55 protein-coding genes, 1 other RNA gene and 1 riboswitch (1 of these 57 only partly in view) are annotated in these 56226 nt (G+C 61.2%); of the genes, 39 read left to right on the top strand and 17 right to left on the bottom strand.

The annotated features are described in order from the left end of the window. The 3 genes from P0G09_RS10015 to P0G09_RS10005 form a co-directional block, all read left to right on the top strand. Nucleotides 1-599, top strand: partial view of a UDP-N-acetylglucosamine 1-carboxyvinyltransferase gene (locus tag P0G09_RS10015; RefSeq protein WP_275252570.1) — the 3' portion only. Its footprint begins 733 nt before the window's first position; only the last 599 of its 1332 coding nucleotides appear in the window; the start codon falls outside the window, past its left edge; its stop codon occupies nucleotides 597-599. Nucleotides 600-688: 89 nt separating this feature from the next. Next, nucleotides 689-1861: a cell division protein FtsZ gene (ftsZ, locus tag P0G09_RS10010; RefSeq protein WP_005935636.1), complete on the top strand. Its 1173-nt coding sequence runs from the start codon at nucleotides 689-691 to the stop codon at nucleotides 1859-1861. 72 nt (nucleotides 1862-1933) lie between these two features. Further along, a complete protein-coding gene (locus P0G09_RS10005; protein WP_215666438.1) occupies nucleotides 1934-2548 on the top strand; it encodes a hypothetical protein in 615 nt (204 codons plus the stop codon). Between the two features lie 53 nt (nucleotides 2549-2601). On the opposite strand, the gene P0G09_RS10000 is transcribed toward P0G09_RS10005, so the two are convergent. The 9 genes from P0G09_RS10000 to P0G09_RS09960 form a co-directional block, all read right to left on the bottom strand. Beyond that, nucleotides 2602-3183: a hypothetical protein gene (locus P0G09_RS10000; RefSeq protein WP_005935632.1), complete on the bottom strand. Its 582-nt coding sequence runs from the start codon at nucleotides 3181-3183 to the stop codon at nucleotides 2602-2604. A 1-nt stretch (nucleotide 3184) separates the two neighbouring features. Further along, nucleotides 3185-3406, bottom strand: coding sequence for a PC4/YdbC family ssDNA-binding protein (locus P0G09_RS09995; RefSeq protein WP_005935630.1), 222 nt, complete (start codon nucleotides 3404-3406; stop codon nucleotides 3185-3187). A gap of 193 nt (nucleotides 3407-3599) precedes the next feature. After that, nucleotides 3600-3941, bottom strand: a complete 342-nt coding sequence (locus P0G09_RS09990; protein ID WP_275252569.1) for a hypothetical protein — start codon at nucleotides 3939-3941, stop codon at nucleotides 3600-3602. A 222-nt stretch (nucleotides 3942-4163) separates the two neighbouring features. After that, complete coding sequence (locus P0G09_RS09985; protein ID WP_275252568.1) at nucleotides 4164-6620, bottom strand: SMC family ATPase; 2457 nt, start codon at nucleotides 6618-6620, stop codon at nucleotides 4164-4166. Then, on the bottom strand, nucleotides 6617-7756 hold the full coding sequence (locus tag P0G09_RS09980; protein ID WP_275252567.1) for an exonuclease SbcCD subunit D: 1140 nt from the start codon (nucleotides 7754-7756) through the stop codon (nucleotides 6617-6619). Before P0G09_RS09980 ends, P0G09_RS09985 begins: the two co-directional genes overlap by 4 nt. 236 nt (nucleotides 7757-7992) lie before the next feature. Further along, complete coding sequence (locus P0G09_RS09975) at nucleotides 7993-8409, bottom strand: peptidoglycan-binding protein (protein ID WP_275252566.1); 417 nt, start codon at nucleotides 8407-8409, stop codon at nucleotides 7993-7995. Beyond that, nucleotides 8381-9220, bottom strand: coding sequence for a stage II sporulation protein R (locus P0G09_RS09970; protein ID WP_275252565.1), 840 nt, complete (start codon nucleotides 9218-9220; stop codon nucleotides 8381-8383). Before P0G09_RS09970 ends, P0G09_RS09975 begins: the two co-directional genes overlap by 29 nt. A gap of 163 nt (nucleotides 9221-9383) precedes the next feature. After that, nucleotides 9384-10751, bottom strand: coding sequence for a PFL family protein (locus tag P0G09_RS09965; protein ID WP_275252564.1), 1368 nt, complete (start codon nucleotides 10749-10751; stop codon nucleotides 9384-9386). A gap of 91 nt (nucleotides 10752-10842) precedes the next feature. Further along, nucleotides 10843-11112: an ACT domain-containing protein gene (locus P0G09_RS09960; RefSeq protein ID WP_035394907.1), complete on the bottom strand. Its 270-nt coding sequence runs from the start codon at nucleotides 11110-11112 to the stop codon at nucleotides 10843-10845. Nucleotides 11113-11301: 189 nt separating this feature from the next. Between P0G09_RS09960 and P0G09_RS09955 the strand changes: the two genes are divergently transcribed. Genes P0G09_RS09955 through P0G09_RS09935 form a run of 5 tightly spaced genes read left to right on the top strand, consistent with a single transcriptional unit; the run spans nucleotide 11302 to nucleotide 14336 of the window. Further along, nucleotides 11302-11556 carry a hypothetical protein gene (locus P0G09_RS09955; RefSeq protein ID WP_275252563.1) on the top strand — a complete coding sequence of 85 codons (255 nt, stop codon included), beginning with the start codon at nucleotides 11302-11304 and terminating at the stop codon, nucleotides 11554-11556. Further along, nucleotides 11507-11986: an Lrp/AsnC family transcriptional regulator gene (locus P0G09_RS09950; RefSeq protein ID WP_005935606.1), complete on the top strand. Its 480-nt coding sequence runs from the start codon at nucleotides 11507-11509 to the stop codon at nucleotides 11984-11986. The genes P0G09_RS09955 and P0G09_RS09950 overlap by 50 nt, the downstream gene beginning before the upstream one ends. Next, a complete protein-coding gene (locus P0G09_RS09945) occupies nucleotides 11986-13173 on the top strand; it encodes an aminotransferase class I/II-fold pyridoxal phosphate-dependent enzyme (RefSeq protein ID WP_275252562.1) in 1188 nt (395 codons plus the stop codon). The genes P0G09_RS09950 and P0G09_RS09945 overlap by 1 nt, the downstream gene beginning before the upstream one ends. Before the next feature lie 12 nt (nucleotides 13174-13185). Further along, nucleotides 13186-14076 carry a 4-(cytidine 5'-diphospho)-2-C-methyl-D-erythritol kinase gene (gene ispE, locus P0G09_RS09940; protein ID WP_275252561.1) on the top strand — a complete coding sequence of 297 codons (891 nt, stop codon included), beginning with the start codon at nucleotides 13186-13188 and terminating at the stop codon, nucleotides 14074-14076. A gap of 56 nt (nucleotides 14077-14132) precedes the next feature. Continuing rightward, nucleotides 14133-14336: a DUF378 domain-containing protein gene (locus P0G09_RS09935; RefSeq protein WP_227611521.1), complete on the top strand. Its 204-nt coding sequence runs from the start codon at nucleotides 14133-14135 to the stop codon at nucleotides 14334-14336. Between the two features lie 50 nt (nucleotides 14337-14386). Here the strand turns inward: P0G09_RS09935 and P0G09_RS09930 are convergent, their stop codons facing one another. From P0G09_RS09930 to P0G09_RS09920, 3 genes are all read right to left on the bottom strand, one after another. Further along, on the bottom strand, nucleotides 14387-15016 hold the full coding sequence (locus tag P0G09_RS09930) for a hypothetical protein (RefSeq protein WP_098923009.1): 630 nt from the start codon (nucleotides 15014-15016) through the stop codon (nucleotides 14387-14389). Nucleotides 15017-15182: 166 nt separating this feature from the next. After that, a non-coding RNA gene (ssrS, locus tag P0G09_RS09925) (6S RNA) lies at nucleotides 15183-15386 on the bottom strand. A 29-nt stretch (nucleotides 15387-15415) separates the two neighbouring features. Then, nucleotides 15416-15730 (bottom strand): DUF1292 domain-containing protein, encoded by a 315-nt coding sequence (locus P0G09_RS09920; protein WP_005935590.1) that lies wholly within the window; start codon nucleotides 15728-15730, stop codon nucleotides 15416-15418. Nucleotides 15731-16011: 281 nt separating this feature from the next. On the opposite strand from P0G09_RS09920, the gene P0G09_RS09915 reads away from it, so the two are divergent. Next, complete coding sequence (locus P0G09_RS09915) at nucleotides 16012-16755, top strand: peptidylprolyl isomerase (RefSeq protein ID WP_275252560.1); 744 nt, start codon at nucleotides 16012-16014, stop codon at nucleotides 16753-16755. 84 nt (nucleotides 16756-16839) lie between these two features. On the opposite strand, the gene P0G09_RS09910 is transcribed toward P0G09_RS09915, so the two are convergent. From P0G09_RS09910 to P0G09_RS09900, 3 genes are read right to left on the bottom strand one after another with little or no spacing between them, the layout of a single operon-like run. Next, a complete protein-coding gene (locus P0G09_RS09910) occupies nucleotides 16840-17664 on the bottom strand; it encodes an SDR family oxidoreductase (RefSeq protein WP_275252559.1) in 825 nt (274 codons plus the stop codon). Between the two features lie 11 nt (nucleotides 17665-17675). After that, nucleotides 17676-18698 (bottom strand): NAD-dependent epimerase/dehydratase family protein, encoded by a 1023-nt coding sequence (locus P0G09_RS09905; RefSeq protein WP_342760529.1) that lies wholly within the window; start codon nucleotides 18696-18698, stop codon nucleotides 17676-17678. 42 nt (nucleotides 18699-18740) lie between these two features. Then, nucleotides 18741-18983: a hypothetical protein gene (locus P0G09_RS09900; RefSeq protein ID WP_275252557.1), complete on the bottom strand. Its 243-nt coding sequence runs from the start codon at nucleotides 18981-18983 to the stop codon at nucleotides 18741-18743. Nucleotides 18984-19164: 181 nt separating this feature from the next. Here P0G09_RS09900 and P0G09_RS09895 point away from each other — a divergent pair, with 181 nt between their 5' ends. Continuing rightward, a complete protein-coding gene (locus P0G09_RS09895; RefSeq protein ID WP_005935576.1) occupies nucleotides 19165-19839 on the top strand; it encodes a response regulator transcription factor in 675 nt (224 codons plus the stop codon). Nucleotides 19840-19841: 2 nt separating this feature from the next. Further along, complete coding sequence (locus P0G09_RS09890; RefSeq protein WP_275252556.1) at nucleotides 19842-20915, top strand: HAMP domain-containing sensor histidine kinase; 1074 nt, start codon at nucleotides 19842-19844, stop codon at nucleotides 20913-20915. Between the two features lie 42 nt (nucleotides 20916-20957). Here the strand turns inward: P0G09_RS09890 and ruvX are convergent, their stop codons facing one another. Further along, nucleotides 20958-21389 (bottom strand): Holliday junction resolvase RuvX, encoded by a 432-nt coding sequence (gene ruvX, locus P0G09_RS09885; RefSeq protein ID WP_005935569.1) that lies wholly within the window; start codon nucleotides 21387-21389, stop codon nucleotides 20958-20960. Between the two features lie 201 nt (nucleotides 21390-21590). Here ruvX and P0G09_RS09880 point away from each other — a divergent pair, with 201 nt between their 5' ends. The 25 genes from P0G09_RS09880 (at nucleotide 21591) to P0G09_RS09760 (ending at nucleotide 52652) form a co-directional block, all read left to right on the top strand. Then, complete coding sequence (locus P0G09_RS09880) at nucleotides 21591-24944, top strand: PD-(D/E)XK nuclease family protein (protein WP_275252555.1); 3354 nt, start codon at nucleotides 21591-21593, stop codon at nucleotides 24942-24944. After that, a complete protein-coding gene (locus P0G09_RS09875; RefSeq protein ID WP_275252554.1) occupies nucleotides 24941-28639 on the top strand; it encodes a UvrD-helicase domain-containing protein in 3699 nt (1232 codons plus the stop codon). Before P0G09_RS09880 ends, P0G09_RS09875 begins: the two co-directional genes overlap by 4 nt. A 428-nt stretch (nucleotides 28640-29067) precedes the next feature. Next, entirely contained in the window at nucleotides 29068-29619 is a 552-nt protein-coding gene (gene infC / locus P0G09_RS09870) for a translation initiation factor IF-3 (protein ID WP_005935558.1), read from the top strand. Between the two features lie 18 nt (nucleotides 29620-29637). Further along, nucleotides 29638-29841 carry a 50S ribosomal protein L35 gene (gene rpmI / locus P0G09_RS09865; RefSeq protein WP_005935556.1) on the top strand — a complete coding sequence of 68 codons (204 nt, stop codon included), beginning with the start codon at nucleotides 29638-29640 and terminating at the stop codon, nucleotides 29839-29841. Between the two features lie 53 nt (nucleotides 29842-29894). Continuing rightward, a complete protein-coding gene (rplT, locus tag P0G09_RS09860; RefSeq protein WP_005935552.1) occupies nucleotides 29895-30245 on the top strand; it encodes a 50S ribosomal protein L20 in 351 nt (116 codons plus the stop codon). A gap of 80 nt (nucleotides 30246-30325) precedes the next feature. Then, nucleotides 30326-31105 carry an RNA methyltransferase gene (locus P0G09_RS09855; protein WP_275252553.1) on the top strand — a complete coding sequence of 260 codons (780 nt, stop codon included), beginning with the start codon at nucleotides 30326-30328 and terminating at the stop codon, nucleotides 31103-31105. Further along, the gene (dprA, locus tag P0G09_RS09850) at nucleotides 31102-32247 is read left to right on the top strand and encodes a DNA-processing protein DprA (protein ID WP_238077355.1); all 1146 of its coding nucleotides are present in this window, start codon (nucleotides 31102-31104) and stop codon (nucleotides 32245-32247) included. Before P0G09_RS09855 ends, dprA begins: the two co-directional genes overlap by 4 nt. A 138-nt stretch (nucleotides 32248-32385) precedes the next feature. Further along, nucleotides 32386-34470: a type I DNA topoisomerase gene (gene topA / locus P0G09_RS09845; protein ID WP_097772669.1), complete on the top strand. Its 2085-nt coding sequence runs from the start codon at nucleotides 32386-32388 to the stop codon at nucleotides 34468-34470. Between the two features lie 178 nt (nucleotides 34471-34648). Further along, nucleotides 34649-36025: a methylenetetrahydrofolate--tRNA-(uracil(54)-C(5))-methyltransferase (FADH(2)-oxidizing) TrmFO gene (gene trmFO / locus P0G09_RS09840; protein WP_156062007.1), complete on the top strand. Its 1377-nt coding sequence runs from the start codon at nucleotides 34649-34651 to the stop codon at nucleotides 36023-36025. A gap of 15 nt (nucleotides 36026-36040) precedes the next feature. Continuing rightward, the gene (gene plsX, locus P0G09_RS09835; RefSeq protein ID WP_275252552.1) at nucleotides 36041-37051 is read left to right on the top strand and encodes a phosphate acyltransferase PlsX; all 1011 of its coding nucleotides are present in this window, start codon (nucleotides 36041-36043) and stop codon (nucleotides 37049-37051) included. Between the two features lie 69 nt (nucleotides 37052-37120). Beyond that, nucleotides 37121-37795 (top strand): ribonuclease III, encoded by a 675-nt coding sequence (gene rnc / locus P0G09_RS09830; protein WP_005935533.1) that lies wholly within the window; start codon nucleotides 37121-37123, stop codon nucleotides 37793-37795. Beyond that, entirely contained in the window at nucleotides 37796-41353 is a 3558-nt protein-coding gene (gene smc, locus P0G09_RS09825; protein ID WP_275252551.1) for a chromosome segregation protein SMC, read from the top strand. A 149-nt stretch (nucleotides 41354-41502) separates the two neighbouring features. Beyond that, entirely contained in the window at nucleotides 41503-42441 is a 939-nt protein-coding gene (gene ftsY / locus P0G09_RS09820; protein WP_275252550.1) for a signal recognition particle-docking protein FtsY, read from the top strand. A 110-nt stretch (nucleotides 42442-42551) separates the two neighbouring features. Next, a complete protein-coding gene (gene rdgB / locus P0G09_RS09815; RefSeq protein WP_154276560.1) occupies nucleotides 42552-43184 on the top strand; it encodes an RdgB/HAM1 family non-canonical purine NTP pyrophosphatase in 633 nt (210 codons plus the stop codon). A gap of 14 nt (nucleotides 43185-43198) precedes the next feature. Next, nucleotides 43199-43495, top strand: coding sequence for a YhbY family RNA-binding protein (locus tag P0G09_RS09810; protein ID WP_005932885.1), 297 nt, complete (start codon nucleotides 43199-43201; stop codon nucleotides 43493-43495). Further along, nucleotides 43492-44178, top strand: a complete 687-nt coding sequence (nadD, locus tag P0G09_RS09805) for a nicotinate (nicotinamide) nucleotide adenylyltransferase (RefSeq protein WP_275252549.1) — start codon at nucleotides 43492-43494, stop codon at nucleotides 44176-44178. Before P0G09_RS09810 ends, nadD begins: the two co-directional genes overlap by 4 nt. Continuing rightward, nucleotides 44132-44719: a bis(5'-nucleosyl)-tetraphosphatase (symmetrical) YqeK gene (gene yqeK, locus P0G09_RS09800; RefSeq protein ID WP_156066040.1), complete on the top strand. Its 588-nt coding sequence runs from the start codon at nucleotides 44132-44134 to the stop codon at nucleotides 44717-44719. Before nadD ends, yqeK begins: the two co-directional genes overlap by 47 nt. A gap of 126 nt (nucleotides 44720-44845) precedes the next feature. Beyond that, on the top strand, nucleotides 44846-46276 hold the full coding sequence (locus P0G09_RS09795) for an LCP family protein (protein WP_227622307.1): 1431 nt from the start codon (nucleotides 44846-44848) through the stop codon (nucleotides 46274-46276). Between the two features lie 21 nt (nucleotides 46277-46297). Continuing rightward, a complete protein-coding gene (gene rsfS / locus P0G09_RS09790; protein WP_117533527.1) occupies nucleotides 46298-46678 on the top strand; it encodes a ribosome silencing factor in 381 nt (126 codons plus the stop codon). Between the two features lie 51 nt (nucleotides 46679-46729). Beyond that, entirely contained in the window at nucleotides 46730-49276 is a 2547-nt protein-coding gene (gene leuS / locus P0G09_RS09785; RefSeq protein ID WP_275252548.1) for a leucine--tRNA ligase, read from the top strand. Nucleotides 49277-49523: 247 nt separating this feature from the next. Further along, complete coding sequence (gene rpsU, locus P0G09_RS09780) at nucleotides 49524-49700, top strand: 30S ribosomal protein S21 (protein WP_005928271.1); 177 nt, start codon at nucleotides 49524-49526, stop codon at nucleotides 49698-49700. Between the two features lie 277 nt (nucleotides 49701-49977). Beyond that, on the top strand, nucleotides 49978-50481 hold the full coding sequence (locus P0G09_RS09775; RefSeq protein WP_242888439.1) for a YqeG family HAD IIIA-type phosphatase: 504 nt from the start codon (nucleotides 49978-49980) through the stop codon (nucleotides 50479-50481). Beyond that, a complete protein-coding gene (locus P0G09_RS09770) occupies nucleotides 50478-51344 on the top strand; it encodes a TIM barrel protein (RefSeq protein ID WP_275252547.1) in 867 nt (288 codons plus the stop codon). Before P0G09_RS09775 ends, P0G09_RS09770 begins: the two co-directional genes overlap by 4 nt. Nucleotides 51345-51453: 109 nt before the next feature. Next, nucleotides 51454-52011, top strand: coding sequence for an elongation factor P (efp, locus tag P0G09_RS09765; RefSeq protein ID WP_005932902.1), 558 nt, complete (start codon nucleotides 51454-51456; stop codon nucleotides 52009-52011). Nucleotides 52012-52079: 68 nt separating this feature from the next. Further along, nucleotides 52080-52652, top strand: a complete 573-nt coding sequence (locus P0G09_RS09760) for a CD1247 N-terminal domain-containing protein (RefSeq protein ID WP_275252546.1) — start codon at nucleotides 52080-52082, stop codon at nucleotides 52650-52652. 55 nt (nucleotides 52653-52707) lie between these two features. On the opposite strand, the gene P0G09_RS09755 is transcribed toward P0G09_RS09760, so the two are convergent. Next, nucleotides 52708-52995 carry a hypothetical protein gene (locus P0G09_RS09755; RefSeq protein WP_275252545.1) on the bottom strand — a complete coding sequence of 96 codons (288 nt, stop codon included), beginning with the start codon at nucleotides 52993-52995 and terminating at the stop codon, nucleotides 52708-52710. A gap of 150 nt (nucleotides 52996-53145) precedes the next feature. After that, a riboswitch (ZMP/ZTP riboswitch) is annotated at nucleotides 53146-53233 on the top strand. 51 nt (nucleotides 53234-53284) lie between these two features. On the opposite strand from P0G09_RS09755, the gene P0G09_RS09750 reads away from it, so the two are divergent. From P0G09_RS09750 to P0G09_RS09740, 3 genes are all read left to right on the top strand, one after another. Next, on the top strand, nucleotides 53285-54946 hold the full coding sequence (locus P0G09_RS09750; RefSeq protein ID WP_275252544.1) for a formate--tetrahydrofolate ligase: 1662 nt from the start codon (nucleotides 53285-53287) through the stop codon (nucleotides 54944-54946). 90 nt (nucleotides 54947-55036) lie between these two features. Further along, nucleotides 55037-55621 (top strand): hypothetical protein, encoded by a 585-nt coding sequence (locus P0G09_RS09745; RefSeq protein WP_275252543.1) that lies wholly within the window; start codon nucleotides 55037-55039, stop codon nucleotides 55619-55621. A gap of 183 nt (nucleotides 55622-55804) precedes the next feature. Next, on the top strand, nucleotides 55805-56140 hold the full coding sequence (locus P0G09_RS09740) for a PBECR2 nuclease fold domain-containing protein (RefSeq protein WP_275252542.1): 336 nt from the start codon (nucleotides 55805-55807) through the stop codon (nucleotides 56138-56140). Nucleotides 56141-56226 lie beyond the last annotated feature (86 nt).

The raw sequence follows: 56226 nt of genomic DNA, 5'->3' as shown, positions 1-56226 counted from the left end.
CGGCGGCGGGCGGCCGGGTGGAACTGACCGGCTGCGCCCCTGCGCTCTATGCGCCGGTGCTGGAAATTCTGGGACAAATGGGGTGCCAGGTGGAACCGGCGGGGGATACGGTGCGAATTTCCCGGTTTGGGCGGCTGCACGGGGCAGGCCGGGTGTTCACCGGAGCCTATCCGGCCCTTGCCACCGATGCTGCCCCGCTGCTGGCGGCGGCAATGCTCTGTGCCGACAGCGAGAGCAGCATCGAGGACGTGATCTTTGAGCGCCGGTTCGGCTGTGCTGAGGGTTTTTGCCGCTTGGGCGCACAGGCCGAAACGGCGGGCAGGGTGCTGACCATTGCGCCGGGCGGCCATTTGTGCGGCACCGTGGTGGAGGCCCCCGACCTGCGGGGCGGGGCGGCACTGGTGCTGGCGGGGCTTGCGGCCCGTGGAACCACGGTCATCACCCACCCAGCGCATATCGACCGGGGCTATGCCGGATTTACAGAGATTTTGGCCGGTTTGGGGGCGCAAATTCGGCGGGAATCGGCCCCGGGAAACGGGTCGGCCAAAAAAACCTCTGCAAAAAAACAAATTTGTCTTGCAATCGGGGCAAAAAGATGATACGATACAGTTATATAAGTATAGTATCGAACTCTTCTTGTGCGAAAAGCGCAGGTTTACGATAACATATCCGATGGAGGACAAAAGTTATGGCACTCATGCTCGACGAAGAAATGGATGAAAACGTTACAACGATCAAGGTCATTGGTGTGGGCGGCGGCGGCGGCAACGCAGTCAACCGCATGGTCAGCGACGGTCTGCAGGGCGTAGAATTTATTGCAATGAACACCGACCAGCAGGCGCTGGCCAAGAACCATGCTGCCACCAAGGTGCAGCTGGGCTCCAAGCTCACCAAGGGCCGCGGCGCGGGCGCTGATCCCGAGATCGGCCAGCGTGCTGCCGAGGAAAGCAAGGACGAGATCGCAAATGCCCTGAAGGGCTCCCAGATGGTCTTTATCACCGCCGGTATGGGCGGCGGCACCGGCACGGGTGCGGCTCCCGTTGTGGCTGAGGTGGCACACGATCTGGGCATCCTGACCGTGGGCATCGTCACCAAGCCCTTCTCCTTTGAGGGCAAGCGCAAGATGGGCCTGGCAGAGCAGGGCATTGCAAATTTGCTCATGCACGTTGACAGCCTGATCGTTATCCCGAATGAGCGCCTGAAGATGATCAGCCAGGAAAAGATCACCCTGATGAACGCCTTCCAGGCCGCCGATAATGTGCTGCGTCAGGGCGTGGAATCCATCTCCGCTCTGATCAATGTGCCCGCCTTCATCAACCTGGACTTCGCAGACGTGCGCTCTATTATGAAGGATGCCGGTTACGCCCACATGGGCGTGGGCAGCGCCAAGGGCGCAGGTAAGGCAGAGAACGCCGCCAAGGCTGCAATCTCCTCTCCGCTGCTGGAAACCAGCATTGCCGGTGCACACGGCGTGATCATCAACATCACCTCCAGCCCCGATATCGGCCTGGAGGATGTCGAGACTGCTGCCGGCCTCATCACCCAGAGCGCTCACCCCGATGCAAACATCATCTGGGGTACTGCGTTCGATGAGAACCTGTCCGATGAGATGCGCGTTACCGTTGTGGCCACCGGCTTTGACAACAAGGCCGCCGATGGTCTGCGCAGCAGCCTGAACAACGCCGCCGGTGCCGGTGCTTCCACCCCCAGCGCAGTGTTCAGCTCTGATGTGTCCGGCGCGGGTGCTGCAAAGCAGCAGCCTGCTGCCGCCGCAAACAGCGCTGCAAAGCCGGTGGAGGAAGAGAGCAGCGACAACCGTTACTACGATGAGCTGCTGGCGATCCTGAATAAGCGCAAGTAAGTTTGTAAGTTACAGTGTGAACCGCCCGGGAGGGGGCGTGGTCTCTTGCGCGCGTGAGCGGGAGGAGCAGAGATGGTACCAAACGACATCTGGCTGCGCACCGAATGGCTGAGCTGCCGCAGGACCAGTGTGCTGCGCTGTGTGGAGCGTTATTGTGCCGCCGCTGCCCGTGAATACCGCCGCGCTCTGCGCAGGGTGCAGGAAGTGGAGGAAACGATGGCGCAGGTCGAACCGGAAACCGGGAGACGGCTCCCGAGCCAGCCCGCTCAGGCGGAGCTGTTGAACCGCCGTCTTGCCGCTGCCAATGCGGAGATCCGCCGTTACCAGACCCGGCTTTACGCCTGTGAGCGGGAGATGGTGGCACTGCGGCAGGAGAACGCCGAGTTGGAAGCTCTGTGTGAGCAGGCGCGGGCAAACAGTTTGCTGCCGCCCGTGCCCCCGCAGCCCAAGGTGCTGGAACAGCCCGGCCTGCCGGTGATCGTGTTCCACCCGGCGGCGGATGCCCCCAAGGCAGAGCAGCCCCAGCCGGATGCTGTACCAGAGCAGGAGCCTGCCCCGCAGGCCGCGCCGCCGGAACCGGAGGAGGAACGCCGCCCCTTTGCGCAGCCGGACTGGAAGCCCACCACGGCGCTCGACCATCAGGCGGTGGATCTGGTACATCAGCTGGAAAGCTTAATGACTGTATAACAAAAAGACGATGCACAAACGCTGTGCATCGTCTTTTTTGCGTCTTAGGGATGTTACCGCACGGCGCTGGTGCGGTGTTCCATGAGGTAGGTGGCCTTCAGGTCGGCAATGTGGAGCTTGACGGCAAGCGGATATTTGTCGTAGGCCTCCGAGATGGCGAAGCAGCCGCCCTTGGCCGCATCGTCAAAGCCGCCCATGTGCCAGCGGATGGCCACCGCTTCCTCGACCTTCAGCTTCATAAACCGCTCGATCAGGAACACGCTCTTCTCGCCGTGGCCATAGGGGAACAGATCCTCCACGCTGTAGCTGGGGACCTTTTCCCACTGGCCGGTGGCATCGTTCTTTACATTGCGGGTGCCCTTTTTGTAGTAGTTGGCCTTGCACAGATCGTGCAGCAGAGCACAGATGGCATAGCTCTCCTCACTCTCGCCCTCGGTGAAAAAGCCATCGTGGAGGGCATGGTAGACGTTCAGGCTGTGCATACACAGGCCGCCGTCACAGGCCCCGTGGAACCGGGTGGAGGCCGGAGCCGAGAAGAAATCCGTCTTGTTGTCCAGCCAGTCCAGCAGCTTTTCGCTGCCCGGGCGGGAGACATGCTGATGCCAGATCTGCAAAAACTCCTCGCGGTAGTCCATCTTACAGCTCCAGATCTTCCAGAATGCCCTTGAGGATGGCCAGCTCTTCGCCGCTCAGGGAAATGCCCTTGCCCATGCGGGTACCGTCCGGGGACCAATCACGGATGTCGTACTTGGGTTCGCCGTCATTCCAGCTGATGAGGTTGAGCTGGCGCTCCCAGCCGCGGGGCCGCTGAGACAGCACTGCAATGCGCTGGACCACTTCGTATTTGATTTCTGCCATGTTTCCTTACCTGCCTTTGCTTTGTTTGTTATCATAATATAAGAACGCGGCGAAGATTTCAACAGGTAATTGGAAAATAATTTGAAAATTTTAAATTTACTTGCAGGAGCCGGATGTGATATCCGCAAAACGGAACGTCCTGCCAAAGGCTCCCCTGCGAGGGGAGCTGGCGCGCGGAGTGTGACGGAGGGAGTCAACCATAAGGCTCCTCTTCCCGCAGGCGAACCAGTTCTTTTACCGCCTCCGGGTCATCCGGTGCGGGCTGGCGGCTGTTTCGCTTCTGCTCCGTGCTGAACAGCCCGGGGGCATACTGCGCCATTACTCCGGGTGTATTTCCTGCCAGAAATTCCTTGGCGTTTTTCTGCATACAGGCTGCCGGTGTGCCGTCCGTCATGGGGACCGCCTGGATCGGCGGCAGATCCGGTTCCGGCGGCGGCAGCTGCATCTCCGGGCTGTCCGGCTGGCTGGGCAGTGCCCCCAGCGGCGGGCTCACCCGGCTGGATGTGGGGCCGACATTCTTTTGCTTGTGGGACATAAGAAACACCTCCGCACTTAATGTGTGCGGAGGTGTAGTCGTTTATGCGGGAAAGGGGTGAAACCCCTCAGTCAATGCTTCGCATTGCCAGCCCCCCTAGTAGTGGGGCCTCTGGCGTTGCATGGAGTTTGGTGAGTTCCCCTTTGTGTGCAGGCTGAACCGCTCTGCCAAGGCCTCCCCTACCAGGGGAGGTGGCAAAGCCGATAGGCTTTGTCGGTGGGGTTACGTCACAATCTCCACCCAGCTGCCACCGCTCCGCTCCTTGTGTACGACCACCTGCCGGTCGATGCGGTCCTTCAGGGCGGCGACATGGGAGATGATGCCCACCAGTCGGTCGCCTTCGGTCAGGCCGGAGAGCACCCGGATGGCCTGCTCCAGCGATTCCTCATCCAGCGAGCCGAAGCCCTCATCGAGGAAGAGGGTGTCCAGCCGGATGCCGCCGGCGGTGCTCTGGACTTCATCGGAAAGGCCCAGGGCCAGCGCCAGCGAGGCCTTGAAGCTCTCGCCGCCGGACAGGGTCTTGACACTGCGGCGGGTGCCGTTGTAGTGGTCGATGACTCCCAGGTCAAGGCCCGACTGGCTGCGCTGGTTCTCGGCACCGATGCGCTCCAGCTCGTACTGGCCCGCCGTCATCTGCATCAGGCGGGTGTTGGCGTGGACAAGGATGCGGTCGAGGTAGTTCATCTGGATGTAGGCCTCCAGCCGGATCTTCTGCTTGCTGCTCAGGGTGCCGCCTGCCGTGGAGGCCAGTGCGTTTACCCACTGCCAACGGGCATCCAGCGCGTCCCGCTGGTCGGCAAGCTTCCGGTGATCGGCCAGCGCCCTCCGGTTGGGCAGCAGCCGGGCGTTCAGGTCTTTCTCCTGTGCGGCAAGGGCTTTGCGCCGGGCCAGCAGCTCGTTCTGCTCTGCCTTGAGCGTTGCGATCATCTGGGGCTGCGCAGTCTGCTCCGCAGTCTGCCGGGCTTCCAGTGTCTGCACCGCAGCCTGGGCGGCGGCAGAAGCCTGCTGGGCTGCCGTCACCTGCGCTTCCAGAGCGGTGCGCTGTTCTGCCTGTGCTTTGCGCTGGGCTTCCAGTTCTTTTTTGCGGCGGCAGTCGGCATGGTTTTTGGTCTGGCGCTGCTTCAGGTCAGCCTGTGCGGTGTGCAGAGCATCGTTCTCCTCGGCCAGCGCAGTCTTGAGCAGGCTCACGGTCAGGGGCACCGGCCCCTCGGGCGAAGTAAACCGCTCAGGCAGAAGCGCTTCGGCATCCTTTCGCAGCTGGGCGCGGCCCTCCTGCTCCCGCGTCAGTGCTTCCCGCGCGGCGGCACTGGCCTCCTGTGCGGCGCTGTCGGCCTGGGCGGCGGCCTGCTTGGCTTTGTTCACCTGCACTTCGGTGGGGGCGGTGTGAGGCAGGTGGGCTTTGGCCGGGTGGTGGGTGCTGCCGCAGACAGGGCAGGCGGCTCCCTCTTCCAGCGTCTGAGCCAGCAGGCCCGCCTGCGCATCCAGAAAAGCCCGTTCCAGCGTGTCACGGGCAGAATGGGCCTCGGTCTGTCTGCCCGCCGCCTGCCGGTAGGCCTCCTGCGCGGCGCGTGCGGCTGTGTTCCGGTGCTGGCACTCTGTCAGGCTCCGGGCCAGCTCGTTCAGCGCGGTTTCCCGCTGGGCAAGACGGGCCGCTTCGGCCTCCAGCTCTACCCGGCGGGTGTCGGCATCGGCCAGTGCGGCAAGCTCTGCTTCAGAGGCTGTGAGTGCCGCATCCAGCGCTTTCAGTGTTTTGTGCCGGGTGCTGGCCTTGGCGGATTCCAGCTGGGCGGTACTTCGGGCCTTGGCCAGCTCTCCGGCAACCGCCTGCCGCTGGCGCTCTGCCTGCTCTGCCGCGCCCAGCGTGGTCTGTAATGTGCTCAATTGCCTGTCCAGCGCAGCCAGCGCATCTGCGGCCTGTGCGGCGGCAGCTTCCTGCCGGGCGGTCAGCCCCTCCAGCAGGGTGGTCACTGCGTCCGGCGGCATCTGCGCCGAGAGCGCCCCCAGCGCTTCTGCCTCCGGGTCTGCGGCATCATACGAGATGCCTGCAAGCACTGCGTCCAGCTTTGCATTCAGGGCGGCGCGTTGGGCCGTGAGGGCGGAGTTTTCCTCGGCCAGCGCCTCCTGCAGTTTCTGGTAGCGCTGGGTGCGGAACAGCTTCCGGAAGATCTTGCTCCGCTCCTCAGTGGTGGCGTTGAGCAGGCGGGTGAACTGCCCCTGCGCGATCATGGCGATCTGGGAAAACTGGTTGTAGTCCAGCCCGATGATATCAATGACAGCGGCAGTCACCTCCTTGGCTTTGGTCACAGGCGGGCGGCCGTCGGCATAGGTCAGGGCGGCATCCGCCTTTTCAGTGGTGAATCCCTCGCCCCGGGCCTTGGGGCGCAGATACTCCGGGTTGCGCCGGACGGTGTACCGCTGCCCCCGCACCTCAAATTCCAGCTCCACAAAGGTGGGGGTGCCGGGGTCTGCATATTTGCTGCGGAGCATGGCCCCATCCCGCACGCCGCCGCTGGAATGATCATACAGGGCGTAGGTGATGGCATCGAACAGGGTGGTCTTGCCCGCGCCGGTGTCACCGGTGACAAGGTAGAGCCCGCCTCTGCCCAATTGCTCCAGCGGCAGGGTGGTGGTGCCTGCATAGGGGCCAAAGGCCGAGAGAGTCAGCTTGAGTGGTCTCATGCGTCCTCCTCCTTCCAGATGCTTTCAATGAGCTGCTGGCAGAATACCGCCTGCTCATGGGTCAGGGGCTGGTTGTTCTGCAGCTGGTAAAAATCTGCAAAGTGCTCCAGCGGTGTTTTCTGTTCGGCCTTTGCAGGGGCATCCAGCTCCTGCCGGGTCTGTGTGCGGCGGTTGTCGTAATCCAGCCGCATCAGGTTGGGGTAGATGACCCGCAGGCGGGCCAGTGCCTCGGGGAGGTCCTGCTCATCGGTCAGGGTGATGTGCAGGTAGTCGTCCACGGCAGTGCCCTCGTAATTACGGCGGTCGGTCAGCTCCATGTAGCTGCCGCGCAGCTCCCGCAGATCGTGCCGGGGTACCAGCGGTTCGGCGGCAATGGTCACGCTGCCCTTTTCGCCCAGCTCCACAAAGGTCACGCTCTTGTGCTGGCTGGCCTCCGAGAAGGAATACTTCAGCGGCGTTCCGCAGTAGCGCAGGGTATCCTGGCCCACCTTCTGGGGGCTGTGCAGATGCCCCAGCGCCACATAGTCGAACTTGTCGAACAGGGCGGCATCCACCCAGTCGATGCCGCCCACGCTGGGCTCCTCGCTCTCGCAGGAGGCAGCTCCTGCCACGAACTGGTGCGCCACCAGCACACTGCGGCGGGCCGGGTCAGGCGAACAGTGATCCAGCACGCAGGCAAGGGCATCGTTGTAGCTCTCAATGGGCGCGTCCGGCCAGACATGCCGCACCATAGCGGGCTTCAAAAAAGGCAGTAAGTACAGATCGACCGGGCCGTGTGCGTCGGTGAGGGTGATGGGCTCCGGCGGGCCGGAAAACACCGGCGAGACGTAGACCCTGCTTTCGGCCAGCAGGGCAGAGCCAAAGGCCACCCGGTCGGCGGAATCGTGGTTGCCCGAGATGGCGAATACCGGCAGCTCCCGGTGGGAAAGCTCGGTGAGGAACCAGTCCAGCAGGCGGACCGCCTCGGCAGGCGGCACGGGTTTGTCGTACAGGTCACCGGCCAGCAGCACGGCATCCACGGGGTGGGAATCGAGCAGGGATAAGATCTGCTCTAAAATATAGCGCTGGTCGTCCAGCATGGAGAACTCGCAGACCCGTTTGCCCAGGTGCAGGTCGGAGAGGTGGAGAAAACGCATGGGGAAGCCCCCTTTCTAAAAGGATGGCTCTATTATACCACGGAATGTTCTCTTTTGCGTGCCAAAAGAGAACCAGAAAAGCACCCGCTACTTTCGAAGCGCGGGAGGCACGAACTAGGGGCTGCTCGCCCCTAGTAACCCCAAAGCAGAGGGCTCCGAACAAAAATGCTGGAGATTCCCGCCTGTCGGCGTGAAGATCTCTTAACCGCATTTTTGCCCGGAGCCGATTGAAATTTTTAACTAGCGGGGAACAGCTTCTCCCAGGTGGCTTTACCCACAGCACCGTCGGCCTTCAGGCCGTTGCGGCGCTGGAACCGCTGAACAGCGTCGGCAGTCCGGGCGCCGAACTTTCCGTCCGTGCCGATCTTCTCCCCCAGCGTGTTGAGCTTCTGCTGGATGAGCCGGATGGTGCCGCCGGACATGCCGGTGCGCATCACGATGCCGGGATAGGGCACCGCCAGCCCGTGCTTTGCGGTGTACTTTGCGTAGAGGACGTTCCAGGTGTTTGCCCCGACTTTGCCGTCCATGTTCATATTGTTCCGGAGCTGGAATTCTTTCACGGCGTTTTCGCTCCTGGTGCCAAAGCGGCCGTCTGTGGTCAGTGCGGGGTAATAGCTGCACTGGTCACGCACGCCGTTCAGCCAGGTCTGCACCAGGGCTTCGTCCGGGCCGTAGGAGCCCTTTTGGATCAACGAATAATAAGCGGGGATCGCCATTGTGGTCACACTCCTTCCACGACAGCGTATGCAGCGCTGTGGGGAGGTGTGCCATAGCATTTTTGCCCTCTCCGTCTTTGCTCCGCGCCTGAGAGGGCGAGGCTGTTTCGACCAGCACTTTATCCTCCCGGCTCGCCGTCACCCGCTGCCACCACTCCACGCATTTGAAACGCACCACATAACCCCCACACACCAGATCGTTTTCCTCCGGCAGGGCGTAGGTGCCGCAGGCAGAGCGGCACAGCCCCGGGTAGAGCACGCACCACCAGTTTTTGCCGTGGCGGGCGTTGCCGCCCAGGTCGATGCGCAGGGCCTGATACCGCCCGGCGGGCAGGATGCCGGTGGAATAGCGGGTGGTATCGAAGTACATTTCCACCAGCTGTACCGTAACGGTGGAAAAAATCCCCTGCCTTGCCAGCACGGCCCGGGCCGTCAGCTCCAGTGCGGGCAGGTTCTCTGCCGCCCAGCGCAGGGCGGCAGGCTTGTCCTGTGCGGTGCAGTGGACATCGGCGTAGGCCAGAACGGCATCCCGCACGGCGAGCTTGACGGTCTGGTCGGCAGGGGAATCGCTGTCGGCCCGGATGTGGAAGCGCAGGGTGTCGGCACAGAGGAGGGCCCCGGTGTCCAGCTGTGCCTGCCCCCAGCGCAGGGCAGCAGGCAGGGTGCTCAGAATCAGCGCAAGGGAAAGCACGGCGCACCCCAGCGCCATCTCACGGCGGGTGAGCGTGCGGGCAAAGAATGGCAGCATAAAAAACAGGCCCCTTTTCTGGAAATGATAACCAGAGAATGGGCCTGTTTGACACATTTTATTCTGATACTTGATTTTTGCAGTGAAGTTTGACTGTAATGCCAAGGGCTCCCCCTTCGGGGGAGCTGGCAATGCGAAGCATTGACTGAGAGGGTTGTTCCTTTTAGTTCTTCAGAGACTGCATGGGAGCCGGCAGGCGGCCGCCGCGGTTGATGAACACCGAGGGGTCACGCTGATTCACCGGCATGATGGGGCCATAGCCCAGCAGACCGCCGAAATCCAGGATCTCGCCTGCCTTGCGGCCGATGGCGGGAATGACGCGGACAGCGGTGGTCTTGCTGTTCACCATGCCAATGGCGGCTTCGTCGGCGATCAGGGCGCTGATGACAGCGGGGGTGGTATCGCCGGGGATGATGACCATATCGATGCCCACCGAGCAGACAGCTGTCATGGCTTCCAGCTTTTCGATGGTCAGGCAGCCGCACTCGGCGGCGTGGATCATGCCGTCGTCCTCGCTGACGGGGATAAAGGCACCGGAGAGGCCGCCCACATGGTTGGAGGCCATCACGCCGCCCTTCTTCACAGCATCGTTCAGCAGGGCCAGGCAGGCCGTGGTGCCGCAGCAGCCGCAGGTCTCAAGGCCCATCTCTTCCAGAATGTTGGCCACGCTGTCGCCCACAGCAGGGGTGGGGGCCAGCGAAAGGTCGATGATGCCCGCGGGCACGCCCAGAGCCTTGGAGGCCAGATTGGCCACCAGCTGGCCCACGCGGGTGATCTTGAAGGCGGTGCGCTTGACCAGCTCCGCCACCTCGTCGATGGGAGCATCCTTGGGCAGCTTTGCCAGCGCGGCGCGCACAGCGCCGGGGCCGGAAACGCCGACGTGGATCTCACAGTCGGGCTCGCCGGGGCCGTGGAATGCACCGGCCATGAAGGGATTGTCCTCGGGTGCGTTGCAGAACACCACCAGCTTTGCCGCGCCGATGCACTGGCGGTCGGCGGTCAGCTCGCTGGCCTTCTTCACGGCTTCGCCCATCAGCTTGATGGCATTCATGTTCAGGCCCGCCTTGGTGGCACCGATATTCACCGAGCTGCACACGATGTCGGTCTCGGCCAGTGCGCGGGGGATGGACTCGATCAGGCGGCGGTCACCGGCCGAGAAGCCCTTGTGCACAAGGGCGGTGTAGCCGCCCACAAAGTTCACGCCCACCTTTTTGCCTGCGGCATCCAGTGCCTTGGCAAAGTCCACGGGGTCTGCATCGGGGCAGGCACCCAGCAGCATGGCAATGGGGGTGACGCTGATCCGCTTGTTGATGATGGGAATGCCGTACTCGGCGCTGATATGCTCCACGGCGGGCACCAGATCGGCTGCCTTGGTGGTGATCTTGCTGTAGATTTTTTCGCAGGCCTTCTTCGGGTCCGGATCAATGCAGTCCAGCAGGCTGATGCCCATGGTGACCGTGCGCACGTCCAGATTGTCCTGCGTGAACATCTCGATGGTCTCGAGGATGTCGCCGGTATTCATCATGCTCATAAGAGTATCCTTTCTGAACCTCTCCGTCATTGCTTCGCAATGCCACCTCTATTAAGGGAGCTGGCGCAAAGCGTCTGAGAGGTCTTGTCTGTTAGATGGTATGCATCGCGTCAAAAACTTCCTGACGGGTCAGATTGATCTGCATCCCCATCTCCTTGGCCAGAGCATCGGTGCGGGTGTGCAGCTCCTCATGGCTGACGCTGCACTTGGAGATGTCCACCAGCATGATCATGGCAAACATGCCCTGCAGAACGCTCTGGGTCACATCCTCAATGTTGATGTTCAGCTCGCAGCAAAGGGCGGCCACTTTGGCAACAACGCCCACGGTATCGTGTCCGATGACAGTGATAAACGCTTTCATATTCCTTACCCCCATTGTTTCTGGTAAAAACCCCTCAGGCGCTTCGCGCCAGCCCCCCCCCCCTAGTAGTGGGGCCTCTGGCGTTGCGTGGAGTTTTGCAAGTTCCCCGTTCCGCACAAACTGTATCATTCTGCCAAGGCCGCCCCTATTAGGGGAGGTGGCAAAGCCGTCAGGCTTTGACGGAGGGGTTTGACGGAAGGGTTTAATTCCAGTATAGCAGATTTGCCGATTTTTGAACACTCTTTTTGGAAAAAAGAGCAGTTTTCAGGCGGAAAAGACATTCTATACTGCTTTGATGTAAAAAACAAGATGCAAAGCGGCGATTCTTGTGCTATACTGAAAAATAACAGCGGGGCGGGTACGCCCACCCGCGCAAAACAAAGGAGAAACGACCATGGAACAGCTTTTGAAGATTCTGGAAGACAATGCGCGGCTGCCCATTGAGGACATTGCCACCATGCTGAATAAATCCCCCGCCGAGGTGGCGGCTATGATCGACCTGGCCCGGGCGCAGGGCATCATCAAGGGCTACAAGACCCTTGTGGACTGGGAAAAGGCCGGGGTGAACCGGGTGGAAGCAGTCATCGAGCTGAACGTCAGCCCCAAGAAGAGCCGCGGCTTTGATGAGATCGCAGCCACCATTGCCGCCTTTGACGAGGTGGAGAGCGTGCTGCTGATGAGCGGCGGCTATGACCTGCAGCTGGTCATCAAGGGCCAGACTTTCCAGGAAATCGCCCTGTTCGTGGCAAAGCGCCTGAGCCCGCTGGACGATGTGCTGTCCACTGCCACCCATTTTGTCCTGCGCACCTATAAAAAAGAGGGCCGCCTGTATCAGGACGAAGAGATCGATGAAAGAGAGTGCACGGTTCTGTGATGGATTACGATAAACTGATCGCGCCTGCCGCACGGGAGATGCGCCCCTCCGGCATCCGCAAATTCTTTGATCTGGCCGCTGATATGCCTGAGTGCATCAGTCTGGGCGTGGGCGAACCGGATTTCAAAACACCGTGGGCTGTGCGGGAAGCAGGCATCGAGAGCCTGGAGCATGGCCGCACCCGCTACACCGCCAACGCAGGCCTGAAAGAGCTGCGGGCGGAGATCTGCAGATATCTGGAGCGCCGGATGCACCTGCACTACGACCCCCTGCGGGAGGTGCTGGTGACCGTGGGCGGCAGCGAAGCCATTGATATGTGCATCCGCGCCATTGTGCAGCCCGGGGATGAGGTGATCATCCCGGAGCCCTGCTTTGTCTGCTATGAGCCCATCACCACCCTGTCCGGCGGTGTGCCGGTGCATGTGCCCTGCCGCCAGGAGGATGAGTTCCGCCTCAGGCCCGAGGCCCTGAAAGCCGCCATCACCCCCAAGACCAAGCTCCTTATCATGCCGTTCCCCAACAACCCCACCGGTGCGGTGATGGAGCGGGAGGATCTGGAAGCCATTGCGGAGGTCCTGCGGGATACCAACGTCATGGTGCTTTCGGATGAGATCTACGCCGAGCTGAACTACGGCCTGCGGCCCCATGTCTCCATTGCCACCCTGCCCGGCATGGCCGAGCGGACCATTGTGGTGAATGGTTTTTCCAAGAGTTATGCCATGACCGGCTGGCGCTTGGGCTATGCCTGCGGCCCGGCTCCCATCATCAAAATTATGACCAAGATCCACCAGAGCGCCATTATGAGCGCCCCCACCACCAGCCAGTATGCGGCCATCACCGCCCTGCGGGATTGCGACGGTGAGATCGACAAGATGCGGGACGAGTACAACATGCGCCGCCGCCTGGTGGTGCACGGCTTTAACTCTATGGGCCTGACCTGCTTTGAGCCGCGGGGTGCGTTCTACGCCTTCCCCTGCATCAAGAGCACCGGTATGACCAGCCAGGAGTTCTGCACAAAGCTGCTGGAGCAGAAGCATGTTGCGCTGGTGCCCGGCGATGCCTTTGGCGCATCCGGCGAGGGCTACTGCCGTGTTTCCTATGCTTACAGCGTGGAGCACCTGACCGAGGCCATGAAGCGCATCCGGGCGTTCCTGAAAGAAAACGGCATCAACAGCGGAGAGCAGTGAGGAGGAAGAACGATGGCAAAACTGAACTGCGTGACCGTTCTGGCCCCGGCCAAGCTGAATCTGGCGCTGGATGTGGTGGGCCTGCTGCCCAACGGCTACCATAACCTGGATATGACGATGCAGGCCATCACCCTGTACGAGCGGGTGGTGCTGCGCCGCAGCCAGAACCTGAGCCTGACCCTGCCGGGCAGCCCGGTGGCCGCCAACGATTCCAACACGGCCATCAAGGCGGCGCTGGCCTTCTTCCACTATACCGGCCTGCTGGCGGGTGTAGAGATCACCATTTACAAGAATGTGCCGGTGCGTGCCGGTATGGCGGGCGGCAGCGCCGATGCCGCCGGTGTGCTGGTGGGCCTGAACGTCCTTTATGGCGCAAAGCTCTCCATGAGTGAGCTCTGCGCGCTGGGGGCAAAGATCGGCGCGGATGTGCCCTTTGCCCTGATGGGCGGCACCTGCCGGGTGCAGGGCGTGGGCGATGTGATGAAAGCCCTGCCGCCCTGCCCGGACTGCTGGTTCACGGTGGTCATGCCCGATTACGGCGTTTCCACCCCGGAAGCCTTTGCCGCTTATGACAAAGTGGGCAGCAGCACCCACCCCGACTGCGAAGCCCAGGAAAAGGCGATCCGCGCCGAGGATCTGGCGGGTGTGTGTGCCGCCGCAGGCAACGCACTGGAGGAATGCAGCGGTGCCAGAGACAACGAGGCCATCAAGACCGCGCTGAAAGAGAACGGCGCTGTCACTGCCCTGATGACCGGCAGCGGCGCGGCTGTGTTTGGTATCTTTGAGAGCGAAGAAGCTGCCCGAAGCGCTGCCGAGGCTGTCAGGGTGCAGTGGCCGCAGGTGTATGTGGCTCAGCCCGATCGGGGCGGCGCGCGGGTCATCAGCCCGAAGTGGATGCTGTAACATGCATAACCTCCTTTCCAATGGGGAAAACTGCCCAAAGGAAAGGAGGTCTTTTTGTGCAGACCTTTTATAAAGTGTGCCTGATCCTGATGATCATTGGCGGCATCAACTGGGGGCTTGTGGGCCTGTTCCAGTTTGACTTTGTGGGCTGGCTGCTGGGCGGCAGCAGCTCAATCTGGTCGCGCATCGTGTTTACGGTGGTGGGTGTGGCCGCTGTCTGCGGCATCCCGGGGCTGTTTGCAGAGGAAACGGAAGAATGAAAAAACGGCTGCTGCACGGAAAATGTGCAGCAGCCGTTTTTGTGGATCATTCAGTTATCCCACCCCACCAGATCGGGCAGGGTAAGGGTCTCGTCCGAGCAGTGGGGGTCTGCGGGGCCGTCGGTGGGGGCGGTGGCCTTCTCCACAGCCCGCACGATCTCGCTGATGGCGGCGCAGTCCTCGGGCAGGTCGGTCTGGCTGCGGCCCGAGTGGGTGAACAGGATCTTGCCCAGATGGCCCACCACCAGCGTCAGCGGCAGCAGCTGAGGGGCTTTGGTGTCGTAGTGGTAACCGGCATCTCTGGCGGCCTTGTAGATCTTCTGGGCCGCAAAGCTCCAGCTCAGCAGGCCGCGGGTCTGCTCTACGCCCAGGTAGCCGTACAGTACGCCGGGGCCGTCGCAGATGACAGGAAAGGGGAAATCTGAGCCATGGGTGGCCTTAGCCACCGCCTGCGCCGAGGAACGTACCACACAGACAAGCCGTGCCCCCTTGAGCTGGGGCAGCGTTTTCAGGTAACGGGTGATATATTCGCGGCTGACAGGGTGGTCGAACCCAGGCAGGAAGATCATGCACAGCGGATGCTCCCCCTCGCACAGGGCGTAAAAATCATTGCCCGGCACCGTGGGGGTGTCGTAGGTGAAACGGGGGATGCTCGTCCCCACAAGATGTTCGCTTTTCATACCGCAATGCACATCCTTTCCATCATCACCAAAACCTCTCCGTTATTGCTGCGCAATGTCACCTCCCCTAATAGGGGAGCGGGGGCATCAGCGCCTGAGAGGTCGTCCTATAAAAAAATCCACACACTGGCCTTGTGGCAGGCCAGCGGTGGATGCAATGCTATAAAAAGATCCCGCCCGGTCGTCTGCGGCAATCAAACCTACCCTTACGGACAGGTGGGTGCCCTGTCGCCGGATTCACGCTTCCTCATCGAACCTCCATGGTCGACCCATGGCGGGGAGGTCTGCAATCCGCCGGAGAACTCCGGGCTCCCGTTGAATGATTAGTAGGATCATATAAACCGCAACAAATCGCGCCGGGCAGGAAGTCTTGCCTGGGAATCTGTCTGTGCAGGGGAATTACTCGATCTCGAACTGGTCGCTCAGGCGCTGCTCAAACAGCTTGCTGACTTCCATCAGAGTCTCGTCATCCTCCACAACGTCCAGATATTCGCCCTCGCTGTCCTCGCCCACGCTCAGGATGACCAGCTGTGCGTCCTCGTTGACATCCTCTTCATCCTCTGCGTATTCGACAACTGCAAGGTAATGCACGCCCTTATGGTCCAGCGCATCGATCACTTCAAACGTGACCTCATTGCCGTCCTCATCCTCAAGAGTCATCAGATCGGGCTGATATTCCTCTTCGGTGTTCGGGTTCTTGATCTCTTCTGCCATAAGATACGTTCTCCTGTCTATCCAAACCCAATCAAAGGGATGGTACTCAAATAAAATTACGCACACAGCCCGGGATTTGCTGCGTTCCCGCCGTCCCTTGCTGTGCTTATAGTGTAGCGTTTTTTTGCCTGCTCGTCAAGATGTTTTTCACACAGAAAATGCACGACAAATTTTCACGCATTTCCCTCTCGCTTCCCGGGCAGAAATATGCTATACTGAATTCTGTGTATCTCCCGCGTGCGGGGGAACTGCTATCAGAATATGAACGGAGGGATCTGTTTATGAATAAGACCCGTGTCCGGCTGGCGGCGCTGCTGCTGACCGTGAGTTTTGCACTGTCCGGCTGCAGCCTTGTGAAAAACATCGGCGGCAGCAGCGGAGCCGGAACAAAGACCATCACCCGCCCGGCGGTGGAATCGGCCGAGCTGCAGTTCACCCACCCGGCGGCGGGGGAACCCGTGGCGGTGTTCGATACCACGGCGGGTGTGTTCCGGGCGGTGCTCTTCCCGGAGCAGGCCCCGCAGGCCTATGATAACTTTGTGGGTCTGGTGCAGGCGGGCTACTATAACGGCCTGACCGTGACCCGTGTGGAGCAGGACTTTGTGGTGGAAGCCGGTCAGGGTGCTGACGGCAAGGGCACCACCATCTGGAATGGCAGCCGCTACCCGGCTGAGGCCACCGACAAGCTCCACCATTATTCCGGTGCTCTCTGCATGGCGGCGGACTCCTCCGGCAAGTGCGCCAGCGTCTTTTATATCATGTCCACTCTGCCCGGCGGGGATTCCATCACCCAGGAACTCACCGACCAGATGAACAGTGCAGGCTACCGCGCTGAGGTCGTTTCGGCCTATCAGACCGTTGGCGGCGCACCCTACCTCGACTACACCGATACCGTGCTGGGTCAGGTGTACGAGGGGATGGACGTGGTGGACACCATCGCTCAGGCCGCCGTGGATGAGAACCAGAAGCCCACGGAAACGATCACCATCAACAGCGTCAGCATTGAGACATATCAGGCGCAGTAACAACTGAAAATGACAAAACCGGCTTTCCTGTGGCAGTAGGAAAGCCGGTTTTGTGCTGAATGGAGAGAATGGGGGATATATCGGTCAGCGGGAAAGGCCGCTGACCCCACTGGCAATGACACCGCCGTCCATGACGATGTCCGTGCCGGTGAGATAACCGAGCCGTTCGTCCAGCAACAGGGCATACAGCGCGGCGATCTCTTCTGGCCTGCCGTTCCGCTTGAGGGCGGAATGGGCGGTAAAGGTCTGGGCTTCGGCGCTTTCCAGTTGACCCATGGGGGTATCAAAGTTGCCGGGGGTCACACTGAGGCAGCGCACCCCTTTGGCACCAAAGCGGGCGGCATCGGTTTTGGCAAACCAGATGACGAAATGCTTGCTGATGGAATAGGCCACACCGGTGCGGGCGCTCTTGGGCATCAGATTGATGCGGGCCATCATCTTTTTCAAAAATTTTTCCCGGTCGGTGCGGGCAAGGGGATAACTGTGTTTTGGCATGATGAATCCGGGGGCCAGATAGGCGCTCATGCTGGATGTATCAATGACACAGCCGCCCGGGGCCATGACAGGGTAAAAGGCATCATTGATGTTGACTGTGCCCAGCGCGTTGGCGCGCAGGATGGCTTCCGGGCTGCCCATGTGGGGACTCATGCCAGCAATGTGGAGCAGAGCCTTCACCTGCCCACGTTCCACGGCGTGCCGTGCCAGCTTTTCGCAGCTGGCACGGTCAGAGAGGTCACAGGCAAAGGCTTCGGCTTCGTGTCCGGCTTCGGTCAGCTCGGCCACGGCGCTTTCCAGTTTTGCGGCAGTGCGGCCTACCAAAATCACATGATATCCGGCTTCACAGACCAGCTTGGCCGTGGCGCGGCCCATGCCGCTGCCGCCGCCGGTAATCACACAGACAGGTTTCATGGTGTACCTCCTCAGTGAATCTTGCCGGTGGCCTTGAGCCAGGCGGCGGTGTCGTGGAGTGTTTCGGCGTAGGGACGGGGTGCAAAGCCCAGCTCGTTCTTGGCCTTGGAACAGTCAAAGGTGTTATTGCGCTCCAGGTTGTAGACCGCAAACTCGGTCAGCACGGGCTTTGTGCCCTTTTTGGCGGCCGATTTTTCCATCTGCTTTGCGGCAAGGTGGGCGAAGGAAAGGGGAAGGTAGAACTTGCAGCCCTTGCAGCCGGTATCCTCTTTAAGCATCCGGCACATTTCCTTCAGGGTGACTTCATCATTGCTCAGGATGTAGCATTCACCTTTGCGGCCCTTGTCGGCGGCGGCAATGGTGCCTGCGGCCAGATCCCGGACATCCACCATATTGAAGCTGCCCGCCATGCCGATGGGCATTTCGCCGTTCAGGATCTGGGTCAGGGTGCGGGAGGTCTGGCCAATGGCCGGATCGTTGGGGCCGATGATGCCGCTGGGGTGGACAACGCAGGCGTTCAGGCCCGCGTGGGCGGCATCCAGTACCTTCTGGGTGGCCATGGCCTTGCTGCGGCTGTACCAGCCTACCACCTTTTCCTCTTCATAGGGGACGAACTGATTCACCTCCCGGATGGGCTGCCCGGCAGGCAGCTCAGGAATAGCACCGGTGGAGGAAACGTACACGAACTTCCTGCATTCCGGGTGGTGCTTGGCGGCGGCAAGCATATTCTCGGTGCCGCCCACATTGACGGCGATCAGCTTCTCGCTGTAACCCGGGTCGATGGTGACCATGCTGGCACAGTGGATGCAGACGCTCTGGCTGCCCTCGGGGATGTTGAAGAAGGCTTCGCAATCCTCGGCGCTGCACAGATCGCCCTCAAAAACCTCGACCTCAGCGGGCAGATACTTGCGGGCAGGATCCCCCTTGAGGACGAAGGCACGGATGTGCTCCCCCCGTTCGATCAGCTGAGTGCAGATGTTGATGCCCAGGAAACCGGCCGCGCCGGTCAGCAGATAAATGGTGTTGGTGTTCATATTCATTTCCTCCCGCTTTTCTCTCAAAGTGTACGATACGGTTTACAGCATTGCGGCCAGACCCAGCCCCATGCTGTCGAACCCTTCAGAGACAGCCAGATAGGCATCCATCGTGTCCTCGTCGATACGGACGGGAGAAGAGGTGTTCCGGTTTTTGAGGCTGTTCAGAGTGGCAGCGAGTGCCAGACCGATGCCGTAGTTTGCACCGACCTCAGTCAGGGTGTAGTAAGCGTCCAGCGCAGTCTCGTCCAGGGTGGAAGCGGTCATGTTCTTGCGGTTCATCATGGTAAGTATCCTCCGTTTTATGTTTGAATATTTGTTGTTTGTTCTGTTGTGGAGCTCCGTGCTCCCTTGCGATGGCTAAAGGATACCCGACCAAGGTAAACGCAAGGTGAATATTTCTGTTTATCTTTTGTTTATCTTTGGGTGTATAATAGAGCCATACCATAGAAAGTGAGGAGACCTCATGCTGAAAATTCTGGTTGCGGAAGATGACGTGAGCACCAACAAGCTGCTCTGCGCCATTTTAAAGATCAACGGCTATGAAGCAATCCCGGCCTTCAACGGCGAAGCGGCGCTGGATATCATCGACCACCAGCACATTGACCTGCTGCTGTGCGATGTGATGATGCCTAAAATGGATGGCTTTGCCCTGACCCAGGCCATCCGGGATGGCGGCAGCATGATGCCCATCCTGATGCTGACGGCCAAGGCCCTGCCTGAGGACAAGCACACCGGTTTTCTGGTGGGCACGGATGACTACATGACCAAGCCGCCGGATAAGACCGAGCTGCTGCTCCGCATCAAGGCCCTGCTCCGCCGGGCCCGCATCGTGGATGAGCATAAGATCACGGTGGGGGATGTGGTGGTGGATATGGACAGCCGCACCGTGCGGCGGGGGATGGAGGTGCAGACCCTGCCGCCCAAGGAATTTGAACTGCTGTACAAACTGCTGGCCTACCCGGAGCGCACCTTTACCCGGATGGAATTGCTGGACGAGATCTGGGGCATCGACAGCGAGAGCGACGACAAGACCGTGAATGTCCACATCAACCGCCTGCGCAACCGCTTCTACGACTGGCCGGAGTTCGAGATCCAGACCGTGCGGGGTCTGGGGTACCGTGCTGTAAAGAAAGTGTGAGGATGATGAAAAAAATTGCGGAACGGATGCGCGGCTGCATCGAGACGCTGAGCCTGTCGGCCCTGCTGGTCATCAACCTGTCTTTTATGGTGTTGCTGATGCTGGGACTCTGTACGGTACTGGTCATCACGGGCGCGGACGGCGGCTTTATTTACCACGATGGCAGGATCGGCATCTGGGGAGTGCTCTGTTTTATCTATGCCGTGTGCAGCCTGATCGCGGTGAGCATGGTGGTGATGATACGGATGGTTTTTATCCACCCATTGCAGCGGAACATTGAGGCTATGAAAAAATTGGCAAACGGGGACTTTGCCGTGCGTGTGGATCCCGCGGAACACGGTTACACGTCCCGGGAGATGGTCGAGTTTGAGCAGAGCTTCAACAAGGCAGCGGAGGAGTTGGGCGGCACTGAGATCCTGCGGAAAGATTTTATCAACAACTTCTCTCACGAGTTCAAGACCCCCATCGTCAGTATCAGCGGTTTTGCCGACCTGCTGCTGGAAGAGCAGCTGCCGCCCGAGGACCAGAAGGAATACCTGACCATCATCCGGGACGAGAGCAGGCGGCTGGCCGACCTGGCAACGAATATTCTGACCCTGAACCGGGTGGAGAGCCAGACTATCCTGACCGATAAAGCAGCCTTCCCGCTGGATGAACAGCTGCGCCAGAGCGTGCTGGTGACCCAGCAGAAGTGGCGGCAGAAGGAGCTGGATTTTGATGCCGACCTTGTCCCGGCAGAGTACACCGGCAGCGAGGGGCTGCTGAAAGAAGTCTGGCTCAACCTGCTGGACAACGCCGCCAAGTTCAGCCCTGAGGGCGGCACCGTGGCCGTGAACCTGCGCAAAGCAAAAAACGCCCTGATGGTCTCGGTGACCGATCAGGGCGAGGGGATGAGCGCCGACACGCAGGCGCATATCTTTGAACAATTCTATCAGGGCGACACCAGCCACACCACCCAGGGCAACGGTCTGGGCCTTGCCATGGTGAAAAAGGTGCTGGAGCTCCACGGCGGCAGTATCCAGGTGAACAGTGCCCCCGGGCAGGGCAGCTGCTTTACCGTGACACTACCCATATGAACGAAAAAGAGGCGCTGAAAAGCGTCTCTTTTTGCTTCCGGTTCAAATTTCGCCGGGGTGTTCCTTGCGCCAGGCGAGGTAATCCTCCAGAATGACCGTGGCGCTGACGGAATCCAGAATGGCCTTGCGGTGGGCACCAAAGGTCCCCACCTCGTCCAGGATATCGGCGGCTTCACAGGTGGACTGCCGCTCGTCCCACATCCGCACGGGCAGGCCGCTCCAGATCTGCAGGGTCTTGCCCAGCTTGCGGCTCTTCTCGGCGCGCTCGCCCTCGGTGCCGTCCATGTTGAGCGGCAGGCCCACCACAATGAGCTCTGCCTTCTGCTCCTGGGCAATGCGGCAGACCTCGGCGGCCACCTTGGGCCGGGCCTTCAGGGTGATCTGGGGGGTGATGGGCGTGGTCAGGAACTCGGTGGGGTCGCAGACCGCAAGCCCCGTGCGGCTGGCACCGTAATCAACTGCTAGAATCTTCATGGGGAGAGCCCCTCCTGCTTTGCTGTTTTTCCTCAGTTTACCACAGAATAGATTTTTCTTCAATTTTGCGGTACAATAAACTCAATTATTATCCATTGCGCAGGGCTGACCCGATATGCCAAAGGCTCTCCCTTCGGGAGAGCTGGCAAAGCCGCAGGCTTTGACTGAGAGGGTGAGCCCGTTATAGAAAGTGAGAAAACAATGTTACAGCTACTTCTGGGCGGTTCCGGCAGCGGAAAAACAACGCTGTTGTACCAGCGCATCCGCGCCCGGGCCGAAAAAGGGGAAAAAAGCATCCTGCTGGTGCCGGAACAATTCACTTCCAGCACCGAGGGCCGCATCTACCGTGAGCTGGGGGATGCCCTGTCCGGCATGGTGGAGAGTTTTTCTTTTACCAGTCTGGCAGAAAAGATCCTTTCCACCGAGGGCGGCGCGGCGGTGCAGACCCTCTCTGACGCAGGCCGTGCCGTGCTGGTGCGCCGGGCGCTGGAGGAGCTGCAGGACAATGTCCAATATTATCATCGCCACCGGCGCAGTGCGGCCTTTTGCCAGATGGCGGCCCAGACCATCGACGAGCTGAAGAGCGCGGGCCTTTCCGGCCAGCAGCTGGCACAGCTGGCCGGTGCCTGCGGAGCCGAGAGCGGTAAGCTCAGTGAGCTGGCCCTCATCTTTCATGGCTACGAGACCCTGCTGGCCCGCAGCGGCATGGACCCCTCTGACCGGCTGGAGCTGGCCGGAGCCCGGCTGGAGGAAGCGCTGGCCCGGCACAGCCTGCCGGAGTTTCTGCGGGACCGGGCGGTGTTCATTGATGAGTTCGATACCTTCAACGCGCCCAAAAAGCGGCTGCTGGGGGCCATGCTGGCGGCGCTGCCCAGCGTGACGGTGGCCCTCTGCGATGACGGTGCCCCCTTGCTGCCCGGTGACCTGAGCCTGTTCTCCGGGGCCAAGCAGGTGGCGGCGCAGCTGCGCCAGCTGGCCCGGAAAAATGGGGCAGAGGTGGCCGTTCCGCAGCTGTTGCGCAAGGATCTGCGTCACCGGAACGCCCCGGGCCTTGCCGCAGTGGCAGAGCTGCTGGAAACCGGCAGCTGCACCGCAGATGCCCCGGCGGGCGAGGTGCGGCTTTTTGCCGCGCCCAGCCGGGAGGAGGAGGCCCGTGCCGCTGCCGGTGCCATCCGGCGGCTGATGCGGCAGGGCGTGCGGTGCGGAAAGATCGCTGTGGTCTGCCGTGATATCGCCAAGTATCGTGCTGCAGTCCGGTATGAGTTCCGGATGGCGGAGATCCCCCTGTACTGCGATGAACCCACCACCCCGGAATTCAGCGCCCCGGCCACGGCGGTGCGGGCCCTGCTGGAGATCGCCCGGGGAGCCGACCTGACCGAGAACCTGACCACTCTTGCCAAGACCGGCCTGTGTGCCCTGAGCGAGGAGCAGGTCTGTGCGCTGGAAAACTATGCCTACACCTGGGCCCCCACGGCGGCGGCCTGGCGGGAGAAGTTCGAGCGCAGCCCCAAGGGCTTTGGGGAGCAGGAGCTGACCGAAGAGGACCTCCGCAACCGGGAGCGGGCAGAACATGCCCGTGCCCTGCTCGTGGGGGCGGTGGATGCATTCCGGGCCAAGGTGCGCGGGGTCAATGCCGAGGCCATCAGCCGGGCGGTGTATTTCTGCCTGAAAACGCTGGGAGCTGAGGAACAGCAGGCTGCTCAGGTAAAAGCCATCCGCGCGGGCCGGGGTATCCCGGCGGCGGAGGAAGCCGCCCGGGAGTGGAACGTGGTCATGGGGCTGCTGAACGAGATGGCCCATCTGCTGGGGGAGCAGACCGTGACCGTGGCCGAATACGAGGACCTGTTCGGGCTGCTGCTCCGCTCGTCCGACCTGGGGCACATCCCCCAGACCCTGGATGCGGTGGTGCTGGCCAGCGCAGGCAAGATGCGTCTGGACGCGCCGGACTATGTGTTTGTGCTGGGGCTGGCCGAGGGGGAATTCCCGGCCGCGCCCGGCGAGGTGGGTCTGCTGACCCACGCCGATCGCGATGCCCTGATGGCGCAGGAGATCGACCTGCCCGACTGCTTTGAGAACCGTGTGGTGCGTGAGCAGGTCTGCTTCTACAAGGCCCTGACCGCCCCTGCAAAGGGGCTGTGGCTCAGCTGGCCCAAGGGGCAGGGGCAGACCCTCTGCGCTGCGCTGGAACCCCTCGTGGAAGCGCTGGCCCCCGCTGCCCCGGAGCTGGAACTGACGGACCTTGCGGCCACTCCCGCAGATGGGCTGGACTGTCTGGGCGGCGGCTGGCCCCTGACGGAGACCGAGCGTGCCAGCCTGACAGAAGCCCTGCACACCCCCGGTGAGACCGAGCCGCAGGGCCTTGCCCTGCTGCGCCGGATGGCCGACACTGCCCCCCGGCAGGTGCATGACCTGCCTGCGCTGGAAGCGCTGCTGGGGCGGAAGCTGCGCATTTCGCCCAGCCAGCTGGAAAAATATTATACCTGCCGCTACGGCTACTTTTTGCAGTATGTGCTGGGGCTCAGGCCCCGCCGCCGGGCCGAGCTTTCCGCCGACCAGAGCGGCACCCTGATGCACTGGGTGCTGCAGATGGCGCTGGACCCTCACCCCGGCCCGGACAACCCCATGGCGGCGCTGCAGCCCTTTATGGAGCTGGATGATGAGGCCATGGCGAGCCTTGCCGCGCTGCTGGTGGACGAGTACGCCAAGCGCTATCTGCCCGAGGATACCGCCCGCTTTGCCTATCTGCTCTCCCGCCTGAAAAAGAGCATGACAAGCCTGCTGCTCTACCTGCGGGATGAGCAGCGGCAGTCCAGCTTCAAGCCCGTGGCCTGTGAGCTGAAGATCGGCCGGGGCGAGGATGCCGTGCCTGCCCAGGTATATCACCTGTCGGACGGGCGCACCGTCCAGCTGGTGGGCACCGTGGACCGTGCCGACGAGTGGGTGGAGGAGGACGGCACCCGCTGGGTGCGGGTGGTGGACTACAAGACCGGCACCAAAAAGCTGGACCTGAAGGAGGTCTACTGCGGTCTGGACTGCCAGATGCTGCTCTACCTGTTCAGTCTGACCCGGGATAAAAGCGGCCGCTTTACGGGGGCGGAACCGGCAGGTGTGCTCTATCTGCTGGCCGACCCGGCCCCTGAGACCACCACCCGCGAAAAGGCGGCTCACAGTGTGGAATACAAACTGGACGGTCTGGTGCGGGACGAGCAGAAGCTGTTCGATGCCATGGATGCCGACGAGACCGGCAGATATCTGCCCTTCTCCTATTACAGAGGCGCGCCCAGCCCCTACCAGAAGGACAAGCGGGCAGACATCGCCAAGCTGAACCGCATCCAGCTGCATCTGGATGATCTTGTGACCCGGATGGGCCAGCAGCTCTATGAGGGGCAGATCGCCGCCGAGCCGCTGGTCGCGGGCCGGAGCCCCTGCCAGTGGTGTGATTACGGATTTGTCTGCTGCCACGAGACCGGCATCGGGGAGCGGGCGCTGGAGGCCCCCGCAAAGCCCTTTGAGGCTCCCGGGCAGCCCGAAGAAGGAGAGGAGGAACAGGCATGAGTGAACCCAAGTGGACCCCCGCCCAGCGGGCCGCCATCGAGGACCGGGGCGGCGCGCTGCTGGTGAGCGCGGCGGCGGGCAGCGGCAAAACGGCTGTTCTGACCGAGCGGGCTGTCCGGCTCATCACCGACCCGGAGCATCCCGTGGATGCGGACCGTCTGCTCATCGTCACCTTTACCAATGCGGCGGCGGCAGAGCTGCGGGCCCGCATCGGGCAGGCGCTTCTGAAGCGCAGCCAGGCGGAACCCGGCAATGGCGCGCTGCGCCGCCAGCGAATGCTGCTGCAGCGCGCGCCCATCTGCACCATCGATGCCTTCTGTCTGGACCTGCTGCGCAAGCACTTTCAGGCGCTGGATATCCCGCCGGATTTTTCCCCCGCAGACCCCGGCAGTGTGGAGCTCCTGCGGGCCTCTGCCCTGAGCGAGACGCTGGAAAATGCCTACCGCGACCCGGATTTCTGCGCCTTTGCCGACCTCTACGGCAAGGGCCGCACCGACCGCGCGGCGGGCGAGACGATCCTGCATGTCTACGATTTCCTGCGCGCCCTGCCCGATTACGACAAAAAGCTGGACGAATTTCTGGCTCCGTGGCAGGAGGAAAATGGCTTTGCTGCCTCCTGTTGGCATGATCTGCTGCTGGCCGAAGCCACCCGCAGTGCCAGGGCAGCAGGGGAACTGTTCCGCGCCGCGCTGGCTGACTGCCCGGGCGACCGGGAGCAGGAGTTGGCCGATGCCGAGGAAAAGAAAACGCCCTCTGCCCGGGAAAAGGCAAAAAATGCCGTGCTGGAAAAATATACCGATGCACAGGAACGGCTGGACAGGGCTGCCGCCCTGCTGGGCAGGGTGGAACAGCTGGCTGTGGCGGGGGAATGGACCCCGCTTTACGATCTGCTGACCCCCTATGTGCTGGGTATGGAGGAGCTGCCCGGCCTGAAAGGAATGAAAAAGCGGCTGAACGGCGAACGCAAAAAAGTCATCCGCACCCGCGCCGATGAGGGCGCGGCCCTGTTTGCGCAGATCCTTGAGCTGATCCCCTGCAGTGAGGAGGAGGCTGAGGCAGACCGCAGGGCCGCGGAGCCCCGCCTGCGGGCCCTGTTTGCGGCGGTGCGGGATTTCGATGCCCGGTTCTCGGCCAAAAAGCGGGACCGGAAGCTGCTGGAGTTCAGCGACTTTGAGCATCAGGCCCTCCGCCTGCTCCGTGACCCGGACGGCACCCCCACTGCGCTGTGCGGGGTCATCCGGCAGAACTACGCCGCCGTGATGGTGGATGAATATCAGGACACCAACGCCCTGCAGGATGCCTTGTACCGGTGCCTTGCATCCCCGGCGGGGGACGACCTCTTCCTGGTGGGAGATCTGAAGCAGAGCATCTACCGCTTCCGGCAGGCAGATCCCAGCATCTTCCGGGAAAAACTGGACAGCTGGCCCGCCCTGCCCGGCGGCGCAGCGCGGCCCCGCCCGGCAGAGGGTACCCCCGGCACCGATGCCATGCTGGCGCTGGATGCCAACTTCCGCTCGGCTCCGCAGGTGGTGGAAGGGATCAACTTCCTGTTTGAGCGGCTCATGTCCCCGGAACTCGGCGACACGGCCTACGGCGACGGCCAGCGGCTGGTCTGCGGGGCACCCGGGGAATACACGGGCAGCGTGGAGGCGCATTTCCTGCCCGATGACACCGCCGAAACGGACGCGGGCTGGATCGCCCGGCGCATCGAGGAGATGGTGCAGAGCGGCGAGCCGGTGCGGGACGGCAGTGCCACCCGCCCGGTGCAGTACGAGGACTGCTGCATCCTGCTGGCGGCGCGCAATGATTTTCCGGCCTATGTGGAAGCGTTGACCGCCCGGGGCATCCCGGTGTATGCGGATGCCCGCGAAAACCTGCTGGATGCCCCCCACATCCGGCCCCTCATCGCCCTGCTGAAGGTCATTGACAACCCGGCGCAGGATATCTATCTTGCCGCTGCCATGCTGGGCCCGCTGTTTGGTTTCACCGATGACGACCTTGTCCGCCTGCGGGCCAGAGCCGAAGAGATCCAGAAGCAGCAGGGGGAAAACACCCCCCAGCGCATCAGCCTCTACGGTGCGCTGCTGCTCACCGTGAACAGCGGGGAGGACACCCCTTTTACCGGAAAAGTCCGGGCGTTCTATGCCCGGCTGACCGAGCTGCGCCGGATGGCCCGCAGTGCCCCGGCAGAACAGCTGCTGGAGGAGATCTTTGCTTCCACCGGCTACCTTGCCGCACTGGGCGTGATGGAAAACGGTGCCCGCCGCCGGGAGGATGCCCGACGGTTTGCTTCCTTCTGTGCCGGGGCTGGCTCCGGCGGCATCTCGGCGCTGGTGCGGGCCATTGACGCTGCGGCGCTGGCAGGCTCCACGGGGCAGGATACTGTGCCCGGCGGCTCCCGCCCCGGCTGTGTGACCGTGATGACCATCCACCGCTCCAAGGGCCTGCAGTTCCCGGTGGTGTTCGTGGCCGACACGGCCCGTCGCTTCAATGCCACCGATACCCGCCAGCCGGTGCTCCTGCATCGGATGTATGGGGCAGGCCTGCGCCTGCGCCCCGAGGAGGGCGAGGGCGCGTACAAGACGGCGGCTTACACGGCGCTCTCCAATGTCCACGCCGCCGAGATGCGCAGTGAGCAGATGCGTCTGCTCTATGTGGCGCTGACCCGCGCGCAGGATAAGCTTATCCTGACCGTGCCGCTGGGCATCGGAAAGACCTCCAACCCCTTTACCAGAGCGGCGGCCTTCCTTGAAGCCGGGGCGGGTCAGACGCTCTGCCGGCAGGCAAACAGCTTTGCCGACTGGCTCCGCGCGGCCCTGCTCGTCCACCCCAATGGCGGCCCTCTGCGCCGGCTGGCCGAGGATCTGGAACTGCCCTTTGCGAATACCGGGAGCACCATCACCCTGACGGTGCAGCAGGCACTGCCAGAGGGCGTGGAGCCGCCCGACCCGGAACTGGAGGAAAGGCCGCTGGCACAGGCTGACCCGGCTCTGACCGAGATGCTGCGGCAGGGCTTTGCCTGGCAGTACCCGGCGGCAGAGCTGGCCCAAGTGCCCGCTAAGGTCAGCGTGACCGGCATCGTCCACAAGGCAGAGCAGACCACGCTGGAGCGCCCGGGCTTTCTGGCAAAGGACGGTCTGACCGCTGCCGAGATGGGCACGGCCCTCCACGCCTTCCTGGAGCACGCCGATTTTGCGGCCCTTGCGGCGGCAAAACAGGCGGGCACGCTGGAAACGGCGATCCCCGCCGAGCGTGACCGGCAGGTGGAAGCAAAGCTCACCGCGTCCGAAATTGCGGAGAAGCTGGATGCAGGGCGCATCCGCCGCTTTGTGGAGAGCGAAGCCTTTGCGCGTATCTGTGCCGCGGATGAGGTGCTGCGGGAGCTGGACTTCATCACGGCTCTGCCTGCCGCCGAGGTGCTGACCGCCCAGGGCACTGCCCCCGCCGACAGCGCTGCCGTGGCACAGGCAAAGGTGCTGGTGCAGGGCATCGCTGACCTGGTGCTGGTGTTCCCGGATCACCTGGAGCTGCTGGATTACAAAACGGACCGCCGAAAATCCGAAGCGGACTTCCTTGCCGCCTATCGCGCCCAGCTTGACCTCTATGCCCTTGCCATCAGCAAGCGCTTTGCCCCAAAACCGGTGACCTATAAGGGCATCTACTCGCTGGAGCTGGGGAAGCTGATTGAAGCATAAGGAAAACGGGCTCGCCCTCTCAGTCTCGCATTTGCTCGACAGCTCTCCCAAAGGGAGAGCCCTTGGCAAAACCATGAACTTTGCGTGGACTGCCAAAGCCTCTCACTTTGGGAGAGGTGGCATTGCGTAAGCAATGACGGAGAGGGCGAGGACGCTATCGGAAACGTACTTCTTTTTCAAAAGTCATATTTTTCCCTGAAATCGCGTAAAAGTGCTTGACAGGGCTTTGTGGGTGTGGTAAACTGTTCCGGTAAAGAAAGCAGCTACGGCCTGTGCCGCGCTCGCCTTGTGGGGTCGGAATCCCCGGGCTATACCCAAACACGGTTCGATTCTTTGAACGAACTGCGCTTTTGTGTGAAATTTCGCGCGGCTGTCCTGCAAATGGGCGGCCGCGTTTTCTATGCCAAATATTGCAACACTATGGATTATTGTTTGGAGGTGCATTCATTATCGCTACCGCTGGAAAGTCGAAGGAACTGGAGATCAACGGTCAGATCCGTGATCGTGAAGTTCGCCTGATCGGTGCCGATGGCGAGCAGAAGGGCGTTGTGTCCATTCAGGTGGCCATGCGCGCTGCAGAAGAAGCCGGGCTCGATCTGGTCAAGATCGCACCGCAGGCTACCCCGCCTGTGTGCAAGGTGCTGGATTACGGCAAATACCGTTTTGAACAGCAGAAGAAGGAGAAGGAAGCCAAGAAGAACCAGAAAGTGGTCGAGGTCAAGGAGACCCGCCTTTCGCTCAATATTGACACCAACGACTTCAACACCAAGCTGAACCAGACCGCCAAGTTCCTGGCCGCTGGTCACAAGGTGAAGGCTTCGATCCGCTTCCGCGGCCGTGAGATGGCGCACAGTGCTCTGGGTGCTGACGTGCTGAAACGCTTTGCCGAGGCTCTGCCCCAGGCAAGCATGGATAAGCCGCCGGTGCTCGAGGGCCGCACGATGTCCATTCTGCTGATCCCGAAACCCAATAAGGACTAATTTTAGGAGGAAACTAAAATGGCTAAGATGAAACTGAAGACGCATTCCGGCGCTAAGAAGCGCTTTAAGCTGACCAAGAACGGCAAGATCAAGCGCGGCCACGCATTCCGCAGCCACATCCTGACCAAGAAGACCACCAAGCTGACCCGTGGCTACCGTCAGCCCAACTACGTTGATAAGACCAACGCCGCTACCATCAAGAGCATGCTGCCCTACGCCTAAGTGCGAGCCGCAGGCAAAGACATTCTAAGAGATAACTAAAGGAGATATAAAAAATGGCACGTATCAAGGGCGCAACCATGACTCACAAACGTCGTAAGAAGATGCTGAAGCTGGCTAAGGGCTTCTATGGCTGCAAGAGCAAGCACTTTAAGATGGCCAAGCAGCAGGTCATGAAGAGCGGCAACTACGCTCTGGCTGGCCGCCGCATGAAGAAGCGTCAGTTCCGCAACCTGTGGATCTGCCGCATCAACAATGCAGTTCGTCCCCTGGGCATGAACTACTCCACCTTCATGGCTGGCCTGAAGAAGGCAGGCATCGAGCTGAACCGCAAGATGCTGAGCGAGATGGCCATCAACGATCCTCAGAGCTTTGCTGCTCTGGTCGAGACCGTGAAGAACGCCTGATAAAGACCTGAAAGACGCCCGCGCGTAGTAAAATACGCGGGCGTCCTTTTTGTATATTTTTGTATCTTCTGGAGGACCGCATGGAAAAGATCACCAGCCGGGAAAACGCAAAGATCAAATATGCCTGCCGCCTTGCTTCCAGTGGGGCGTTCCGGCGCAGTGAGGGGAAATTTCTGGCCGAGGGCCGCAAGCTCTGCCCGGAGCTCTGCCGCGGCGCGGCGCTGGAGACCCTGTTCTGCACCGAGGCAGCGCTGGAAAAGTGCCCGGAGCTGGCCGGACTGCCCGGGGAGCACTATCTGGTGGAGGACCATGTGGCCGATAAGCTGGCCGATGTGGGCACCCATCAGGGCGTGTTCGGCGTGTTCCGCACCCCGGTGCACACGCTGGACGAGGCAAAGACCGGCGGGCGGTATCTGGCGCTTGAGCGGGTGCAGGACCCCGGCAATGTGGGCACGCTGCTGCGCTCTGCCGCCGCGTTCGGCTTTGACGGCGTGCTGCTGAGCGATGGCTGTGCCAGGGTGTTTGCCCCCAAGACCCTGCGGGCCTCCATGGGGGCCGCCGTGCGGGTGCCGGTGATGGAGGTGGGGGCAATGCCTGCCGCCATTGCCGCCCTGCGGGCAAAGAACATCACCTGCCTTGCGGCGGCACTCTACCAGAGCCAGCCCCTGAGCGCGGCCCGGCCCGGCTACCCGGGCGGTGTCTGCGTGGTCATCGGCAGTGAGGGCCAGGGCCTGACGGAAGAGACCATTGCCGCCTGCAGCGGCACTGTGCGCATCCCCATGACCGACCGGGTGGAAAGCCTGAACGCCGGCATTGCGGGCAGCATCCTGCTGTGGCATTTCCGGGAGGAGAGCCTGTGACCGGGCCCGGCTTCGGCCAGACCAGTCTTTTCCCGCCCGAACCGGCCCCCGACCCGCTGCTCTGCTGGCTCTGGCTGGCAAACACGCTGGGGGCGGGCAGCAGCCATGCAGGCCGGGTGCTGGATGTGTTTGGCGGGGCGCAGGAGGCCTGGGAGAACCGGGATTCCGATGCGTTCCGCAAAGCGGTGGGCAGCCCGGCCTTTGCCCGGGCCAACCTGCCCGACAACACCCCAGCGCATTACCGGGCCTTTGCACGGCGGTGTGCGGCGCGGAATATCCGCATCCTGCCCTATGACGACCCGGATTACCCGCTGGCGTTTTCCCGCATTCCCGATATGCCGCTGGTGCTCTACTGCACCGGCGACCCCCTCTGGCTCAATGAGCCGGGGGCTGTGGGGATGGTGGGCAGCCGCAGGCCCACCGAGTACGGCCTGCAGGCGGCGGCAGATCTGGGCAGCGGGCTGGCCAAAAACGGGGCCATCATCGTCAGCGGTCTGGCCGATGGGCTGGACAGCGCCGGGCACCGGGCCGCAGTGAAGGAAAACTGCCCCACCATCGGGGTGCTGGGCGTGCCCATTGACCGCACCTACCCGGCCTCCAACCGGGAGCTGCGGAAAAAGATCGAGCAAAAGGGCTGCGTGATCAGCGAGTACCCGCCCGAGAGCGGCCCCGTTGGCCCCAATGGCTTTTTGCAGCGCAACCGGCTCATTGCGGCGCTGTCCTCGGCACTGGTGGTGGTGGAAGCGCAGGAAAAGAGCGGCACCATGTCCACAGTCAACCATGCCGAGCGGTATGGCAAGCCGGTGTTCGTGGTGCCGGGCAGCATCTACTCGCCCAACTCAGCAGGCACCAACGCCCTGCTGCGGGAGGGCCGTGCCAAAGCCGTTTGCAAACCCGGCGACCTGTTCGGGGTGCTGGGTCTGCGGGGTGCGGCGGCTCCGGCGGCGGTGCGCTCTGCGCCTGACCCCATGAGCGAGACCGAGCGCAGGGTGCTGGCCTGTATCGGCCCCAAGGCAAAGGGCGTGGAGGAGCTGGGTGCGGCAAGCGGCCTGCCCACCGGCCTGCTGCTGGGCACCCTGATGAAGCTGGAGCTGGCGGGCCGTGTGACCTGCCTGCCCGGCAAGCGGTATATTCTGCGCTGAACTGCGCAATTTAAGTTGAATGAAACCTCTCAGTCTCGCTGACGCTCGCCAGCTCCCCTAATAAGGGAGCCCTTGGCATTTCGTTGGGTTTTACTACCACCGTCAGGCTGGGAGTTTATAATATAGGAGAAGAGAACCATGGCAAAACTGGTAATCGTGGAGTCGCCGGCAAAGGCGAAGACCATTGGCAAATATCTGGGCAAGGATTACGAGGTCACGGCCAGCATGGGCCACATCCGGGACCTGCCTAAGTCCCAGCTGGGCATCGACGTGGAACATGACTACGCCCCCCAGTACATCAATATCAAGGATAAATCCAAGCTCATCAAGGAGCTCAAGGCAAAAGCCAAGCAGGCCGACGGCGTTCTGCTGGCAACCGACCCGGACCGTGAGGGAGAGGCCATCAGCTGGCATCTGGCCAATATCCTGGGGTTGGACCCCCACGAGCCCAACCGCGTGACCTTTGACGAGATCACCAAAAAGGGCGTGCAGAAGGGCATGGCCAATCCCCGTGCCATTGACGAGGATCTGTTCAACGCCCAGCAGGCCCGCCGCATCCTCGACCGTCTGGTGGGCTATAAGCTCAGCCCTTTTCTGTGGCGGAAGGTGCGCCGGGGCCTGTCGGCGGGCCGTGTCCAGAGCGTGGCGGTGCGGCTGATCGATGACCGCGAGAAGGAGATCGAGAACTTCAAGCCCGAGGAATACTGGAACGTGGATGCCACGCTGGGCACCGGCCACAAGAGCTTTACCGCCCGCCTGGCCTCCGACAGCACCGGCAAAAAGCTGCTGCCCAAAAACGAGGCAGAGGCCCGTGCCATCGAAAAGGGTCTGGAGGGTGCCGAGTATACCGTGGGCGAACTGAAAAAAGGCAAGCGGGCCAAGCAGCCCACCCCGGCCTTTATCACCAGTACCCTGCAGCAGGAGGCCTCCCGCCGTCTGGGCTTTACGGCTACCCGCACCATGCGTGCCGCCCAGACCCTGTACGAAGGCGTGGACATCGCGGGCCACGGCACCATGGGTCTGATCACCTATATGCGTACCGACAGCCTGCGCATCTCCGATGAGGCGGTCGCCGCTGCAAAGGAGTATATTGCGGACGCTTACGGCGAACAGTATATCTGCCCCTACAAGCGCACCTGGAAGACCAAGAGCGCGACCGCCGCGCAGGATGCCCACGAAGCCATCCGTCCCTCGGTGCCGGGGCTGACCCCTGACGAGGTGGACAAGAGCATCAGCGGCGATACCGCCAAGCTCTACCGGATGATCTGGAGCCGCTTTATGGCCAGCCAGATGGCGGACTGCCAGCAGGATACCGTGAGCGTGACCGTGTATGCGGGGGACTACCGCTTCAAGGCCAGCGGCTACACCGTGACCTTTGATGGCTTTACCGTGCTGTACGAGGAAGCCACCGATGAAAAGGAAAAGAAGGAGACCAGCCTGCCCCCGCTGGAACAGGGCCAGCTGCTCAAGCTCAAGGAGCTGAAGAGTGAGCAGAAATTCACCCAGCCCCCCGCCCGCTACACCGAAGCGACCCTGATCAAGGCGCTGGAGGAAAATGGCATTGGCCGTCCCTCGACCTACGCGCCTATCATCACCACCATCATCGACCGCGGCTATGTGGAGCGGGAGCAGAAAAAGCTCAAGCCCACCCTGCTGGGCCGCGCCGTGGACGGCCTGATGCTGGAGCAGTTCCCCCATATCGTGGACGTGGACTTCTCGGCTGAGATGGAGAAGAACCTGGATAAGATCGAGAGCGGCAAGGCCGATTGGCACAAGACCGTGGATGATTTCTATCAGGGCTTTGCCGCCAGCCTGGAACAGGCCGAAAAGAACATGGAGGGCAAGAAGGTCAAGGTGCCGGACGAGCCTTCCAGCGAGGTCTGCGACCTCTGCGGCCGCCCCATGGTCATCAAGGTGGGCAAGTACGGCAAGTTCCTGGCCTGCTCCGGCTTCCCCGAGTGCCGGGGCACCAAGCGTCTGGTCAAGGACACCGGCGGTGTCTGCCCCAAGTGCGGCAAGGGCCGGATGCTGGAGCGCAAGAGCGCCAAGGGCCGCATCTACTACGGCTGCGAGCGCTACCCCGACTGCGACTTTATGACCTGGGATACCCCGGTGCCCACCAAGTGCGAAAAGTGCGGCTCCACCCTGTTCCGCAAGGGCTCCAAGCTCTACTGCGCAAAAGAGGGCTGCGGCTTTGAGATGCCGGTGCCGAAGAAGGATTGATCAAACCGATAAACTGTCTCGCCCTCTCCGGCATCGCCTGCGCGATGCCACCTCTCCCAAAGGGAGAGGCAATGGCGGCAAACGGGCAGCTGCTGCTGACCGGGATGCTGCACAGGCTCCCCCTTTGGGGGAGCTGGACGCAAAGCGGCCTGAGAGGGCGAGGATGCTGAAGGATGAAATTATGAGTTACAAAGTAACTGTACTGGGTGCCGGTCTGGCAGGCTGTGAGGCGGCGCTATGGCTGGCAGGCAAGGGCGTTCAGGTAACGCTCTACGAGCAGAAGCCCACCCACTTTTCCCCGGCTCACAAGAGTGCGGGCTTTGCGGAGCTGATCTGCTCCAACAGCCTGAAGGCCGAGCGTCTGGATTCTGCTTCCGGCCTGCTGAAAGAGGAGATGCGCCGGATGGGCAGCCAGCTGCTGGAAGCCGCCGAGGAGGCCCGTGTGGCCGCGGGCGGCGCATTGGCCGTGGACCGGGACGCATTCAGCACCGCCGTGACCCGGCGGGTGGAGGAGTGCCCCAACATCACTGTGGTGCGGGAGCAGGTGGAGCACATCGATGAGAGTGCACCCATTCTGGTGGCCACCGGCCCCCTGACCGATGGTGCGCTGGCCGACGAGATCGGCCGCCTGACCGGCGATGAGCGGCTCCATTTCTATGATGCCGTGGCTCCCATCGTCACGGCCGAGAGTCTGGATTACAACAAGGTGTTCGCCGCTTCCCGGTACGACCGGGGCGAGGCCGATTACCTGAACTGCCCCTTCAATAAGGCAGAGTATGAGGCTTTCCACGCTGCGCTGGCTTCGGCAGAGCGTGCCCCGCTCCATGCCTTCGATGCCGGTGCGGAGCAGGGCGCACAGCCCGACCCCGATGCCCACGGCAAAAAGGCAGATACCGTCACGGTCTACGAGGGCTGTATGCCTATTGAGATCATGGCCGCCCGGGGTGCTGATACCATGCGCTTCGGCCCCCTGCGCCCGGTGGGTCTGGTGGACCCCAACACCGGCCACCGCCCCTGGGCCAATGTCCAGCTCCGCGCCGAGAATAAGGAACGCACCCTCTATAATATCGTGGGCTTCCAGACCAACCTCAAGTGGGGTGAGCAGAAGCGGGTGTTCAGCATGATCCCGGGCCTGGAAAATGCCGAGTTCGTGCGGTACGGTGTCATGCACCGCAACACCTTCCTGGATGCGCCCCGTGTGCTGGACGCGGGCCTGTTCCTGAAGGAGCACCCCAACGTGTTCTTTGCGGGCCAGATCACCGGCTTTGAGGGCTATATGGAGAGCGCCGCCTGCGGCCTGCTGGCAGCCCGGAGCATCTACGCCCGGCTGGAGGGCAGGCAGCTGCCCCCGCCGCCGGTGGATACCATGTGCGGCGCGCTGATCCAGTATCTGACCACCGAGAACAAACATTTCCAGCCCATGGGCGCGAATATGGGCATCCTGCCCCCGCTGCCGGCCGAGAGCCGCCCCCGTGACAAGCGCCTGCGTTACATGGCCGTGGCCGAGCGTGCCGTGGCCAGCTTCCAACAGTGGCTGAACGAAACTGCTCTTTAAGAAGGGAGAAACCCTATGAAAATTATCGTTGATATGATGGGCGGCGACAACGCCCCGCTGGCTGTGCTGGAAGGCACCGCGCAGGCTGTGAAAGAGTACGGTGTGCAGGTCATCGGCGTGGGCAGCGAGGAGCTGGTGCGCAAGACGGCTGCCGAGCACAATATCCCGCTGGACGGCATCGAGCTGGTCAACTGCACCGAGACCATTGAGATGTGCGATGAGCCTGCAAGGGCCATCCGCAGCAAGAAGGATTCCTCCATCGTGGTGGGCCTGAACCTGCTGAAGGAGGGAAAGGGCGATGCCTTTGTCTCTGCCGGAAGCACCGGCGCGCTCCATGTGGGCGCAAGCCTCATCGTGCGCACCCTCAAGGGCGTAAAGCGCCCGGCCCTGGCCACCATGGTGCCGGCCAAAAACAAGGCCTATCTGCTGCTGGACTGCGGCGCGAACGTGGAGTGTCGCCCCGAGATGCTGGCAGCCTTTGCCGTGATGGGCAGCTGCTATGTCAACAAGGTGGAGGGCCGCACCGCACCCACTGTGGCGCTGGCAAACAACGGTGCCGAGGAGAGCAAGGGCACCCCGATGCTCCGGGAAGCCCACCAGCTGCTCAAGGCAACACCGGGCATCCGGTTCGTGGGCAACATCGAGCCCCGTGACGTACCCAACGGTGATGTGGATGTGGTGGTCTGCGACGGCTTTACCGGCAATGTCATCCTCAAGCTGACCGAGGGCGTGGCCAAGATGCTGCTGGGGATGCTCAAGGAGATGTTCCTGGCAAACCTCGGCGGCAAGATCGCCTACCTGCTGCTCAAGAGCGGCGTGGGAAACCTCAAGCACCAGATGGACAGCGAGGAGTACGGCGGCGCACCCTTCCTGGGCGCAAAGCAGCCGGTCATCAAGGCCCACGGCTCCTCCAAGGCCAAGGGCATCAAGAACGCCATCCGGCAGGCCAAGATCTGTGTGGAGAACGACCTGTGCGGCACCATGCAGAGCGCGCTGGATGAGCTGACAACCTCTCAGGCCGACTGACATCGGCCAGCTCCCCTGGCAGGGGAGCCAAGAAAGAACGATTTTTGACATAAAGGGAGTAAGAAATCCATGAGCCATCAGTTGGAAACAATTATTGGTTACAAGTTCAAGAATCCGAAGCTGCTGGAGACGGCGCTCACCCACACCAGCTACGCAAACGAGAGCCGCACGCCGGTGCAGCACAACGAGCGGCTGGAATTTCTGGGCGACAGCGTGCTGCAGATCGTCTCGGCAGATTATCTGTTCCACGCCTACGCCGACCGGCCCGAGGGCGACCTGACCCGCATCCGTTCCAGCCTGGTCAGCGAGGGCGCATTGTTCCAGTTTGCGCAGGAGATCAATCTGGGCGAGTATCTGCGCCTGGGCCGGGGCGAGGAACGCTGCGGCGGCCGCACCCGCCCCAGCGTGGTGTCCGATGCCTTCGAGGCCGTCATCGCCGCCCTGTATCTGGACGGCGGCATGGAGGTGGCAAAGAGCTTCATCCTGCCCTTCATCACCGAGGGCAAGCACGCTGAGGCCGATTACAAGACCCGCCTGCAGGAGATCGTCCAGCAGAACCCCGAGGAGCGGCTGAGCTATGTGGTGGAGCAGGAATCCGGCCCCGACCACGACAAGCATTTCGTGGTGGCTGTCCGCTTCAACTCCGATAAGGTCGCCCGGGGCGAGGGCCGCAGCAAGAAGATGGCCGAACAGCACGCCGCCCGCGAAGCCCTCAAGCTCCTGGGCGTGATAAAGGAAAAGTAAATGGTATTCAAGGAACTGGAGATCCAGGGCTTCAAGAGCTTTCCCGATAAGGTCAAGATTACCTTTGACGAGGGCGTGACCGGCGTGGTGGGCCCCAACGGTTCGGGTAAGTCGAACCTGTCCGATGCCGTGCGCTGGGTGCTGGGCGAGACCAGCGCCCGCCAGCTGCGCGCCGCCGGAAAGATGGAGGATGTCATCTTTGGCGGCACCCGGCGGCGGGGGGCCATGGGCTTTGCTCAGGTGCGCCTGACGCTGGACAACAGCAGCCACGCGCTGGATGTGGAAGCGGACGAGGTGACCATCGGCCGCAGGTATTACCGCTCCGGCGAGAGCGAGTACAGCATCAACGGGCAGATCTGCCGCCTGAAGGATGTGTATGAACTGCTGCTGGATACCGGCATCGGCCGCGATGGCTACTCGGTCATCGGGCAGGGCCGCATTGCCGAGATCGTGGCGGCCAAGAGCAGCGAGCGCAGGGAGATCTTTGAGGAAGCCTGCGGCATTGCCAAATACCGCTACCGCAAAAACGAGGCCGAGCGCCGCCTTGCCGCCGCCGCCGAAAATCTGGAACGCCTGCGGGATATCCTGGGCGAGCTGGAGGCCCGGGTGGGCCCGCTGGAAAAAGAGAGCGAAAAGGCCCGGAAGTTTCTGGAACTGAGCGCCCGGCGCAAAACGCTGGAGGTGACCCTGTGGACGGACGGCGTGCACCGGGCCAAGGAAGCCGTGCGCCGTCAGGTGCGGGATTACGAGACAGCCCAGGCCGATTATGAGCGGTTCGACCGCCAGACCAAAGCCGCCGAGAGCGAGGCTGAGGAGATCCGGATGCAGGCACAACAGCTGACCATTGCGGTCGAGCGCCTGAATGGGGATATCCGCAGCATCACCGAGCAGATCAGCGGCAGCGAGAGCCGGATCGCCGTGCTGGAAAACGACATTGCCCGCAACGAGGAAAGCGCCGCAGACCTGCGGGCAGAGATCGCCGCCGGGCAGCAGGACAGCACCGAGGCCGCCGCCGCGCTGGAACGCCACCGCGCTGTGGCAAAGAGCATGGAGCTGGCGGGCCGGAAACTGGCCGCAGAGCTGGATGCCCTGAACGATGAGCTGGTGCGCCTGACCCGGGAAAACGACCAGAGCGGTGCCCGCCGGGATACCCTGCGGGGCGAGGTGGCGGCCCTGACGGCCCGGCACACCGAAGCGCAGGTGGCGCAGGCCGCCGCCGAGGCTGCTGCCGAGACGGCCCTGAGCCGTCTGCCTGCGTTGGAAGAAGCCGCCGAGGTGCTGGCTGTCCAGCGGGACGACGCAAAGCAGGATCTGGAGGATACCGTGCGGTACCTCACCACGCTGGCCGAGAATGAGCAGCAGCTCAAAAATATCCGGGCCGGTCTGGAACTCAAGCTGAAGAGCCGCCGCGCTGCGCTGGAGGAAGCCGACCGTGCCGAACAGCAGCTGAACCGGGAGCTGGATGCCGCCCGTCAGCGGCTTTCCGTGTTGCGGGAGCTGGAAAAGAACATGGAAGGCTACCAGAACTCCGTCAAGACCGTGATGCGGGTGGCATCCGCCCGGCGGCTGCGGGGCATCATCGGGCCGGTGTCCTCCATCCTGCGGGTGGAGCCGGGCCGGGAGGTCGCCATTGAGACCGCGCTTGGCGGTGCCCTGCAGAACATCGTGGTGGAGAACGAAGCCGCCGCCAAGGCAGGCATCGCCCTGCTGCGGAGCGAGAACGCGGGCCGCGCCACCTTCCTGCCGCTGGATACAGTCCAGCCCGGCGTGTTCCGGGGAAAACTGTCCGGCTCGGCAAGGCTGGCAAGCAGCCTGGTCCAGGCCGATGCACGGTACAGTGACATCGTGTCCAATCTGCTGGGCCGCATCATCGTGGTGGACGATATCAACGAGGCCTCCCGCGTGGCCCGGGACAACGGTTTCCGCAGCAAGGTCGTCACGCTGGATGGTCAGGTGGTCAATGCGGGCGGCAGCTTTACCGGCGGCAGTGTCCAGCGCAGCGCGGGTTTGTTCACCCGCAAGCAGGAGCTGGAGGAGCTGCGGGTCAAGGCTGCGAAATTGCAGAAGGAGTGCCTTGCCGCTCAGGAAAAGACCGACCAGTGCAAACAGCAGGCAGATGCCCTGAACGCAGAGCTGACCGCCGCCAGCAGTGAGCAGATCACTGCCGCCAACGACCGTGTGCGGGCCGAGGCAGAGCGCAAGCGGCTGGAAGCTGCCATGGAGCAGGCCGAGACGGCCCTTGCCGCGCGGCAGAAGGAGATCGACACCCTGAACGCCCAGCTGGCTGACAGCCGGGAAAAGGCCGCGCAGGCCGAAGCACAGGAAGCTGCGCTGGCCGGGGAGATCGAAGCAAAATCGGGCGAGCTGAACCGCATTGCCGAGGGAGACGATGCGTTTCTGACCCGGCAGCGGGTGCTGGCCGAGCAGGTGAGCACCAAGCGGCTGGAACAGGTGGGCCGCCAGAAGGATGCCGAGCTGGCGCAGGCGCAGATCGAAGCGCTGGAACAGCGCACCCGGGATGCCGAGAGCCGCCGGGCCTCTCTGGAAGAGAGCCTTGCCGCCCTTGCCGCCCGCAGTGATGCCTGCCGGGCCGAGATCGAGGCCATCCGCAAGGCCAAGACCGACAGCCGGGCGGAGATCGAAGCGAAAGAAGCCGAGATCCGGAAGGCCACCGAACAGCGGCTTTCCCGCCAGCAGGCCGAGACCGAGGCACTGGCCCGGGCCCGCACTGCTGCCGACAGCCGCGAGGAGATGGGCCGGGAGATGGCCCGTCTGGCCGAGCGGAAAGCGGCCGCTGAGAGCGAATATGATGCCACCGCCGCCAAGCTCTGGGATGAATACCAGCTGACGGTGAGCCAGGCCGAGGAGCTCTGCGTGGAGTTCGACAGCCTGCCCGCCCTGCGGTCGCAGGTGGCCGATCTGCGCAATCAGATCCGGGCGCTGGGCAATGTGAACGTCAGCGCCATTGAGGAATATCAGGAGGTCAGGGAACGGTACGATGCCCTGAGCGCTCAGGTGGCCGATGTGGAGGGCAGCAGGAACGAGCTGACGCGGATGATCGCCAGCCTGTCTGGCCAGATGAAGGAGATCTTCACCGACAGCTTCCGGGCCATCAACGAAAATTTCGGACGCATCTTTGCCGAGCTGTTTGGCGGCGGTGAAGCCAGCCTTGTGCTGGAGGATGAAAGCGATGTGCTTTCCTGCGGCATTGGCATTCAGGTGGCACCGCCGGGCAAGGTCATCAAGAATCTGGAAGCCCTTTCCGGCGGCGAACAGGCGCTGGTGGCCATCAGCATCTATTTTGCGATCCTGGCCGTCAACCCGGCACCGTTCTGTATCCTGGACGAAATCGAAGCCGCCCTGGATGATGCCAATGTCAGCCGCTTTGCACAGTATCTGCGCCGGGTGAGCGACAAGACCCAGTTCATCGTCATCACCCACCGCCGCGGCACCATGGAGGCCGCCAATGTCCTGTACGGTGTGACCATGCAGGAGGACGGCGTGTCGAAATTGCTCAAGCTGGATCTGGAACAGGTTGACGCGACGCTGGTTTCGTAGGTATAATAGATTAAACCTCTCAGTCTCGCTTCGCTCGCCAGCTCCCCTAGTAGGGGAGCCCTTGGCATACCGGGCAGCACTGAGCGCAAATCGTGAAATGGCGGGTTTTGCCATCACGGATAGAAACAGCAAAACAAAGGAGAGAACCAATGGGCCTCTTTGGATTTGGCAAAAAAGAAAAAGATAAGATGAAAGACGGCCTCGAAAAGACCCGCACGGGCTTCTGGGGCAACATTATGAATACCCTCACCGGCAGCAAGATCGATGATGATCTTTACGATGAGCTGGAAGAGCAGCTCATTCTGGCCGATGTGGGCGGTGAAGTGGCCATCAAACTGGTGGACAAGCTGCGGGACCGAGTGAACGAGAAGGGCCTGAAAACCGGTGAGCAGGCCAGCGATGAACTGCGCGACCTCATTGCCGATGAGATGCGCCCCGAAGCAGAGATGGACCTGAGCGGCACGCCCGCCGTCATTCTGATCATCGGTGTGAACGGGGTGGGCAAGACCACCAGCATTGCCAAGCTGGCCGATTTCTATACCCGTCAGGGCAAAAAGGTCATGCTGGCTGCAGGCGATACCTTCCGTGCCGCCGCCAGCGAGCAGCTGGAGATCTGGGCCGACCGGGCGGGTGTGCCCCTTGTCAAGGCGGGCGAGGGCGCGGACCCCGCCGCTGTCATTTTTGACACGGTCAAGTCGGCCACCGCACGCGGCTATGATCTGGTCATTGCGGATACCGCAGGCCGCCTGCACAACAAGGCAAACCTGATGGCAGAGCTTTCCAAGATCAGCCGCAGCGTCAAAAAAGCCAGCCCCGAGGCCAGTCTGGAGACCCTGCTGGTGCTGGATGCCATCACGGGCCAGAACGCCATCAGCCAGGCCCGGGAGTTCTGCAAGGCGGCAAACGCCACGGGCATCATCCTGACCAAGCTGGACGGCACCGCCAAGGGCGGCTGTGTCGTGGCGGTCAAGCAGCGGCTGGGCCTGCCCGTGCGGTTCATCGGCGTGGGTGAGGGCATCGATGACCTGATCCCCTTCACCCCGGAGGGCTATGTGGAAGAGCTGCTGCCCCGGCAGTGGAAACATTAAGTGTCGAACGGATCTGCAATCAGACCTCTCAGGCCGCGCTTTGGCGCGTCCAGCTCCCCTGGCAGGGGAGCCAAGTGTAGGAGTTCGACAGGGGCAGAGAGGAGAAAAACATGAAAATTTGTGCAGCGACCGGCAACGCCGGTAAGCTCCGTGAACTGCGGCGCATTCTGGAAGCGCAGGGCCACGAGGTGGTCAGCCAGAAGGAGCTGGGCATCACCATTGAACCCGATGAGACCGGCACCACTTTTGAGGAAAACGCCCTCATCAAGGCCGAGACCATCTGCAAAGCCAGCGGCCTGCCCACCATCGCCGATGACTCGGGCCTCTGTGTGGATGCGCTGGAGGGTGCCCCCGGCGTGTACAGCGCCCGCTACTGCGGCCGCCACGGCGACGATGAGGCCAACAACGACAAGCTGCTGGAGAATATGCAGGATGTCCCGGCGGAACGGCGCGGCGCAAAATTTGTGGCCGCTGTCTGCTTTATCCTGCCCACCGGCCGGCACCTGACCTGCCGGGGCGAGTGCCCGGGCAAGGTGGCCTTTGCGCGCCTGGCGGGCGATTACGGTTTTGGCTACGATCCGCTGTTCATCCCAGATGAATGCGGCGTGGGCAAGGCGGAAAAGCGCCCCAATACCGAGGGACGCAGCTATGCCCAACTCACCCCGGACGAAAAGGATGCCATCAGCCACCGCGGTGTGGCGCTGGCAAAGCTGGAAAAAGAATTACCTGAATTTCTGAAATAAAAGGAGAAAAAATTATGTTGACGAGCAAACAGCGCGCCATTCTGCGCGGCAAGGCAAACACCATGGACCCCGTTTTCATCGTGGGCAAGGGTGAGATCGACGAGACCATGATCCAGGGCGTGAAGGACTGCCTGGATGCCCGGGAACTGATCAAGCTCAAGGTGCTGGAGAGCAGCATGTACAATGCCCGTGAGGCCTCTGTCAAGCTGGCAGAGGCCACCGGTGCCGACTGCGTGCAGGTCATCGGCTCCAAATTCGTGCTCTATCTGCAGAAGAAGAAGGACAGCGCCTACGCTGACCTGCTGAAATGAGGCTCCTGCTGTACGGCGGCACCTTTGACCCGCCCCACAACGGCCACCTGAACAATCTGCGCGCCGCCGCTGCCCGGGTGCGCCCGGACAGGGTGGTGGTGATGCCTGCGGGGCTTTCCCCCTTCAAGCAGTCCACCGCCGCCCCCGGCAGCGCCCGGGTGGAGATGTGCGCGTGCTTCCGTGCACTGGAAGCGGAGGGGGCTGTTCCGGCGCTGTGTGTCAGCGGCTGGGAGGTGGAGCAGGCCGCGCTGGGCAGGCGCAACTATACGGTGCTCACGCTGGAAATGCTGGCCCGGACTTACCCGGAGGCCGAGCTGTACATGGCCATGGGCAGCGATATGCTGCTGAGCTTTGACAGCTGGCACCGCTGGCAGGAGATCCTGCGGCTGGCCCGGCTGGTGGTCACGAGCCGGAATGTGGGCGATGCGCCGGAGCTTCACGCCAAGGCAAAGCAGATGGACCCCACCGGGGCCCGCATTCTGTTTGCACAGGTCGAGGCTCTGCCTATGGCCAGCAGTAACCTGCGTGCCCGCCTTGCAGCAGGGGAAGCGTGTGAAAATGAACTGCCCGCCCTCGTGCGCCGGGTCATCCGGCGGGAGGGGCTTTACCGGGCAGACAGAGGGGAAAGCGGAAACCATGAATCTGAAACAGGCAAAGGAACTTGTGCGCGGCCGGTTGAGTGACAAGCGTTACGAGCATACCCTGAACGTGAGAAAAATGGCCGTCAAGCTGGCAAAGCGGTATGGCGTGGATGAGGACAAGGCCGCGCTGGCCGCCCTGCTGCACGACTCGGCCAAGGAGATCAGCAAGGACGAGATGCGCGCCATCATGCGGGCCCACCCGGAACTGGCCGAGGGCGGGGAAGAGCGCCCCACCCCGGTGTGGCACGGCATCTGCGCCGCCATCCTGGCCCGCACCGAGTGGGGCGTGGAGGATGAGGCTGTGCTTTCGGCCATTGCCTGCCACACCGCGGGCAAGCCCGGCATGAGCAGGCTGGATAAGATCGTCTATCTGGCGGATATGTCCAGCAAGGAGCGGGACTGGCCCGGGGTGAACAAGCTGCGCAAGCTGGAGCTGAAGGATCTGGATCTGGCCATGCTGGCAGCCCTCAGGCAGACGAACGACTTTGTGCTCTCGCAGGACAAGCCCCTGGACCCCATGTCCAAGGCGGCCTACGATGAGATCAAAGCAGAGGTGGATGCCCGGGCTGCAAAGGCCGGGTGAGCCTGTTTTTCTGCACACACCCTGCTCCGGAAAAGAATACCGATTGCAGATTGTGGGTAAGAATGCTATACTATGGAACATGACGACAGTCTCTGTCGGAATAAAAAAGCTGGAGGAACCGAACGAATGAGTCAAGGTCCGCGTCATATCAATACAGACCGCTCGCTGAACCGTCCCACGGAGCAGCGCCCCACGGAGGCTTCAGCCCTGCATCAGGTGTCGCTGTCCGGGCAGCCGGATTTCTTCCAGAACGAACAGCCCGCACCCCAGCGGCCGGAACCGCCCCGCCAGAGCGCGGGCGGCGGACGCGGCGGCAACGGCGGCAGTCAGCCGCCCCGGCACGCGGCCCCCGCTGATGCTCCCCGCCGCCGCAAAAAGAAGAAAAAGACCCCCGTGTGGCTGCCGATGGCTGTGACGCTGGCGGTGCTGGCCGTGATCTCGGGCGTGGTGGTCTACGCCGTGAACATGGTGAACAAGGTGGAGGATAATCTGAAGCCCGAGGAGAACGCGACCTCGCTGGTGGAGGAGATCCAGACGCTGGAGGAGTATAAGGGCGATGTGGTGAACATCCTTGTCTGCGGCATCGACTATGAGGAGGGCCGCGCCTATTCCTCGGACGGCAGCAACGACGGCATGACGGATATGATCCTGTACTGCCAGTTCGATATCAAGGGCGGTGCCCTGCGGATGCTGCAGATCCCCCGCAACAGCCTTGTTGCGACCCAGAACCGCAAGATCACCCTTTCCAACGGCAAGACCTACGCGGCTACCAACTATCAGATCAACTCGGTGGCCCTCTCCAACGGCGGCGACATTGCCGCGCTGGCGGAGGTCATCTATGACCAGTACAAACTGCCCATCGACTACTATGTGACCATTGATATGCAGGCACTGGTGGAAATGGTGGACAACTTCGGCGGCATCGAGGTGTATATCCCCCACGATATGTCCTTTGCGGGCAGTGTCCTGAAGCAGGGCTACCGCAACCTGGACGGCGCATCGGCAGAGTTCTTTGTCCGCTGCCGCCACGGCGAGGGCTACGCCAACTCGGATATCGACCGCCTGAACATGCAGCGCTACTTCTATGCCGGCCTGTTCAAGCGGGTGCGCAGCATGGGCGTGACCGATGTCATTGCGCAGCTGCCCCTGATCTTCAACAACTATATCCACACGGATATGGATCTGACCACCATTGCCAAGATGCTGGTGTCCTTTACCCGCATCGACAGTGGGAACATCATGCTGGCCCAGACCCCTGTGTTCATGGGCGTGCCCAATGTGGGCAAGACCAGCAGCTTTGACGGCTACTCCTGCGTAGTTCCGGATGCCGGTTCCATTGCAGAGCTGCTGAACACCTATTTCCGCAATTACACCGGCCCCGTGAGCGCCGAGGAAATGAACCTTGTGACCAACAACTGGCCCCACGGCACCGCTTCCACCAGCGCCAACGTCCAGTTCGTGGGACAGCTGGACAAGGAGTCCGATGATGCCATCCTGAGCGGCGATACCGACGTGGCAGGTGCGACCACCACCGACGGCCAGGCCGCGGGACAGTAACAAACCAGAGAGGAGACTTTTATGGAAAACAAGATCGACAGCAAGACCCTTGCCATTGAGATCGCAAAGATTCTGGACAAGAAAAAGGCCCAGGATGTCCGCGTGCTCAAAGTGGAGAGCCTGACCGTTCTGACCGATTACTTCGTCATTGCTTCCGGCACCTCCACCACCCAGGTGGGTGCTCTGGCCGACGAGGTGGAGTACGAGCTTTCTCAGAAGGGCATCGAGCCCTACACCACCGAGGGCTTCGACTCCAAGAACTGGGTGCTGCTGGATTATTCCAGCGTCATCGTGCACGTCTTTGTGCCCAACACCCGCACCTACTATGATCTGGAACATCTGTGGGCCGATGGTGAGCCCATGGATATCTCGGAATATCTGACCCCGGAAAACAGTCTGTAAGCTTCCCTGCCTGCAAGGGCGGCTGCCGAATATGAGGAGTGATTGAAAGCTATGAAGTATGATTACAAGGCCGTTGAGGCCAAGTGGCAGAAGGTGTGGGAGGACGAAAAGACCTTCCATGCCGAGATCGACCACAAAAAGCCCAAGTTCTATGCGCTGGTGGAGTTCCCGTATCCCTCGGGTGCGGGCCTGCATGTGGGCCACCCCCGCAGCTATACTGCCCTGGATGTGGTCAGCCGCAAGCGCCGCCAGAACGGCTATAACGTGCTGTACCCCATGGGCTGGGATGCCTTCGGTCTGCCCACCGAGAACTTTGCCATGAAGAACCACATCCACCCGGCCATCGTCACCAAGAAGAATGTGGATCACTTCCGTGAGCAGCTCAAGGCGCTGGGCTTCTCCTTTGACTGGGATCGCGAGATCAACACCACCGACCCCGAGTACTACAAGTGGACCCAGTGGATCTTCCTGCAGCTGTACAAGCATGGCCTGGCCTACAAGAAGGAAATGAACGTCAACTGGTGCACCGGCTGCAAGTGCGTGCTGGCAAACGAGGAAGTTGTCAACGGCGTGTGCGAGCGCTGCGGCAGCGAGGTGGTGCACAAGGTCAAGAGCCAGTGGATGCTCAAGATCACCGCTTACGCCGACAAGCTGATCGACGGCCTGGATGGTCTGGATTACATCGAGCGCGTTGCCACCCAGCAGAAGAACTGGATCGGCCGCAGCCATGGTGCAGAGGTGAACTTCGGTACCACCGCAGGCGATACCCTGACGGTTTACACCACCCGCTGCGATACCCTGTTCGGCGCTACCTACATGGTCGTCTCCCCGGAGCACGCCATGGTCAAGGAGTGGCTGGAAAAGGGACTGCTCAAGAATGCGGATGCCGTTACGGCCTATCAGGCAGAGGCTGCCCGCAAGAGCGATTTCGAGCGCAGTGAGCTGAACAAGGAAAAGACCGGCGTGAAGCTGGAGGGCGTGATGGGCATCAACCCCGTCAACGACAAGCAGATCCCCATCTTCATCTCCGATTATGTCCTGTCCACCTACGGCACCGGTGCCATCATGGCTGTGCCCGCCCACGATACCCGCGACTGGGAGTTCGCCAAGAAGTTCGGCCTGCCCATCATCGAGGTGGTCAAGGGCAATACCGAGTCCAATCTGGACGAGGCTGCCTTTACCGATGTTGCCACCGGCACGCTGGTCAACTCCGGCTTCCTGGACGGCCTGTCTGTGACCGATGCCAAGAAAAAGATGATCGAGTGGCTGGAAGCCAACGGCAAGGGCTGCGATAAGGTGAACTACAAGCTGCGCGACTGGGTGTTCAGCCGTCAGCGGTACTGGGGCGAGCCGATCCCCATGGTCAAGTGTGAAAAGTGCGGCTGGCAGCCCCTGCCCGAGAGCAGCCTGCCTCTGACCCTGCCCGATATCACCGACTTTGAGCCGGGCCCCGATGGTGAGTCCCCGCTGGCCCGCCATACCGACTGGGTCAAGACCACCTGCCCCTGCTGCGGCGGCCCCGCTACCCGCGAGACCGACACTATGCCCCAGTGGGCCGGTTCCTCCTGGTACTTCCTGCGCTACATGGACCCCCACTGCAAGGACGCTCTGGCCTCCAAGGAGGCGCTGGAGTACTGGTCTCCCGTGGACTGGTACAACGGCGGCATGGAGCACACCACCCTGCATCTGCTGTACAGCCGTTTCTGGCACAAGTTCCTGTACGATATCGGCGTGGTGCCCACTGCCGAGCCCTACCAGAAGCGCACCGCCCACGGCATGATCCTGGGCCTGAACCCCCACAGCTTTGTCAATCTGCCCGCTGACGAGCAGGAGAAGCTGCTGAAGGAGTATGGCAGCCAGAAGGCCGCCGAAAAGGCACTGGAAGAGAAGTACGGCGAGATGGCACGCCATCCCATCGTCAAGATGTCCAAGAGCCTGGGCAATGTCATCAACCCCGACGAGGTGGTGGACCAGTACGGTGCCGACACCATGCGTCTGTATGAGATGTTCATGGGCGACTTTGAGCAGGCCGCACCCTGGCAGACCTCTGCCATTGCCGGCTGCAACCGCTTCCTCGACCGCGTGTGGACGCTGTCCGACAAGCTGGTGGAGGGCGAGGGCTACCGCCCCGCCATTGAGACCCTGATGCACCAGACCATCAAGAAGGTGGGCGCTGACATTGAGGGCCTGAAGATGAACACCGCCATCGCCCAGCTGATGACGCTGGTCAACGCCCTGTACGACAACGGCGGCGCGACCAAGGCCGAGCTGGAGACCGTTGTTCAGCTGCTGAACCCGTTTGCTCCCCACATGACCGAGGAGCTGTGGGAGAAGCTGGGCCACAGCCACAATGAGCAGCTGGCCTACTACCCCTGGCCCCAGTACGAAGAGGCCAAGTGCGTGGAGAGCACCGTGGAGATCGCCGTGCAGGTGAACGGCAAGGTGAAGGCCCGCCTGAAGGTGGCTGCCGACATCGATGCTGCTGCCGCCATTGCCGCCGCCAAGGCTGACCCCGCAGTTGCCGCCGCTCTGGAGGGCAAGCAGATCGTCAAGGAGATCTACGTCAAGGGCCGTCTGGTCAACCTGGCCGTGAAGTAAACCTCTCAGTCACGCTTCGCGTGCCAGCTCCCCTAATAGGGGAGCCCTTGGCATGCCGGTGGGGCTGTGCTGGACGCACAAAGTGTTGTGTTGCGTAAACCAGCTGAGCCCTGCGACAGAGGCAAACAAAATCTCAAAAAAGTTTTCAAAAAAGGTTGACGAACGCATGAAAATGCGCTATACTGTCTACTGTTAGTTACCATGTAACAACGAAATTCCTGCCTCACGGTCCAAGGGAGGGAATAAGATGTCGGAAATTCGTGTTAAAGAGGGCGAGTCGCTGGAAAGCGCACTGCGTCGCTTCAAGCGCAGCACCGCTCGCAGCGGTGTGCTCGCAGAGGTTCGTAAGCGCGAGGCTTACGAGAAGCCGTCTGTTAAGCGCAAGAAGAAGTCCGAAGCAGCCCGCAAGCGCAAGTTCAAGTAATTAACTGCTTGAAATCGCACGTTGCTTTAGATTTCAAACGCGTTGCTAACGCCGATGTAGGAGAGCCTGAAACTCAGGCTCTCCTATTTTCATTTATGAAAAAGATAAACATCCTCGCCCTCTCCGTCATTGCTGCGCAATGCCACCTCTCCCAAGGGGAGAGGCTTTGGCAATCCGTGCAAAGTTATTGGTTTCGCCAGAGGCTCTCCCTTTGGGAGAGCTGGACGCGAAGCGGACTGAGAGGGTGAGCCTGTGAAAGGCAAAGAGAGGGTTCTGTATGTTAGTTACCCCCGAATATGTATTCAAGGATGTGACCCACATCACGCCGGAGTGGCTGGCCCAAAAGGGCATCCGGGCGCTGGTGCTGGATATCGACAACACCCTGACCGCCGACCGCAGTCAGGAGCTGCCGGAAGAAGTGGCCGAGTGGCTGGAAGCCATGCGCAGGGCGGGCGTAAAGCTGACCATCGTTTCCAACGGTGCCGAAAAGCGGGTGCGCCCCTTTGCGGAAAAGCTGGGCCTTGCCTACCTCTACCGCAGCGCCAAGCCCCTGCCCTTTGCGCTGGGGGTGGCCCGCCGCCGGATGCAGGTGAAGCGCAGGGAAATGGCCATGGTGGGCGACCAGCTCTATGCCGACCGGATGGCGGCGGCGCTCTATGGCATCCCGGGCCTGATGGTCATCCCCCGTGGGCCGGATCTTGGGGCACAGGTGGTGCTCAAGCGCAAGTGGGAGAAAAAACACTGGCAGGAATACTACGACCGGGGAGGTAAGACCCTGTGAGTGAGTGGAAGATCCGGTTCGGCACCGCAGGCACCAGCGACAGCTTCACGGCCATGGGGTATAAGAACAGTCTGGACATTCCGGCCTATACCGAAAAAATGGGGCTGGATGCCTTTGAATACCAGTGCGGCCATGGAGTCCGGCTGGGGCTGGACAAGGCCCGGCAGATGGCTGACGATGCCGCCGCCCGGGGGATTTTGTTCAGCGTCCACGCGCCTTACTATATCAGCGCCTCCAGCCTGGATGAGGAAAAGCGGCTGAACAGCGTGAACTATCTGCTCCAGAGCGCGGCGCTCTGCAGGGCGCTGGGCGGCAGGCGGGTCATCTTCCACTCCGGCAGCTGCGGCAGGCAGAGCCGGGAGGCTGCCCTGGAAAAAGCGCTGGACACCCTGAAACGGGCGCAGGACGCGCTGGATGAAGCGGGCTTTGCCGAGATCATCCTCTGCCCTGAGACGATGGGAAAGATCGGCCAGCTGGGTACGCTGGAGGAGGTGCTGGCTCTCTGCGGAGTGGACAGACGCATCACCCCCTGCATCGACTTCGGCCACCTCAACGCCCGGACGCTGGGCGGCATCCGGTCCAAGGCGGATTATGCCGCTATCCTTGACCGCATCGGGGAGGCGCTGGGGGATGAGCGGGCCCGGCAGTTCCATGTCCATTTTTCCCGCATCGAGTATTCCAAGGGCGGTGAAAAGCGGCACTGGACCTTTGCCGAGACCCAGTTCGGCCCCGAACCCCAGCCCCTGATGGAGCTGCTGGCCGAGCGCGGGCTTGCACCTGTCATCATCTGTGAGAGCGCCGGTACGCAGGCAGAGGATGCACAGACGATGCAGAGAATGTATTGTGGAAGAACTTTTTTCTGATTTTATCGTCTTTTTTGCTCAAACCCCTTGCCAAACCATGCGGGATTGAGTAAAATAAATAGAGATATGCGTTAAGCATCAATGAGATTTTACTAATGGAGGAATTCCTATGATTTCTGCAGGCGAGTTTCGCAACGGCGTGACCTTTGAGCAGGACGGCCAGGTTCTTCAGGTCGTTGAGTTCCAGCACGTGAAGCCCGGCAAGGGCGCTGCCTTTGTCCGCACCAAGACCAAGAACGTGATCACCGGCTCTGTGGTTGAGACCAGCTACAACCCGACCGCAAAGTTCCCTCAGGCTTTCATCGAGCGCAAGGACGTGACTTACAGCTATGAGGATGGCGATCTGTACCACTTCATGGACAACGAGACCTACGACGATATCCCCGTCAACGCTTCCGATGTGCCCGATAACTTCAAGTTCTGCAAGGAGAACGAGCCGTGCAAGCTGCTGAGCTATAAGGGCAAGGTCTTCAGCGTCGAGATCCCCAACTTCATCGAGCTGGAAGTCACCCAGACCGAGCCGGGTGTCAAGGGCAACACCGCCACCAACACCCTGAAGCCCGCTACTGTCGAGACCGGTGCTGAGATCCGCGTTCCTCTGTTCATCAACGAGGGCGACCACATCCGCATCGATACCCGCACCGGCGAGTATATGGAGCGCGTCTAATTTACCGACAGACCGGGCAGCGGGCAACCGTGTGCCCGGTTTTTTGATTAAGATAGGAGGTCATTCTTATGAAGGAAAAGGCTGCATACCTGCGGGGCCTGATCGAGGGCCTGGGCATCGACGAGACCACCAAAGAGGGCAAGGTCATCAAGGCCATGAGCGAACTGCTGGGCGAACTGGCAGAGGCTGTGGACGGCATCGATGAAGATGTGACCCGCGCCTACGACCAGATCAACGACCTGAGCGAGGAGCTGGAGGATCTGGAAGCCGACCTCTATGAGGACGATGAGGATGACGAGGAGCCCGAAGAAGAGAAAGAGGATACCGAAGAGGACGACAATGACGATGATATCGCCAGTGAGCCGTTCTATGAGGTGGCCTGCCCCAACTGCGGCGAGACCGTTTACGTCAGCGAGGACGACCTGGACGCGGGCGAAGCAAACTGCGCCCACTGCGGCGTGACCTTTGAGGTCGCGCTGGAGGATGAGGACGAGGAGCAGGAGGAAGGCCCCGTGCAGTACGAGGTGACCTGCCCCGCCTGTGGTCAGACCACTGTGTTTGAGGAGGACGACCTGCTGGATGGCGCACCCAAGTGCCCCGGCTGCGGCAAGCCCCTGGACTTTGAAGTGACCGAAGAGTAAAGCACAACAAAAAGGACCGTCTCCTCAGCGGGAGACGGTCCTTTTTTTATGCCGTTCAGCGGGTCTCGTTTGCCTTCTGCAGCCAGATGCTGCCAATGTCCAGTGCGTTGTACAGGCCATTCTTGGTGGTCTGGCGGAACACGCGGGCCTCAGGGGCCAGGCTGTCGTTGGTGGAAAAGACCTGAATGTGTACCTTATCGGCCACATCCATGCCGCCCACGGATTTGGTGCTCAGGATCTGCATCCGCAGCACATAGGGGTCGGTCATACGGCCGTAATACAGCTCGTTGTCCTTACGGACGAGGGGCTTGCCTTTATAAGTCAGTTTCGGTGTACATGGCATCGTGAAAGCCTCCCTATCGTTTGATACACTTTAGTATAACACATCTGGCAGGATGGATGCAAGCCGCAGGGGCCGTACAGGCAGATTTTTCTTTGCGGACAGTTTCTGCTTGACAAACCACGGGCAGATGTGATATCTTTGACCCAGAAGAACGGGTTTGCCTGCTGACGGAACGTTGTGGAGCACCACAGTGCAGACAGAACCGGGTTTTGTTACGCCGACCGTCTGGGCAGCCTTGCGCTATTGGTGCGCAAAGCTGTCCTTTTTGCATTTCAGGGAGGATTTGAGCATGAAGTCTGATATCGAGATCGCACAGGAAGCCAAAATGAAGCCCATCACCGAGATCGCTGCCTCGCTGGGCCTTGCCGATGAGGATGTGATCCCCTATGGCCGCTACAAGGCCAAGATCAACCATCGCCTCATTCACAAGGCATCCAGGCAGGGCAAGATGATCCTGGTCACGGCCATCAGCCCCACCCCGGCAGGCGAGGGCAAAACCACCACCAGCGTGGGCCTGGCCGATGCCATGAACGCTCTGGGCAAAAAGACCATGCTCTGCCTGCGTGAGCCCAGCCTTGGCCCCGTGTTCGGTGTCAAGGGCGGCGCGGCCGGCGGCGGCTATGCCCAGGTGGTGCCCATGGAGGATATCAACCTCCACTTTACCGGTGACCTGCATGCCATCGGCACCGCAAACAACCTGCTGGCTGCCATGATCGACAACAGCATCCAGCAGGGCAACCCCCTGAACATCGATCCCCGCCGCATCACCTGGAAGCGCTGCATGGATATGAACGACCGCCAGCTCCGCTTCATCGTGGATGGTCTGGGCGGCAAGGTCAACGGTACCCCCCGTGAGGACGGCTTTGATATCACCGTTGCCAGCGAGGTCATGGCGATCTTCTGCCTGGCCACCAGCATCTCCGACCTGAAGGAGCGGCTGTCGAAGATCGTCTGCGCCTACACCTACGAAGGCAAGCCCGTCACGGCTGGCGACATCGGTGCCGCCGGTGCCATGACCGCGCTGCTTAAGGATGCCCTTGACCCGAACCTCGTTCAGACGCTGGAAAACAACCCCGCCATCATCCACGGCGGCCCCTTTGCCAACATTGCCCACGGCTGCAACAGCGTCATGGCCACCAAGCTCAGCCTCTCACTGGCCGATTACGTCATCACGGAGGCGGGCTTCGGTGCAGATCTGGGTGCCGAGAAGTTCCTGGATATCAAGTGCCGCTATGCCGGCATCGCCCCCAGCGCCTGCGTGCTGGTGGCCACTGTCCGTGCCCTCAAGAGCCACGGCGGCGTTGCCAAGGCTGACCTGAACCAGCCGAATCTCGAGGCTGTCAAGGCTGGTGCCTCCAACCTTGTGCGCCACATCGACAACCTGAAGAACGGCTTTGGCCTGCCTGTGGTGGTGGCCATCAATGCCTTCCCCGCCGACACCCCGGAGGAGCAGGCATACGTTGAGCAGGTTTGTGCCGAGCAGGGCGTGCCCTGCGTCCTGAGCGAGGTGTTCGCAAAAGGCGGCGAGGGCGGCAAGGCTCTGGCCGAGAAGGTGCTGGAGGTCATGGAGGACCGTCCCATCCAGTACGTCTACCCGCTGGAGATGCCCCTGAAGCAGAAGGTGGAAGCCATCGCCAAAAAGATCTACCGTGCCGATGGTGTGAATTTCAGCGCCGCCGCTTCCAAGACGCTGGCCGAGCTGACCGAACTGGGCTACGGCGACCTGCCGGTCTGCATCGCCAAGACCCAGTACAGTTTCAGCGATAACGCCAAGCTGACGGGTGCGCCCACCGGCTTTACCATGGAGGTACGGGAAGTCCGCCTTGCCGCCGGTGCCGGTTTCGTGGTGGTCATCTGCGGCAACATTATGACCATGCCCGGCCTGCCCAAGAAGCCCGCCGCCGTCAATATCGACGTGGATGCCGAAGGCAAGATCACGGGGCTGTTCTGATTAAAAAAATATGAAGTCCCATGTCCGCACCGTTAAGGTGCTGGGTATGGGACTTTTTAGCTCAACAAATCGGAAGCGGTGGAGAAAAAGATGAAAGCTTACCACATGAGTCAGACACTACAAGTTGGGGATAAATTAAAAGCTGGATACAAGAGAAATGAAATTCGTTGTAGAGAGGTTATCAGCACATTAGAACAATCTGAACAGTGTCTCGAAACAACGATTGCGTCGATGAAATTGCAAGGTGATGAATGGCGTGAATATGTAAAGTGGTGTGTTGAAGGAATCTTTGAATTTGTAAGAGAAACCGAATTTTCTTTTCTTCCAAACCGTTTAAATTGCAGCTACTATTTCGACAATATTGAATATTATAAAGTGTTATATGAAGCCGGCTGGGCTCAGAAATCGGAAGAAGAGAGAGCGCAAATTCGACTTTTTGAGGTTGACCTTGAAGAAGAGAAACCTACAAAATATGATATGCTTCTTTTCGATGAAGCTTTTGATGTTATGTTGAACACAAAAAATATAAAGGGTGTAGTAGAATGCGCCCGAAAATATTTTTCTGGAGAATGTAGCAATGACCCTGTTTGGGAAATTATGAGTGACAAACCGGCGATAGCAACAAAAGATATAACGGAAATCTTACTTGATTGCCTTGGCCTGGTCAAACAATGAAAAGTTTTAGTTTTATTGTTTGGCAAATCAAAATACCATTCTATGAAATCCCTGTGCTAAGCCACTCTCCCTTTTCTATATACAAATCAACTATAAGATGTTATACTGAAATTATCAAACAGGATTGGTGTGAGTGCGGACGTGAATTTTATCTGTAAGATCGACCGGGAATTATACCGTGTTGTGGAACAGGAACTGCTGACAGAAGAAGTTATTATCACAGAAGAACAGATTCTGCACATCGAAGAAGGGCATCCCGGTGATTATGGACGATTATCGGCTTATATTTCGCAGGTACTACAGGAGCCAGACTACATTCTGCGTGGAAATCGTCCGCACACTGCATTGGTGTTGAAAGAAATCTCAACACCGGACTTGACAGCAGAAATTATTCTGAGGCTGAAAGTTTTCAGTGATCCGGAAGAATACAAAAACTCTATTATCACGATGTGGAGCATCAGCCAGAAACGCTTCCGTCGTCTTTTGCGTCAGAGTGAGATACTTTACAAAAAGGGATAAATGTGGTATCCTAAACATAGGATAAGAAAGGTATTTGAGGTGGTCAATTTCGTGGCAGCCACACGCCGATGGTAACGACAAGGGCT

It is taken from the genome of Faecalibacterium sp. DFI.5.82 (genome assembly GCF_029076575.1).
GTDB classification, from domain to species: Bacteria; Bacillota; Clostridia; order Oscillospirales; family Ruminococcaceae; genus Faecalibacterium; species Faecalibacterium duncaniae.
Note: the sequence above shows the minus strand (reverse complement) of the source record. Positions and strands in the feature narration are given on the sequence as shown.

Excerpts from the sequence above, each read along its gene's own strand:
- ftsZ (WP_005935636.1), top strand. The coding sequence starts at position 689 with ATGGCACTCATGCTCGACGAAGAAATGGATGAAAACGTTACAACGATC.
- P0G09_RS10005 (WP_215666438.1), top strand. The coding sequence starts at position 1,934 with ATGGTACCAAACGACATCTGGCTGCGCACCGAATGGCTGAGCTGCCGC.
- P0G09_RS10000 (WP_005935632.1), bottom strand. The coding sequence starts at position 3,183 with ATGGACTACCGCGAGGAGTTTTTGCAGATCTGGCATCAGCATGTCTCC.
- P0G09_RS09995 (WP_005935630.1), bottom strand. The coding sequence starts at position 3,406 with ATGGCAGAAATCAAATACGAAGTGGTCCAGCGCATTGCAGTGCTGTCT.
- P0G09_RS09990 (WP_275252569.1), bottom strand. The coding sequence starts at position 3,941 with ATGTCCCACAAGCAAAAGAATGTCGGCCCCACATCCAGCCGGGTGAGC.
- P0G09_RS09985 (WP_275252568.1), bottom strand. The coding sequence starts at position 6,620 with ATGAGACCACTCAAGCTGACTCTCTCGGCCTTTGGCCCCTATGCAGGC.
- P0G09_RS09980 (WP_275252567.1), bottom strand. The coding sequence starts at position 7,756 with ATGCGTTTTCTCCACCTCTCCGACCTGCACCTGGGCAAACGGGTCTGC.
- P0G09_RS09970 (WP_275252565.1), bottom strand. The coding sequence starts at position 9,220 with ATGCTGCCATTCTTTGCCCGCACGCTCACCCGCCGTGAGATGGCGCTG.
- P0G09_RS09965 (WP_275252564.1), bottom strand. The coding sequence starts at position 10,751 with ATGAGCATGATGAATACCGGCGACATCCTCGAGACCATCGAGATGTTC.
- P0G09_RS09960 (WP_035394907.1), bottom strand. The coding sequence starts at position 11,112 with ATGAAAGCGTTTATCACTGTCATCGGACACGATACCGTGGGCGTTGTT.
- P0G09_RS09950 (WP_005935606.1), top strand. The coding sequence starts at position 11,507 with ATGGAACAGCTTTTGAAGATTCTGGAAGACAATGCGCGGCTGCCCATT.
- P0G09_RS09945 (WP_275252562.1), top strand. The coding sequence starts at position 11,986 with ATGGATTACGATAAACTGATCGCGCCTGCCGCACGGGAGATGCGCCCC.
- ispE (WP_275252561.1), top strand. The coding sequence starts at position 13,186 with ATGGCAAAACTGAACTGCGTGACCGTTCTGGCCCCGGCCAAGCTGAAT.
- P0G09_RS09930 (WP_098923009.1), bottom strand. The coding sequence starts at position 15,016 with ATGAAAAGCGAACATCTTGTGGGGACGAGCATCCCCCGTTTCACCTAC.
- P0G09_RS09920 (WP_005935590.1), bottom strand. The coding sequence starts at position 15,730 with ATGGCAGAAGAGATCAAGAACCCGAACACCGAAGAGGAATATCAGCCC.
- P0G09_RS09915 (WP_275252560.1), top strand. The coding sequence starts at position 16,012 with ATGAATAAGACCCGTGTCCGGCTGGCGGCGCTGCTGCTGACCGTGAGT.
- P0G09_RS09910 (WP_275252559.1), bottom strand. The coding sequence starts at position 17,664 with ATGAAACCTGTCTGTGTGATTACCGGCGGCGGCAGCGGCATGGGCCGC.
- P0G09_RS09905 (WP_342760529.1), bottom strand. The coding sequence starts at position 18,698 with ATGAACACCAACACCATTTATCTGCTGACCGGCGCGGCCGGTTTCCTG.
- P0G09_RS09900 (WP_275252557.1), bottom strand. The coding sequence starts at position 18,983 with ATGATGAACCGCAAGAACATGACCGCTTCCACCCTGGACGAGACTGCG.
- P0G09_RS09895 (WP_005935576.1), top strand. The coding sequence starts at position 19,165 with ATGCTGAAAATTCTGGTTGCGGAAGATGACGTGAGCACCAACAAGCTG.
- P0G09_RS09890 (WP_275252556.1), top strand. The coding sequence starts at position 19,842 with ATGATGAAAAAAATTGCGGAACGGATGCGCGGCTGCATCGAGACGCTG.
- ruvX (WP_005935569.1), bottom strand. The coding sequence starts at position 21,389 with ATGAAGATTCTAGCAGTTGATTACGGTGCCAGCCGCACGGGGCTTGCG.
- P0G09_RS09880 (WP_275252555.1), top strand. The coding sequence starts at position 21,591 with ATGTTACAGCTACTTCTGGGCGGTTCCGGCAGCGGAAAAACAACGCTG.
- P0G09_RS09875 (WP_275252554.1), top strand. The coding sequence starts at position 24,941 with ATGAGTGAACCCAAGTGGACCCCCGCCCAGCGGGCCGCCATCGAGGAC.
- rpmI (WP_005935556.1), top strand. The coding sequence starts at position 29,638 with ATGGCTAAGATGAAACTGAAGACGCATTCCGGCGCTAAGAAGCGCTTT.
- rplT (WP_005935552.1), top strand. The coding sequence starts at position 29,895 with ATGGCACGTATCAAGGGCGCAACCATGACTCACAAACGTCGTAAGAAG.
- P0G09_RS09855 (WP_275252553.1), top strand. The coding sequence starts at position 30,326 with ATGGAAAAGATCACCAGCCGGGAAAACGCAAAGATCAAATATGCCTGC.
- topA (WP_097772669.1), top strand. The coding sequence starts at position 32,386 with ATGGCAAAACTGGTAATCGTGGAGTCGCCGGCAAAGGCGAAGACCATT.
- plsX (WP_275252552.1), top strand. The coding sequence starts at position 36,041 with ATGAAAATTATCGTTGATATGATGGGCGGCGACAACGCCCCGCTGGCT.
- rnc (WP_005935533.1), top strand. The coding sequence starts at position 37,121 with ATGAGCCATCAGTTGGAAACAATTATTGGTTACAAGTTCAAGAATCCG.
- smc (WP_275252551.1), top strand. The coding sequence starts at position 37,796 with ATGGTATTCAAGGAACTGGAGATCCAGGGCTTCAAGAGCTTTCCCGAT.
- ftsY (WP_275252550.1), top strand. The coding sequence starts at position 41,503 with ATGGGCCTCTTTGGATTTGGCAAAAAAGAAAAAGATAAGATGAAAGAC.
- rdgB (WP_154276560.1), top strand. The coding sequence starts at position 42,552 with ATGAAAATTTGTGCAGCGACCGGCAACGCCGGTAAGCTCCGTGAACTG.
- P0G09_RS09810 (WP_005932885.1), top strand. The coding sequence starts at position 43,199 with ATGTTGACGAGCAAACAGCGCGCCATTCTGCGCGGCAAGGCAAACACC.
- nadD (WP_275252549.1), top strand. The coding sequence starts at position 43,492 with ATGAGGCTCCTGCTGTACGGCGGCACCTTTGACCCGCCCCACAACGGC.
- yqeK (WP_156066040.1), top strand. The coding sequence starts at position 44,132 with ATGAATCTGAAACAGGCAAAGGAACTTGTGCGCGGCCGGTTGAGTGAC.
- P0G09_RS09795 (WP_227622307.1), top strand. The coding sequence starts at position 44,846 with ATGAGTCAAGGTCCGCGTCATATCAATACAGACCGCTCGCTGAACCGT.
- rsfS (WP_117533527.1), top strand. The coding sequence starts at position 46,298 with ATGGAAAACAAGATCGACAGCAAGACCCTTGCCATTGAGATCGCAAAG.
- leuS (WP_275252548.1), top strand. The coding sequence starts at position 46,730 with ATGAAGTATGATTACAAGGCCGTTGAGGCCAAGTGGCAGAAGGTGTGG.
- rpsU (WP_005928271.1), top strand. The coding sequence starts at position 49,524 with ATGTCGGAAATTCGTGTTAAAGAGGGCGAGTCGCTGGAAAGCGCACTG.
- P0G09_RS09775 (WP_242888439.1), top strand. The coding sequence starts at position 49,978 with ATGTTAGTTACCCCCGAATATGTATTCAAGGATGTGACCCACATCACG.
- efp (WP_005932902.1), top strand. The coding sequence starts at position 51,454 with ATGATTTCTGCAGGCGAGTTTCGCAACGGCGTGACCTTTGAGCAGGAC.
- P0G09_RS09760 (WP_275252546.1), top strand. The coding sequence starts at position 52,080 with ATGAAGGAAAAGGCTGCATACCTGCGGGGCCTGATCGAGGGCCTGGGC.
- P0G09_RS09755 (WP_275252545.1), bottom strand. The coding sequence starts at position 52,995 with ATGCCATGTACACCGAAACTGACTTATAAAGGCAAGCCCCTCGTCCGT.
- P0G09_RS09750 (WP_275252544.1), top strand. The coding sequence starts at position 53,285 with ATGAAGTCTGATATCGAGATCGCACAGGAAGCCAAAATGAAGCCCATC.
- P0G09_RS09745 (WP_275252543.1), top strand. The coding sequence starts at position 55,037 with ATGAAAGCTTACCACATGAGTCAGACACTACAAGTTGGGGATAAATTA.